The organism is Nocardiopsis potens DSM 45234 (genome assembly GCF_000341105.1).
In the GTDB taxonomy this organism is placed as follows: Bacteria; Actinomycetota; Actinomycetes; order Streptosporangiales; family Streptosporangiaceae; genus Nocardiopsis_A; species Nocardiopsis_A potens.
Genome location: NZ_ANBB01000014.1, coordinates 1 through 57,671, shown reverse-complemented (window position 1 = coordinate 57,671; position 57,671 = coordinate 1). Strand labels below are relative to the sequence as shown.

Sequence of the window (57,671 nt, the reverse complement as noted above, 5' to 3'; positions counted from 1 at the left end):
CTGGCCGGCACGCACCGCGGCATGGTGGTGGCGGCGGTGGCGGTCGCGGCGTGCGCGGTGGCCGCCGCGTACGGGCTGAGCAGCGCCCCGGACCCGTGGACGATGGTCCTCACCGGCCTGCTGGCGGTCATCCTGGCCGGCCGCTCCCGGATGTTCCCGCTGGTCACCGAGAAGGCGCCGCTGCTGGCCGCCGCGGTGGCGGCGGTGTTGGCGCTGGCCTGGGCGCTGGACGCCGCGGTGCCGTTCGCCCCGCTGCCGTCGGTCGGCCTGCTCGCGGCGGTGCTGGCGCTGCCGGTGGTGGCGCTGGCCGCCGACCCCGCCGAGCACACCCGCGCCATGCTGCGCCGGACCGCCTCCCGGATCGAGGCGGTCGCCGTGGTGGTGTGCGTGCCGGTGGCGGTCGGCGCCCTGGGCACCTACGAGCGGCTGCTCGCCACGTTCTGACCCCGGCCCGAGCGGCCCGACCCGAGCGACCTGACGAGAGGAGCGCGATGGGCGCCCCCACCCGCACCCGCCCCGGCAGGCGCGGCGACTCCCTGCTGCGCCGGGCCGGACAGGGCCTGGCGCTGCCGTTCCTGCCGTCCGACGGCGCGCGGCGCGCCCTGGAGCTGGGCGAGGAGCTGCAGCGGCCGATCACCACCGGGCGCCGGATCGTGGTGACCCGGCCGCGGGCCGGCGCCGGGGAGGCGACCGTCACCGCGCTGCTGGCCGCGGTGTTCGCGCACTACCGGCAGGACCGGGTGCTGACTCTGGACATCACCCCCGGGTCGACCTCGCTGGCCCGGCGGCTGGGGGTGGAGCCGTCCTCCTCGCTGGGCGAGGTGGCGCGGCGGCGGGTCGCCGCGTCCTCCTTCGAGGACCTGGAGGAGCACCTGGCCCGGGTCCGCGACCGGCTGTGGATGCTGCCCGCCGTGCACGGCGGCGCCGAGGAGGCGCTGGAGGCGCGCGACTTCCGGGAGACGCTGCTGCCGCTCACCCGGTACTTCGGGATCACCCTGATCGACCGCGGCGCCGACGTGTACGACGGCTTCAACCACGCGGCCCAGGCCGGGGCGCACGCGCACGTGCTGGTGGCGCCCGCGACCGCCGACGGCGCCGCCGACATCGCGCGCGGGTTCGACTGGATGGCCGCCCAGGGCGACACCGCGACGCCGAAGCGGGCGGTGGTGGCCCTGGTCGAGCAGGGGCCGGACGAGGACCCGGCGTTCGACCTGGACGGCGCGGCCGCGGTGCTGCGCCGCAGCGGCGCCGCGGTGGTGCCGCTCCGGTACGACCGGCACCTGGCCGGCGCGGAGGCGCTGGAGCCGCGCCGGATCGCGCGCGCCACGCACACCGCGGCCACCCGCGTCGCCCTGCACGCGCTGAGGAGGGCCGGATGAACGCACCCCGACCGCAGCGGCCCGGGACTCCGGGGCCAGGCCCGGGACCGGGACCGGAGGATCCGCGGCGCGCGGCCCCGCCCGGCCCGACGACCGGCCCGCAAGGCCCGCAGAGGCTGCAAGGTCCGACGACCGGTCCGCAGGGACTGCAGGGCCTGCGGCCGGGGCGGGCCGGAGGGCCGCCTGCGCCTCCCGCCGCCCGCAGGGTCCCCCCGATCGGAGCGCAGCCGGGGGCGGGGGCTCGGCCGCCGCAGGCGTCCCGGCCGGCGCAGCCCTCCCCCGTGCCGTCCCCGAACGCGGCCGCGCCTCCGTCCGCACCGCGCCGGACCGCCGCCGTCCCGGGGTCGGACGCGGCACGCGCGTTCATGGAGGGCACCACCGCCCCGCCGGCGAAGCCGGCGAAGAGCCGCCCTGGGCGCGACGAGCAGCGCCGGGAGAAGAAGCGGGCCAGGAAGCAGGAGAAAGAGAAGGAGAAGCAGCGGAGGCAGGCCGCCGCACCGGCCCCGGTGGAGAAGGCACCACCGGCGTCCCCGGAAGAGGCCCGGCCGACCGAGAGCGAGCGGAAGGCCAAGCGGAAGAAGGAGGAACGGAGGGAACGGCAGGAGAGGAAGGAGCGGAAGCGCTCCCGCACCGCCGAGCCGGCCTCGTCCACTCCGGCTCCGGCCGCTCCGTCCGCGCCCGCGCTTCCCGGCGGCTACGAGGCGGAGCTGCGCGAGCTCGCTCCGCTCCCGGAATCGCGCCTCTTGCGCACGGTGATACGCACGGCCCGAAACGTGCGCCGTCGCCGCGGATCCGACGCTCCGTGACCGGTTCCGGTCCTCGGCTTGTTCACATACTGCAGATCCGGAACACCGAACGGCGGAGCGGCCGCCGGATCCGGATGAGGGCCGTCATCGCCCCTCTTTCTCTGTACCGGTCTTCTCCCGTCCGAGCGGGCATCACCGGCCGGCGCTTTACTCTGCCGGCCTGGTTTTCCCCTTTTCCCAGCGATGTGGACCGCACATCGGCCGACCGAAGGAAAGGACCCCCTTGACCCAGCCCCCGTCACCGCAGCCGCCGTCCTGGCAGCCTCCTCATCAAGGTCCGCCTCCGCACTTGGCGCCGCCCGGGGCACCCCAGGCGGCGCAGCGGAACCAGCCCCCGAACGCCTGGCCCACCCCGCCCGGGCCCTATGCCGGGCCGCAGTTCGCGCCGCCCCCGGGCCAGGTCCCGCCCGGAGCACCCGCTCCGGCCGCGCACCCGTACGGGGCTCATGCGCCGCCGCCCCCGCCTCCGGGGTACCCGCCGTACGGCCTGCCGCCGACCGCCCCGGGTAAACCGAAGTCCCCCACCACGCTGACCGTCGCGCGCGTCCTCATGCTGTTCATGGGGATATCGGGGACGCTTGTCGGGTTGCTCCTGACCATCGCCGGGACGGTCGTCTCCTTCGCTGCGAAGGACTCCATGGAGACGCGGGAGGGATGGTTCTACCTCTCCATCGCCTTGGCCGTCTTCATCTTCGGCGTCATGTCCACGCTGCTCGGCATCAAGGCCGCGAAGCCCCGCCCCTGGGTGCTGTGGACCACCGTCGGAATCTACTGCCCGCTCGCCCTGTCCGCCCTGGCCGGTCTGATCCTGGAAGGCTCCGAGGCGAGCAATCCGCTGGGGGCGGTGATGCTCATCCTCGTCCCCTGCCTGATGCTGACCAGTACCTCACGGCGGTACTTCGCCCTGGGGCGGACGGCTCGACAGGGCTGACACCGGCCTTGTGAAGGAGGGGCGCCCGGCCCGGCGGTGGGCGCTCCTCTTTTCCCTGCCTTGTCCACCCCTGGGCGGCCGGGCGGTTTGAAAAACAACTCCAATCAACTTCCACTTTGAAGTTCATCAATTTTACCCTGGAGCCATTCAGGGATGAAATCAAGACCCCTCGGAAAATATTTCAGATCTTCCACATATGTTTCACTGACCGGTTCAATATCGAAAGCAGGTTTGGATTTATAATTATACTTCACTTCATATCCTTCACTTTTTTTGCAGAGCACCAACATACTAAACCAAGTGCCTTTATTTTCAACATACATTCCTACCCGAAGGTCATCTAACACGGAAAGAACTTGCAGGGGGACGTTCATCTCTTCCCATGCACCGTCGGAGTACCCAACGATTCCCCTTCCGGTTGAACAGCCATGAAGGGCATCGAACCGAAACTTGAACTCCTCCCAATCTTCCGGCAGAGAGCGCGCTATCACAATGACTCCCTTATAGACGTATTCGCTCTGCCCTGCAGGATCTAGAGATCCTCGTTCAATCATCCCGCCCACTCTCTTCTCGGAAGGCCCCGAGGTGAGAAATCCGCTGGGAGCGGCGATACTCATTCTCGCCCCCTGCCTACTGCCGAGCAGCCGCTCCCGGCGGGTACTACGCCTCAGGGCGCGCAGGCCGACAGGACTGACGGCGGCCGCACAGAGGAGGAGTGCCCGGCCCGGCGGTGGGCGCTCCTCTTTTCTTGCAGGACCCTTGTCCTGTCCGCCTCCGGGCGGGCGATCAGTTTCCGGAGATCTTCTGTGCCAGCCAGGCCGGGATGTTCTCGTCGTCCCGCGGGAAGTGCCGGAGGTCGTCCAGGAAATCCCCGCCGTTCGAGGGGACGCCGAAGAAGTCGGGTTCGGATTCGTAGTCGAAGTCCACCGAGAAGCGGCCGGGCGACACGATGGTGTACTTCAGCAGGAACCAGGTGCCCTTGCCCTTCCGGTACATGCCTTCGCGCAGTTTCTCCAGGTCGAGGTAGATCGCGGCGGTGATCCCCACTTCCTCCTCGGAGCCGTCCGCCTTGCGGACCTCCACGCTTGCGGCCTTGTGCTTCCTGACCGCGTGGTAGGCCAGACGGATCTCCCTCCATTCCTCCGGCACGTGATCCAGCAGCTGGGTGCCGATGCTCCGCAGGAGCTCGTTCTGCCGGGGCGGTTCCATCTCTGGTTCCATCTCTTCGTTCCGTTCTGTGCTGCGCGGCTGCTCCTGGCCGGACAGGGGTCAGGAGCCGCCGGTGCGGTGCTCGCCCCGGTGGATGCGGGTGACGAGGTCGTCGGCGAAGGCTCCGTAGCCGGTGGCGGACCAGAGGTTCTCGGCGGCGGGGAGGTGGTAGTAGGGGTGGGCCGAGCCGCGGCGGCGGATGAGGAGGGACGCCGGGGGGCGGTTCCCGTCCAGGTCGGCGGCGCACTCCGCGCAGAGGGGGACGCGGATGCGGGGCGGGGCGGAGCCGGAGGGCCCCGGTTCGCGCCAGTCGTGCGGGGAGGTCCGGGTGCCGTGCACCGGGTTGGCGTAGCAGTGCCGGGGGCGGGCCGGCGGCTCCTCGCCGGCGGCGAGGGCCTCTGCGACCGCCTTCTCGTGCTCGGCCAGGTCGAGCAGGACGAGGACCCCCGCGGCGTCCGCCGGGGCGGTGTCCCGGTCGCCGGGGTCCTCGTGCACCGTGCGGGCCGCGGCGTGCGCGTCCAGGGCGCGCTGCAGCGCCTCGACCGACCCCGGCGCCTCCGGGTCGGCGCGCGCCCCCGCCAGGGCGTGGCCGACCTCCGGGAGCCGCTTGGCCGCCCGGCGGCGCAGCTCCCGGACGAGCGCCTTGCCCGCGTTGGCGGCGACCGCGCGCGGCGAGGGGCGCCTGGCCGCCCGGCGCTTGAGCGCCTTCTCCACCCCGGTGCCGGCCAGCACCAGGGCGATCATGGCCGGGGCCGACAGCAGGAGCGCCAGCGGAGGCGCGTCCGACCCGCCGCCCCCGCCGTCCTCGGGCTCCTCCCCGGCGCACAGCGCGCCGAGGTCGGCCGGCTCCTCCTTCGACGCCTCGTACTCGGCCAGCGGGTCGTCGGAGACGGCGACCTCGGCCATCCGCTCCACCGCGTCGTCCCGCAGCCTCATCACCTGGTCGACGCAGGTGCGCGCCTCGTTCTCCAGCGTCCCCACGGCGAGCGCGGCCCGGCTCAGGCCGCCGCCCTCGGCCGAGGTGACGTGGTCGATGCCGACCCGCGCCGTGTTCGCCTGGACGATGAAGTGCCCCTCCGGGTCGGGCATCTCGGCCCACACGGCCTCCAGGAACGCGGTGGCCTCCGCGGTGAAGTCCGCTCCGGGCACGGGCTCGCCGGTCTCCGGGTCGGTGTAGTCGCCGTGGTCCAGTTCGGGGGAGATCACGATGAGGTAGACCGGCAGCCCGCTCTCCTCCAGGGTCCGCTCGACCTCCGCCTCCCGCTCCTCGTCCAGCGGAAGGTAGCCCTCGTCGCCGATGTAGAGCGGGGAGGTGCGGAGCCCTTCGGCGACCTCGTCGACGTAGGGCCGCCACCAGTGCTCGCCGGGTCCGGCGTCCGCGTGGGCGGGTGCCGCGCCGGCCGCGCTCAGCACGGCGGTCAGCAGCGGGAGGGCGAGGAGGGGGCGGAGCAGGCGCATGCGCATCGTCGGAGGGGAGGCGGCACGGACGGGACCGATCATGCCACCCTCCGCGACCGGCGCCCGGCGGCCGCTTCCGGCCACCGGGGCGGGCCTCTCATCGAGCCGGGCGGAGCGCGGGCGGCCGGGGCGGCGGGGCCCGGACCTCCGGGGTCGAAGGCGGGGGCTGGATACCGCCCGCGCAGGTCAGGGGCGGTGTTCCGATGGGAGGGAAGGGTCCTTGCGGGGCCGGGGCCGCGGTGCTCCGCCGGTGCGGGCTCCGGCCGGTCGGCGAGACACTCGTCTCTTCTCCCTCCGGCACACCGAGTGCCGATCCGGACACGGCGCACTTATAGTCGACCACCGACGGTGAACCCCCCTCCGGCGCGGAGTGACCGCCCCTGGGGATGCGGGCCCTCACCGGACCGAACCGCGGACCACCGACGAGGAGCCGACCGATGTCCCACCCGCCGCACCCTGGGCGGCCGCCGCAGCCGCCTCCCCCACCGGGGGCGTGGCCCGGACAAGGACACCACGAGTACGGGCAGCGGCCCGGGGCGTACCCGCAGCCGTATCCGGGACATCCCGCGCCCGGGGCGCCGTACCCGGCGCACGGAGTGCCGCACCCGGCGCCGTACGGAGCGCCCGCCGGATACGGGGCGCCGTACCCGGCTCAGGGGCGGCCGCCGGTTCCCGGCGCGGTGACCGCCGTGCGGGTCATGGTCTTCCTCTCCAGCGTGCTCCCGCTGCTCGCCGGGGTCGGCTTCGCGGTCAGCGCGGTGCTCGCCGCGATCGGCATGTGGGACAGTGTCGAGAGTCCTCTGGTGAACGCCGTCGTCGCCCTGGGCTTCCTGGGCGTCGGTTCCGGGCTGGTGCTGCTGGGGGTGAAGGCCGGGCGCCCCCGGCCGTGGGTGATGTGGACGATCACCGTCGTGTACGGCGTTTCCGTCCTGTTCAACGCGGCCGCGATGCTGATCGCCCCGGGCGCCCTGGGGTCCATGGTCTACGCCGTGGTCGTCCTGTCGCTGACCCTGTCCTCCAAGGACTACTTCTACTCGGAGCGGAGGGCCCGCCGGGGCTGAGCGTCCCGGATGCGTCCGGGCCCCTCTTCCCGCTGCGCCCTCTGCGGGTACGGCCGTGTAGCTTGTCCGGAATGTCGGATGGAGAGCGGGCGGGCATGTCGACGGCGGTGCGGATCTCCGGGGCGCGGCCCCCGGGGCGGGGCGTGGTCCGGGGCCTCTCCTGGGTGCTGGTGTTCCTGCTGGTCTTCTTCGGGGCCGCCCTGGTGTCGATGGTCTACGGGGAGGCGACGTCGCCGGACGCCCCGCCGCTCGGCGAGGTGCTGTGGAGCGAGAGCCACCGCGCGCTGACGGTCGCGACCGCCGTGCTGGGCGTTCTGGCGGCCGCCGCGCTCACGGCGCTGGTGGCCGGGACCCCGCGCAGCCGTGCGCCGCGCGAGGTGCGGGCGGGCCCCGAGGGGATCGAGCTCACCGCCCGCCCCACGGGGTGGTACCGCGGCGACGGCGCCGTGGTGCCCTGGGACGCCGTGCAGGTGATCAGCGCGCCGCGGGTCGTCTTCGCGGAGAGCACCGGCGGCACGTCCCAGCGCCACGTCCCCCGGGAGGTGCTGGACCTCTACCTCTTCCGCGGCGTCGAGGGGCTGCCGGACTTCGCCCGCTCCGAGGCGGTCGACGGCGCCCCGCTGGAAGGCCTGCGCGCCCCCGCCGTCCGCGTGCGCATCGGCGGCCCGGGGAAGAGGCTCGCCGCGAGCGTCCGCGAGGTCGCCGCGGCGCTGGACGGGGCCCGGCCCGACCTGTTCTACCGGGGGACCGCGGTCGACCAGTGGTTCGCCCCTTCGGCGCCGGCCGCCCAGCCGGTCGGGGAGGCCGCCCCGCCCCGGAGCGCCGCACCGGCGGCGGGCACACCGGTGGCGGATGAACCGGTGGCGGGCGCTCCTGCCGCGTCCGGGTACGCCCTGCCCACCGCGCTCTGGCTGGACTTCCGGCACCCGCCCCGGCGCGCCTTCGGCGTCCTGACGGCGCTCGTGCTGCTGGCGGCGGCCTGCTACGTGCCCATCGACCTGCTGGCGGGCACGGACGGCGGGATCCTGGTCGGGCTGGCCGGCCTGGTGCTCGCGGTCCCGTTCCTGATCGGAGTGCTCGGCGCCCTCTTCACCGTCCTCGGGCTGCCCCGGATGCTGGCGCGCACCGGGGTCCGCATCGACGCCGACGGCCTCGAACTGGTCGGGAAGAGCCCGTGGGCGCTCCGGCGCCTGGAGCGCGGCCGCATCCCGTGGAGCGACGTCCGGGCGATCGTCGCCCGAGAGTCCGCGGCCCTCGACGAGCACGGGCTGCAGCGGCCCCGGGCGCAGCCGGTCACCGACCTCTACCTGAGCGGGGACACCGCCTTCCGGCGGCCCGGCGTGGGGCTGTCCGTCGAGGTCACCCGGCTGGAGGAGCCGGACTCCGCGCACACCCGCGCCCTGGCCGGCTTCCCCGCGGTGCGGGTGCGCCTGCCCCATTCCCCGGCCGCGGAGCTGCAGACCGCCGGCGAGTGGGCGGGCCTCCCGTCCGAGGGGCCCGGTCCGGCCCGGCTGTCCGGTGCGCAGCTCCGGGCCGCGCTGCTCGCGGCCCGCCCGGACCTCTGCCACGGCTTCGGGGACCGCGGGCCGGCGGGCGCCTGAAGGGCCGCCCCCGCCGTTGCCCCGGGAAGGATCGGACGGACGACCCGTGCGGCGGCCGCTTCCGGCCTCCGCCCATGCCGGACGGGCGGAGCGGGCCGCCCTCCGGGTACCGTTCCGCGGGCATGTGCCGTGCCCTTCCCCGTTCTGGAGGCGGAGAGCGGGGAGAAGCGGCGCGCGAACGGATCGAGAACGAGGAGGAGCCGTGTCCCACCCGCCGAGCCATGGCCCCGGACCGCACGTTCCGCCCCGGGGGAACCCGCCGTATCCCGGGCGGCCGCCGCAGGCGCCTCCCCCGCCGGGGGCATGGCCCGGGCAGCACGGGCAGCAGGCCGGGGCGTACCCGCAGCCCCATCCCGGCCGCCCCGCGCACGGGGCGCCTGCCCCGGGGGCGGCGCAGGCGGCCAAGGCCGCGGGGGCCCTGCGCGGCCTGCTCTACCTCAACGGCGCGCTCGTGCTGATGCTCGGAGTGCTCTTCGGAGTCGGCGCAGCGCTCATGGCGGCGGGCGTACTGAGCGGGCCGGAGCGGATCCCCCGGCTCGGCGCCGCCGCTCTGGGCGCTCTCGTCATCGGAGCGGGGCTGGTGCTTCTGGGAATGCAGGCCAAGCACCGCCGGCCATGGGTGTTCTGGGCCGCCCTCGCCGTGTACGGAGTGTTCTTCCTGGCCGGCGCGGCCGTCACCGTGGCCATCGGGTTCAAGTCGATCGCGGGGCCGCTGCTGATCCTGTTCGTGCTCCTGGCGATCGTGCTGCCGTCCCGGAAGGGCTTCCTCCCCGCGCGGGGAGAGCGGCGGGGCTGACCCGGCGTCAGGCGTCAGCGGCGTCCATCGCGTCCAGGGACTCCCGGTCCAGGGGGATCCCGGGCTTCTTGTGCAGGTGGTCGGGGAGGATCCCGCGGTGGAACGCCGCGCCGCCGACGCTGATCATCCCGGTCTTGTCCAGTGAGAACCCGCCGCCCCGCTCGTACATGGCGATGAGCGGTTCGAACATGTCCGGAAACGGCGGCACCGGGCGGCCGGCGTCGCGGACCGCGGCGAGGCGGATGGAGCGCACGCAGGTCTTCACCACCCGCATGTCCTGGTTGAGGAAGCGCTCGTCCTCGTAGAGCCGGTCCACCAGCTCCTTGGGGGCCTGCACGTCGGGGGCGAGCGCGTCCGCCGGGTCGATGAACGGCCACCCCGTCAGCTGCAGGGTCCTCCCCCACCAGGCGGCCCGCCTGAGGTACTCGCGCATCAGCGCCGCCCGGGAGCGGCTCCCGCCCCGGGAGCCGGTCCAGTCGATGGCGAGGATCCGCTCGAACTGCCGCTCCACCCGTCCGCCCATGTCCGCCCCGATCCGCTCGGCGGACGGCCCGGCCCCGGTCGCGGAGGGCGGCCGCCCGGTGTCGACGCCCCCACCGGAGGGGGCATGGCGGCATGAATCATCGCAGAAAGAACGGCGATGAGTTCCGGCCGGTCCGGAAGTCTCCTCTCTGTACCGCACCGGCGGTGCACCCGACCCCGAAAGGACGGCTCCCATGGCGACCACCCGTACCCTCGACGTCCCCGGCGCGCGGCTGCACTACGAAGTCCGCGGTGAGGGGCCGTTCCTGCTGCTGATGGGCTCGCCGATGGGGGCCGCGGACTTCGCCGCGGCGGCCGACGCCCTGGCCGGCGAGTACACGGTCGTCACGCACGACCCGCGCGGCGTCCGGAACAGCCCCGTCGACGACCCGGAGCAGGACACCACCCCCGAACTGCGCGCGGACGACGTGGCCGCCCTGCTGGACGCCGTCGGCGCCGAGAAGGCCGACGTGCTCGGCAGCAGCGGGGGCGCCGCCACCGTGCTCGCGCTGGCCGAGCGCCACCCCGGCCGGGTGCGCACCGCCGTCGCGCACGAGCCGCCGCTGCTGGAACTGCTCCCCGAGGCCGCCGAGCAGCGCGCCGCGACCGAGGACGTCATCGACACCTTCCACCGCGACGGGGCCGGCGCGGCCTGGATGAAGTTCATGGCCAACGCCGGGTTCGACATGGGCGAGACGGACGAGGAGGCCGCCGGACCGCCGGAGGGCGAGAGCAGCGAGCAGGACGAGGCCGACGCCGCCCGGTTCTTCGCCCACGAGCTGCGCGGCACCACCCGCTACCGGCCGGACACCGCCGCGCTGAAGGCCGGCCCGGTCCGGGTGGTGGTCGGCATCGGCGCCGACTCCGGCGGCCTGATCACCCACCGCACCTCCACCGCGCTGGCCGGGCTGCTCGGCGTCCCGCCGGTGGAGTTCCCCGGCGGGCACACCGGGTTCATCGACCGCACCGAGGAGTTCGCCCGGGTGCTGCGCAAGGCCATCGGGGGCTGACGGGACCGCCCGGGGGCGGGCCGGCCCCGGCCCGCCCGGTAGGGTCGCGACCCGTGGACGAGCTTCGCGAAGTGACCGGAACCGACCTGGACGACCTCACCGCCTTCCTGACCGGGGCCGACCTGACGCTCAGCGGGTTGGACGCGCCGGAGGTGGCGCTGTGGATCGCCCGGGACGCCGACGGGCGGATCTACGCCAGTACCGGTTTCGAGGCCGGCGGGGACGGCCGCGACGTGCTGCTGCGCAGCGTGGCGGTCCGCCCCGACGCCCGCCGCTCCGGCCTGGGCGGCCGGCTCGCCGAGTACGCCGTGCGGCGGGCCGCCGAGCGCGGCGCCGAGCGGGCCTGGCTGTTCAGCCGCCGCTCCGGCCCGTTCTGGCGGAAGCTCGGCTTCGCCCCCGCCGACCGCGAGGAGATGGCCCGGGTGCTGGCCTCCACCCACCAGGTCCGCCTGTTCGCCCGCACCGGGCAGCTCGCCGAGGAGGTCGCCTGGAGCAGGCGCCTGGGGTGAACCGGGGCGCGGGCGGGGTACCCGGCGGCCGGCCTCCTGCCGCGTACTGTGGAGAACACACCGCAGGGACAGGCGGATCCGAGTAGCCTCCGAACCGGGAGGTGACGTCGCATGGGGATCTCCGTGATCGAGGAGCAGGCCGCCGCAGAGCGCACCGGCGCCGAATGGGACTTCCTCCTTCGCACCTGGAAGGAAATGGACGTACCCGACGGTTGGCGGGCAGAGATCCGCGAGGAAGGCATCGTCTTGCTCCCGCCGCCCGCGCCGAGGCACAACAGCAACGAGTTCAAGATCGTCAGGCAGCTCCTGCCCCGCCTCCCCGAGGGCTGGGAGATCCACCACGGCACCGGTGTCGTCATCCCTTCCGCGCTCCGGCTGAGGGCTCCCGACCTGATGGTGCTGCCCGAGTCGGCCGTCCCGGAAGGCCGCGGGGAGCCGGTGGCCCCGGACGACGTCGAACTGGTCGTGGAGATCGTCTCCAAGGGGAATGCCAGTGACGACCGCCGGGCGAAGCGGGCCGACTACGCCTCCGCCGCCGTCCCGCTCTACCTGCTCGTGGACGGATACGACCCGAACGGCCCCCGGGTGTCGCTGCTCTCCCGCCCCGAGGGCCGGGACTACCTGGACGTCCACTCCGCACCGTGGGGACGGCCGATCACGCTGCCGGAGCCGTTCGGGTTCGACCTGGACACCTCGGGGTTCCTCGTTCCGAAGGGGTGAGGGCCCGCACCGCCTCCGGTCCGGCGCGGTCCGGCGCCGCCGCCGGGCGGGTGTCCGCGGCGGCGCCGGCGGTCAGACGGCCGGCCTCCGCAGCGCCTCGATGACGCCGGCGTAGCCGTCCGAGCCGTGGCCGAGCGCCGCGGCCCGCTCCATCTGCTCCTTGAGCAGGGCGGGGAGGGCGGTGTCCACACCTCGCTCCTCAGCCGCGTGCAGCAGGTGGCCGATCGCGGCGATCTGGACGTCGATCGTGGCGTCGTCGCCGGGGTAGCGGCCCGCGTCCACCTGCGGCGCGTGGGTCCGGATGACCCCGGCGACCGTGGTCAGCCAGCGGAGCGCCAGCGCGGTGAACGCCTCCGCGCTCTGCTTCTCCGCGCCGGCCAGGGCGGCGCCGTGCAGCCAGCCGGACATGGTGGACCACATCAGGCCGATACGAGCTGAGCATCCCGTGCACCGTCTTCGGCAAGCCCCAGCCGGACCTGGCCGACCCCTGGTACGAGCTGCGGCTGTGCGGGGCCGGTGCCGGGCCGGGCGGGGGCGGCCCCGGGCTGTCCGTGCGCACCCCGTACGGGCTGGACGGGCTGGAGGGCGCGGACACCGTGGTCGTCGCGTCGGTCCCGGACGCCTGCGTGGAGGAGGACGCCCCGGTGCCCGCGGACCTGGTCGCGGCGGTGCGCAGGGCGCACCGGGCGGGGGCGCGGATGGTGTCGCTGTGCACCGGCGCGTTCGCGCTGGCCGCCGCGGGCCTGCTGGACGGCCGGCGGGCCACCGCGCACTGGATGCACACCGGCCTGCTGGCCCGGCGCTTCCCCGAGGTGCGGGTGGACGGCTCCGTGCTGTACGTGGACGACGGCGACGTGCTGACCAGCGCCGGGCTCACCGCCGGCCTGGACCTCTGCCTGCACCTGGTCCGCCGCGACCTGGGCGCGCACGTCGCCGACCAGCTGGCCCGCAGGATGGTGGTGCCCGCGCACCGGCCCGGCGGGCAGGCGCAGTTCGTCGACCTGTCGGTGCCGGCCTCCGACGACGAGGGGCTGGCGCCGGTGCTGGAGTGGGCGCGGGAGCACCTGGACCGGCCGCTGACAGTGGCCGACCTGGCGCGCCGCGCGGCGATGAGCCCGCGCACCTTCTACCGGCGGCTGCAGGCGGCCACCGGCGCCGCCCCGCTGCAGTGGCTGCTGGACCAGCGGCTGGCCCGGGCCCAGTCGCTGCTGGAGGCCACCGACCTCCCGGTGGACCGGATCGGCGAGCTGAGCGGCCTGGGCACCGCGAACAACCTGCGCCACCACTTCACCAAGCGGGTCGGCGTCGCCCCCGGCGAATACCGCCGCGCGTTCCCGCGCGACGGCCGCCCGGCCGGGCAGGGGCGCGTGCCCAGGCGCTGACCTGGGGGCCGGTCAGCGGTCGGGCTGAGGTCGGCCGGGAGTTGGTCAGCGGTCGGCCGGGGGCGGCGCGCCGGGACCCGGTGGGGCGGGCTCCGGCAGGGCGGGCTCCGGCGGGGCGGTGGCGCGCACCGCGTCGAGGTACTCGGCGATGGCGTCCCGGTTGCGGCTCAGGCACTCGACCCGGCGGGACATCCGGTCGAGTTCGCGCTCCAGGGTGGCGAGCATCTCCGGGGTCGCGTCGGAGAAGTGGATGACCCTGGGCTTGTCCAGGCACGGCAGGATCTGCTTGATGATCCGGGTCGGCAGGCCCGCGTCGAGCAGGCCCCTGATCTGCATGATCCGGTCGACGAACCGCTCGTCGTAGTCCCGGTAGCCGTTGGGCAGCCGGCGCGGGGCGATCAGCCCCTGCTCCTCGTAGTAGCGGAGCAGCCGCCGCGGCGTCCCGGAGCGCTCCGCCAGCTCACCGATCCGCATGTGCCCCACCTCACGCCGCAGCCCGCCTTGACCTTCACATCGATGTGATGGTTCGAGCATAGCCGCCATGAGCGAGCGAACACGAGTGAGCGGAGCAGTGCCCGGCGCCCCTGCGCGGGGAGGGGGAAGCGGCAATCCTCGGGAAGGGACGGACACCGGCCCCCGGGAAGGCGAGAGCACCGCCTCCGGCACATCGGAGCGGGAGCGGCGCCTCCCGCTGGCAGCGCTGCTGGCGCTGGCCACGGCCACCTTCATCACCAGCCTGACCGAGACGCTGCCCGCGGGCGTCCTCCCCGCGATCAGCGCCGACCTGGGCGTCGGCGAACCGGCCGCGGGCCAGGCCGTGACGGTCTACGCGCTCGGCACCGCGCTGACCGCGATCCCGCTGGCCGCGGCCACCGCGTCGTGGCGGCGCAAGCGGCTGCTGCTGGCCGCGATGGCGGCGTTCGCGGTGGCCAACACGGTCACCGCGGTCTCCCCCGACTACCTGCTGACCATGGCCGCCCGGTTCGCCGCCGGCATGGCCGCGGGCACGGCGTGGGCACTGCTGGCCGGATACGCCCGCGGCCTGGTCCCGCCGCACCTGCAGGGCAGGGCGATCGCGGTCGCGATGGCCGGGATCCCGATCGCGCTGTCGCTGGGCGTGCCCGCGGGCACCCTGCTCGGCGGGACGCTCGGCTGGCGGACGGCGTTCGCCGCGATGACGGTGCTGACCCTCGGCCTGATCGGGTGGATCGCCGCGCTGGTCCCGGACCTGCCGGGGCGGCGGCCGGAGAGGCGGACGGCGGCGCTGCGCGTGCTGGCCGTCCCCGGGGTGGTCCCGGTCCTCCTCGTCACCCTGCTGTTCGTGCTGGCGCACACGGTGCTCTACACCTACATCGCCGCGTTCCTCGGCCGGGCCGGCATGGGCGGCTCGACCGACCTGGTGCTGCTGGCCTTCGGCGCCGCCTCGATGGCGGGGCTCTGGTTCACCGGCGCGCACATCGACCGCCGGCTGCGGGCGCTGACCGTCGCCGGGGTGGTGCTGGTGGGGGCGGCCGCGGCGGTCCTCGCGCTGTCCGTCGGAAGCCCGGCCGGGGTGTACGCGGCGGCGGTGCTGTGGGGCCTGGGCTGGGGCGGCGCCCCCACCCTGCTGCAGACCGCGGCGGCCGACGCCGCCGGCGACGCCGCGGACGCCGCCCAGGCCCTGGTCGTCACCTTGTGGAACGCCGCGATGGCCGGCGGCGGGGTGGTCGGCGGGGTCCTCCTCGGGCTGTTCGGCGCGCTGTCCTTCCCGTGGAGCGTGCCGCTGCTGCTGGCCCCGGTGCTGCTGGTCGTCCTCGCCGCCCGAACCCGCGGCTTCCCGTCCCACAGACCGGCCCCGGCCGGCCCCGGCGGAGGGTGAGCAGACCCGGCCAGGCACCGCCGGGGGTGAGGCGGGCCCGGCCGCCCTCCGCTCTCCCCGGCGGACGGGCGGGCGGTCAGGCGGACGGGCGGGCGGTCGGACGGCGCCCTGCGGGCGGGGCGCCGGGCGCGGGCCGCTATCCGGCCGCGTAACCGGCGCGGTGGAGGTGGGCGGCGAGCCAGCCGGGGGTGTGCTCCGCGGAGCGCGGGAAGTAGGCGGCGTCCAGGGCGTAGCTGAAGGGCGCGGGGGCGCGGTGGAACGGCGGCTCGGTGTCGTGGTCGTAGGAGGCGGTGCACGCGCCGTCCCGGGGGACCCGGACCTCGGCGGAGAACCAGGTGCCGCGACCGGGGCGGTAGCAGGCCTCGCGGAGGGCGGTCATCGCCTTCCGGAGCCCGTCCGGAACCGGCACCGGCTCCGCCCTTCCGGACTCCTCCTCACCCGTGCGGACGGCACGGACCTCGCCGCCCCGGTAGCCGACCAGCGCCCGCCAGGAGACGCGGAACTCCTGTACGTCATCAGAGGCGTCCCCCCACAGGGCCTCCCGGACGGCCCCCTCCAGGACGCGGTGCTCGCCGCCCGGCGCGGGCGCGGGCTCTCCCCGTTCGCGCACCGGGGTGGGGGCGGGCGGCGCGTGCAGCACCGCGCCGTCGGCCAGTCCGACCCAGTGCGGGGTCCACCGCACCGACCGACCGGTGCGGGCCCGGTGCAGCGCGATGACGTTCCCGAGGCCGTGCGCCCAGGCGGGAAAGCGGTCCCAGGCGCGCTCGGCCCGCGCCTCGTCGGCGGTGACCTCGAGCCGGAGGTAGAGCCAGCCGCCGCGCTCCGGGTCGCTCTCCGCCCGGTGCAGTTCCTGCACCAGCCCGGCGAGTTCCTTGTAGAACACCGGCCCCTCCCGGTCGGGGCCGGTGATCCAGGCGGCCTGGGTCGCCGCGGTGACCAGCACGGCCGATCCGCCCGGCTGCAGTACGTTCTCCCGCATCCAGGCCGCGACCCGGTCGAGCTCCGCCGGGGCCTCGGGGTTGCCCGGCCCCAGCTCCGCGGCCGTGCGCATCTCGTGTCTGAGCAGGAACATCTGCTCTTCCTGGCTGATCAGGGGGAAGGGCGGACGCTCCGGGCGGACGGCGGCGAGCGGGGCCTCCTCGGCAGGGATGCCCGGGAGGAAGCCGAGCCGGCCCGCGGTCTCGGCAGCGGCTCCGGTCTCTGGTGCCGCCATGCCGGCGGTACGGCACAGCTCTCCGATCGCCTCCGGGTCGAGTTCTCCTCGTCGGGCCCGCTGCACCACCTGTCGTGCCGCCGCCTCCGCGTCGGCCTCGCGCCCCCGCACGGGCCGTACCGCACCGGCCAGGAGGCCGATGAAGTCCGCCTCCTCGGTGCAGTCGGCCAGGGGGCCGCGGACACCGTCGTCCTCCCAGTCGTCGGGGTAGGCGGGCCGGTGCCAGGAGCCCTCCTCCCACCAGTAGGCGAACCCGAGTTCGGCCGGGTCGCGGAACTCTCCCGGCAGGCGGTCCCAGGGCAGCCACTCGGGCATCTCTGCGAGCAGGTCGACCGGGCGGCCGTCGCCCTGGACGGCGCTGAGGTCGTGGTCGACGCCGAGCAGCGCGGCGCGGCCGCCTTCGACCCGCGCCAGCAGCCACCAGCCGGCGCCCCGGCCGCAGCGCAGCACACCGCCCCGCACCGAGCGGTCCGGCCGGTGCCCGCCGGAGGCCGCTTCGACGCAGGCCAGCAACCCGCCGTGGACCCACAGCACGTCCGGGTGGGGCAGGTCCTCGGGGCGGCCGGGGCGGTGGAATCGCATGGGTTCTCCGGTGCGTACGGGGGGTTCGGGTGCGGGCGGGTCAGGAAAAGGAGACTCCGGCCGCCCGGTCGAGGACGGCCTTCGGAAGGTAGGGGGAGTCGATGGGGACGTCCCAGCCGCGGGAGCGGGCCAGGCAGGCCAGGGCGAGGGCCTCGATGTTGATCAACCCGTCGGAGGCGCTCTTCAGCCCCCGCTGCCGGTAGACGTCGCGGAATTCGGCCAGGGTGTCGGAGAGGGCGCAGGCGAACCCCTCGCGGTCGCCGGTGGTGAGCCGGTGCAGGGCGGCGACGGGGGCCGGGCACATGCCCCAGGCGTCGAAGTCGGCCAGGTCGGCGAAGGCCCGGTCCAGGGCGGGGCCGGCGGGCTCCCCGCGCAGGTGGGTGAGGAGGGCTTCGGCGTAGGAGTCGATCAACGCGATCCCCGCCGCCTTCGGGAACAGGCCCCGGGGGTAGGCCAGCAGGGCCGCGAGCCGCTCCGGCGAGGCGGAGGCGATCGCCCGCTCGGCCGCCCGCCGCAGGCCCGAAAGCCACATCTCGCCCGGGTCCTCCGGGCAGGGCTGCGACACGCTTCTGCCGCCGAGGGTGAACTCGGCGGTCCCGCCGGCCGAGACCGCCACCTCGAAGGCGGCGGAGTAGTACTGGGAGGAGAGTTCGAGCGCCTCGGCCTGGCGAGGGTCGCGCCCTTCGGGGTCGTGGACCGACCTCCGGCGGAACCGGTCGAGCTCGGAGTCGGAGTACAGGTGCAGGTTCCCGGAGAGGTTCTTCTCGGCTTCGGCCGGGAACCGGTCCAGCCGGTTCCGGCTCCACTCGTCCAGGACCTCGATGCTCTCGGCCGTGCGCCGCTTGCGGAACTTCGGGCGCTCGACGGCGATCCGCTCTCCGCCGGCCAGTGCACTGATCCGCGCATCTCGCATGGGCCCCGCCTCTCTGCCGATCCGATCCGCTGCCCCGGTGACCGCCCGACGGGCTCCCGGTCAGCACGGAGTGTGGCAGACCGGTGCGACGGCCGGGCCGCGGGCCCGCCCGGTTCCGCCCCGGCCGCTAGGGTTGCCCCGGATCGGGCCGGGACCGGCCCGGGCGGGCGACCGGAGGACGGAGTGGGGTCGGTGCGGAACGTCAGGGCCGGCGGGGCGGTGCTGCTCACGGCGGCGGTGTTCGCGGGGTCCGGGGCCGGGACCGGGTGGGCGGACACCGCGGAGGGGGCGGCCGGTTCCCCGCCCGCGCTGCCCGAGGTCTCGGCGGTGCGCAGCGGCGACGGCTGCCTGCCGCCCTCGGAGACCGTGATCGACCAGCGGGTGTGGACCGAGGATGCGCTGGGCCTGCCCGAGGCGCGCGGGTTCGCCGACGGGGACGGGGTCACCGTCGCCGTGGTCGGCGGCGGGGTGGACGACACCGCGGCCGCGCTGGACGGGGCGGTGCAGGGTGCCGGGGAGGACTGCACCGGGTTCGGCACCTTCCTGGCCGGGGTGGTCGCCGCGCGCGGACAGGACGGCAGCGGGATGACCGGGGTCGCCCCTGCGGCGCGGATCCTCGCCGTACCGGTGGCCGGCGACGACGGGGCCGCCGAGGCCGAGGACGTCGCCGAGGGCATCGAGCGGGCGGTGGACGGCGGAGCCGGCGTGGTGCTGGTCGGGGCGGCGGTTCCGGCGGACGGCGAGGACGGCGCGGTGGCCGCGGCGGTGCGGGCGGCCGCGGAGGCCGACGCGCTGGTGGTGGCGCCCGCGTCCGCCCCGGTGGACGGAGGGACGGGCAAGGACGCGGCGCCCGCCCTTCCCGGGTCCGGCTCCGGTGTGCTGGCGGTCGCCGCGACCGGGCCGGACGGCGCGCCCGCCGCCCGGGAACCGGCGGCGGACGCCGAGGGGCGGCCCGCCCCGGTGGACCTGGCCGCCCCCGGGCAGGCGGTGATGAGCGTCGGCCCCGGCGGCGACGGCCACTTCGTCGCCGGCGGGGACCCGGTGGCCGCGGCCTTCGTCGCGGGCACGGCCGCGCTGGTGCGCTCCCGCGAACCCGGTCTGACCGCCGGGGAGACCGCCGAGCGGCTGGTCGCGACCGCCTACCCGGCGCCCGGGGAGAGCGCGGGCGCGCTGCTCGGCGCCGGCACCCTCGACCCGGTCGCCGCGCTGACCGCCGCCCCCGCCCCGGTGTCCCCGGAGTCCGGCGGAGGCGGGGTGGAGGCCGCGGCCTTCTCCCCGGACCCGCCGTCCGGGCCGGCCGTCGGCCGCACCCTCGCCGTGGTGGGCGGATCGGCCCTGCTCATCCTGATCCTGGGCCTGGGCGGAGCGGCCCTGAGGTACCGCCGGGCCCGGCAGGACTGAGAGGCCGCCGTGCGGTGCGGCCGACTCCGCGCGGTGACGGCCGGCGGGGTGGAGGTCGACGGCGGCGGCGACGGCGACGGCGACGGCGGAGAAAAGGGGCGGGGGCGGGCGCTCCGGCCGGGCGCGGCGCCTCGCGGAGTACAGGTTCGAGCAGGCGCCGACGGCAGAGGCAGGCACGAAGTGCAGGCATCGCCCGGGCGCGGCGCCTCACGGGGCCGGGGTTCAAGCGGGCGGCGAGGGCGGGAAGGGGCACCGGCCGGTCGGTCCGGTGCGGCGCCCCGCGGAGCGAAGGTCAAGACGAGCAGCGACGGCGGAGGTAGGGGCGGGGCCAGGCGTCCCAGCCGGGCGCGGCGCCCCACGAAGCAAAGGTACAAACCGGCGGCGACGGCAGCGGTAGGGGCAGGGCGAAGGTGGTCGCCCGGGTACCGGGCCCCACGGGGTCGGGCTTCAGGCTGGCGGCGAGGGTGGGAGCGGGGTGAACGCCGTGTTCACCGGCCGGGCCCGGCGCGCGCTTCCGGCGGGGTGGGGCGCCCCGGTGAAGGGGGCAGGCTCACTTACCCCGGCCCACCTGGGGGTCTTATCCCTATATGCCTGGTTTGTGGCGGGGATCGACCCGAGGTGGAGGCGCCCTGCGCACCTCCACAGCACCCCGATTACATCTACCAGCGAGTAGTAAGCCCCCAGGTCCCCACCGCCTCCTCGCCGGTTACCCAGAGTGGCCAAGGCGGGGCCTCCCGGCAGGGCAAAAGCGACATCTCGCCCCGCCCCTGCCCTCCCCGGGTTCCGGCCCCCTGCTTTGCGGCCTTCCGGGCGGCTCGAACCCCCGAACACCGGCCCGATCAAGGCGATTCGAGCCCTCAGAGGCCCGATCCGGGCCGGGATGCGCGCCCGGGAATCACCGGGGTGCTCTCGCGGTGCGCAGGGCGCCCCACTCCGCCATCACCGTGGGTATTCACCCAGGTCAGAGAGGGGGCGGTTTCAGTGGCGACCGGCCCCGGCGCCCGGGCGGCACGGGCACGGCGAACCCGCCGCCCCCGGCCCGCCCCTCCCTGCTCTGCCGCACCCGACCGACCAGCCGGTCCCCCTGCCCGCCCTCGCCGCCAGCCTGAACCCTGGCCCCGCGGGGCGCCGCGCCCGGGCGACGCCTGCACCCCGCCCCTTCCTACGCCGTCGCCGCCCGTCTTGACCTTCGCTCTGCGGGGCGCCGCGCCAGACCGACCGGCCGGTGCCCACCGCTGCCCTCGCCGCCCGCTTGAGCCCCCGCCCCGCGAGGCGCCGCGCCCGGGGGACCGCCTCCGCCCCGCCCCTTCCTCCTCCGTCGCCGCCCGTCTGAACCCCCGCCCCGTGGGGCGCCGCGGCCGACCGACCGGTGTGCGAAGGGGTGCCACCGTACGCTGCTGGGGCGGGTCGGTGTTGGGTGAGCAGGTGGATGACGCCGGCCGGGTTGCGGAGGCCGGGTTGCGGATCCGGTGTGCGCGGGTGTCCGGATCAGTGAAGGGCTCCACCTCGTCGCAGGACGGGTGGTATGCCGCCTCCTGGTCGTCCGTCCGGCCCCGGAGGGCGCCGGCCCGCTGCGACGTTCCGCTGGGCCCGGCCCGGCCCGGGCCGGCGTCAAGGACAGGTCAGGCCGGGCCGGGCCGGCGTCAGGGAGGGCCGGGCCGCCGTCAGGGACAGGGCGGGATGCCGCCGGGGCGCCGGCCGAGGTGGAAGTCGGCGGGGGCGGCGCCCGGTACCAGTTTCAGGTGGAGGGTGGCGGGGCCGAGGTCCACGGTGAAGACGCGCGGGGCCGCGGGGTCCCCGGTCTCCTCCTCGGTCGTGTCGTATCCGAGCGTGTCCCGGTAGAACGCCACGGTCCTGTCGTAGACGTCCTCGGGGACCTGCATCGCCATGTCGACGCCGCCTCCTTGCGCGGGCCGCCGGTCGTCGTCCATTCCGCCTCCTGCTCTCCGCATTCCCCTGCTTCTCTGCTTCCTTTGTTCCGGTGCTCCCCGTCCGGCGGGTCAGCGGCGGGCGGCCTCCTCGGTCTCCGGGGCGAGGGCGAGCTGGATCTGGACCGGGTCGCGACGGTCCAGGCGCAGTGCGCGGCCCGGGGGCAGGGTGCGCGGGCGGAGCGAGCCGAACAGGACGCCCTCGGAGGGTGGGCAGGACAGCACGATGCTGGGGGTGTTGGCGTCGATCAGCATCCGCAGCGCCGGCTCGCCCATGGCGCGGCTGAAGCCGCCGGCGCCGCGGGCCAGGATCAGGTGCAGGCCGATGTCGGCGCCGAGCGGGAGCATGTCCAGCAGCGGGGTGAGCGGCCCGGCGCCGCCGGTGCCGAGCAGGTCGTAGTCGTCGATCACCACGAACAGCTCCGGCCCGGTCCACCAGGAGCGGGCGCGCAGCTGCTCCGGGGTGACCTCGGGGCCGGGCAGCCGGGGCTGCAGCGCCTGCGCGGCGGCCTTCATCATCTCCTGGGCCGAGGCGCCGGTCACCGCGTAGCCGAGCCGCTGCTCCTCCGGGATGGCGTCGTAGAGGCCGCGCCGCGGGTCGACCAGCACCACCCGCGCCTCCTGCGCGGTGTAGTGCTCCCGGATCGCCCGGGTGACCAGGCGCAGCAGGTTGGTCTTGCCGCTCTCGGTGTCGCCGACCGCCAGCAGGTGCGGGGAGGTGGAGAAGTCGTGCCAGAGCGGCTCCAGCCGGCGCTCCTCCAGGCCGATCGGGACGCGCGGGCCCGCTTCGGACGGCGGCATCTCGGCGGCGGGCAGGTGCAGCGGGAGGGTGCGCACCGGCGGCGCGGGCGGGCCGTCCCACGCCTCGTCGACCTTGCGGACCAGGTCGGCCAGGCCGGCGGCGAGGGAGGCGGCGTCGGTCTCGCCGTCCAGCCGGGGCACCCCGGTGAGGAAGTGCTTGAGCTCCTCGGTGAGGCCCCGGCCGGGGATCCGCGGCACCGTCTCCGCCTTGCGCATGTTGATCGCGGAGTCCACCGCGTCGCCCAGCCGCAGCTCGAACCGGGTGCCCAGCAGGTCGCGCAGGCTGGACTGGACGTCGGCCCAGCGCGGCGAGGCCACCACCAGGTGCACGCCGTAGCTCAGCCCGCGCTGCGCGATCTGCACGATGTCGGGCATCAGGTCCATCATGTCCTGGCGGACGGTGGCCCAGCCGTCGATGACCAGGAACGCGTCGCCGTGCGGCTCGTCCGGGAACTCGCCGGCGGCGCGGCGCCGCCGGTAGGCCGCCATCGAGTCGATGCCGTGCTCGGCGAAGAGCCGCTCCCGGCGGGCGAGCAGCCCGGTCATCTCCGCCACGGTGCGGTTGATCCGCTCGGTGTCGAGGCGGCCGCACACCCCGCCGACGTGCGGCAGGCCGGCGATGCCGCGCAGGGTGCCGCCGCCGAAGTCCAGCACGTAGAACTGGACCTGGGCGGGGGTGTTGGTGAGCGCCAGCGCGGAGATCAGGGTGAGCAGCAGGGTGCTCTTGCCGGACTGCGGGCCGCCGATGACGGCGGTGTGCCCGCCGGCGCCGCGCAGGTCGGCGCCGAGCGGGGTGCGCAGCTGCTCGAAGGGGCGGTCGACCAGGCCCAGCGGCACCTCCAGCACCGGCTCCTCCGACCAGGCCGGCCCGTCGGTTCCGAGCAGCTCGGCGAGGGTCGGCGGGACGTCCAGCGGCGGCAGCCAGACCCGGCGGGCGGGCGGCCCGGCGTCGGCGAGCGCCTCCAGCGCGGTCTCCAGCAGGCTCTCGGCGGGCTCCTCCTCGGTGCTCTGCGGCTCCGGTTCGGCGGCCGGCGCCGCCTTGGCCACGTAGGTCGCGAGCAGCGGGGCGACCTCGCCGGTGGCCGCGGCGGTGCGCACCGGCCGGCGGCGGGCCCGGTAGGGGCCGGAGACGTAGGCGGCCTTGAACCGGGCCAGGTCGTCGGTGTCGCTCTTCAGGAAGCCGTTGCCGGGGGCGGACGGCAGCTGGTGGGCGTCGGGGACGCCGAGCACGCCGCGGCTCTCCATCGCGGAGAAGGTGCGCAGCGCGATCCGGTAGGACAGGTGGCTCTCCAGCTGGTGCATCCGGCCCTCGTCCAGCCGCTGGGAGGCGAGCAGCAGGTGCACGCCGAGGCTGCGGCCGAGCCGGCCGATCATCACGAACAGGTCCATGAAGTCGCGGTGCGCGGCGAGCAGTTCGCTGAACTCGTCCACCACGACCACCAGGGTGGGCATCGGCTCCATGGACGGGTCGGAGCGGCGGGCCTTCTCGTACTCGTGGATGGAGCTGAAGTTCCCGGCGGCGCGGAGCTGCTCCTGGCGGCGGATCAGCTCGCCGTGCAGCGCGTCCTGCATCCGCTCGACCAGGGCGGTCTCGTCGGCGAGGTTGGTGATCAGCGCGGAGGTGTGGGTCAGCCCGTCCAGGCCGATGAAGGTGGCGCCGCCCTTGAAGTCGACCAGGACGAAGTTGAGCGTCTCCGAGGAGTGGGTGAGCGCCAGGGCCAGCACCAGGGTGCGCAGCAGCTCGCTCTTGCCGGAGCCGGTGGCGCCGATCAGCATGCCGTGCGGGCCCATGCCGCCCAGCGCGGACTCCTTGAGGTCCAGCTCCAGCGGGCCGCCGCTCTCGGTCATCCCGATCGGCACCCGCAGCCGGTACTCCGGGCGGTCGCCCGCCTCCCAGCTGCGCCGGGCGTCCCAGGCGTGCAGGTTGGCGATGCCCAGCAGGGTGGTCAGGTCGAAGTCGGTGGTGAGCGGCTCCACCACCTCGGTGGAGACGCTCATCCGGTAGGGGGCGAGCAGCCGGGCCAGGGCGCGGGCGCGCGGTTCGCCGAGCCGGTCCGGGCGGCCCAGCGGGGCGAACACCTCGCGGCCGGAGCGGTCCAGGTCGGCGACCTCGATGCCGTCCTCCTCGACGTGCAGCGAGAGGGTGTGCGGGGCGCCGTCCCAGGGGCGGTCGGCACCGATCTCCACGACCACGGCGTTGCGGTACCCGCCGCCGGCCATCCGGGCGCCCTGCGGGACCCGGCCGCCGTCCACCAGCAGGACGGTGAACGGCTCCTCCCGGCCGGGGGCGGCCTGCGGGTCGAACCGGGGGCGGTCGGCCAGGTCGGGGCCGATCAGCCGCTCCAGTTCGACCGCGTCCGGCGCGATCAGCCGGACCGGGCCGGCGCCGTCCCGCTCGGCGGGGTGCAGGCAGTGCGGCAGCCATTTGAGCCACTCCCAGCGGGCCAGCCGGTCGTCGCCGACGCAGGCGGCGATGCGCAGCTCGTCGGGGGCGTGGAAGACGGCGAGCTGGCCGAGCAGGGCGCGGACCATGGACCGGCCGGCCTCGGCGTCGCCGCGCAGCGCGATGTGGGAGTAACCGCGCAGGTGGATGGAGACCGGCAGGTCGTCGACGGTGGCGTAGGCGTTGATGAACCGGCGCAGCGCGTGCGCGCAGAGCGGTTCCAGGTCCTCCACCGGCTTGGTGGACAGCGGCGCGATGGCGGTGTTCAGCGGCTGCCGGCCGACGGCGAAGCGCACCTCGGCGAAGTCGCCGTGGGCGGCGCGGCGCTCCCACAGCCGGGTGGTGCGGACCAGGGACCACAGCGCCTCGGGGTCGGGGCCGCTCCAGGCGCGGGCGTCGCGCTGGGCGGAGACCAGGTCGCGCACCCGGCCGCGCATCTGGCCGAGGTAGCGCAGGTAGTCGCGGCGCTCGCCGGCCAGCTGGCGGCGGCGCTCCAGCCGGGTGCGCAGGTACTGCCCGCCGATCATGGCGACCGCGCCGACCAGCATCATGCCGCCGGCGACGTAGGGCATGGCGGTGCCCATCGCCCCGCCGCCGGCGCCGGGCCGCATGAACATCATGACCATGGCCAGCGAGCTGAGCGCCATCGGCAGGTACATGAAGACCGCCGAGACGTCGTTGTTGGTCTCGGGCAGGACGGGCGGTTCCTGGAGGGCCAGCTCCCCGCCGGGGAGCTCCGGGCCGGGCCGGCGGGCCGGCCTGCGGACGATGATCGTGCTCACGGCTGCGTGGACCCCTGCTTCTGTTCCATCGGACAAATCAAGACGGAAAAGATGTCCGAACGGCCAATCTTGGCGCGCGCGGATTCATCTATGCTGGCCGCCCTTCTCGGTCACCGAATGTTGATCGAAACGTCACGATCGCCATTATCGGAGCGGTGCTAATGTAGCCGAGCATTTCCGGCCGCACCGAAGGCGCCGTCCGGTCCGATGTGCTCATTCGAGCGCCCTGTCGGCAGTGACCCCGCTCATACGGGCGACCAGGAGACCTTGCGGTACAGTGCCTTCCCGCGCCGAAGCGAGAGAAGACCGGGGGTATGATGACGGAGACCGCTGCGGCGGAATTGTGCCGTCTCACCATTCGGGCGCCCGAGTCCTCCTTTGAAATCGCGGTGCCCTGCGACGTTCCGCTCGCGGAACTCCTGCCGACATTCCTGCTCTATGCCGAGAGCGACGGCGAGGACCTGGACGAGAGCGGGCTGGAGCACTCCGGCTGGGTCCTCCAGCGGCTGGGGTCGCCGCCGCTGGACGAGGACGAGACGCCCGAGTCGCTGGGCCTGTGCGACGGGGACGCCCTCTACCTGCGCGAACGGCGCGACCAGATGCCGCCGGTCCACTTCGACGACCTGGTCGACGGGGTCGCCACCGGGATGGCCGAGCGGCCGGACCCGTGGGGCGCCGCGCAGGCCCGCCGGTTCCTGATCGGGGCGGGCGCCGCCGCGCTGGCCGCGGCCCTGGCCCCGCCGCTCTTCCTCGGTTTCTCCGCGCTCTCCGCGGCGCTGGCCGGCGGGACCGCGGTGCTGCTGCTCCTCGCCGCCGCGGCGGCCTCCCGGGCGCTGGACTCCCCCGAGGGCGCCGCCGCCACCGGGGCGGCCGCGGTGCTGTTCATGGCCTTCGCCGGGGCGTGCGCCCCGGACGGCGAGCCGGGCGCCGCGCTGGCCGGGGCGAGGCTGCTCGCCGGCGGCGCGGCCGGCACCGGAGCCGCGGTGCTCGCCGTCGCGGCGACCGCCGGCTGCCTGCCGTTCTTCACCGGGGTCGGGGTGCTGACCGTGTTCGGCGCGGCCGCCGGCGCGCTGCTGATGTTCTGGGACGGCGTCCCGCTGCCCGGGGTCGCCGGGCTGCTCGCCGGGGTCGCGGTGCTGCTGGGCACGTTCGCCCCGGCGCTGGCGTTCCGGCTGTCCGGGCTGCGGCTGCCGCCGCTGCCCGCCGGCGCCGACGAGCTGCAGGAGCACATCGACCCGCACCCCGCCCGGGACGTGCTGGACCGCACCCGCCGCGCGGACGCCTTCCAGACCGCGCTGCTGGCCGCCTCCGGGGCGGTGTGCGCGGCGGCGCTGGCGGTGCTGGCGGTGCACCCGGGGTGGGCGGCCGCGTCGATGGGCGCGGCGCTGAGCCTGGTGCTGCTGCTGCAGGCGCGCGGGCTGAGCGGCACCGCCCAGCGCCTCTGCCTGCTGGTCCCCGGCTGCGCCGGGGCGCTGGCGCTGGCCCTGGGCGGGGTCGTGCTCGGCGGGGACACCGCCCGGCTGGTGCTGTTCGGGGTGCTGCTCTCGGCGGCGCTGGGGCTGCTCGTCGCGGCCTGGGCGCTGCCCGGCAACCGGGTGCTGCCGCACTGGGGCCGCGCCGGGGAGCTGCTGCACAGCCTCGCCGCGATCGTGCTGGTCTGCCTCATCCCGGCCAACCTGGGGCTGTTCGCCCTGCTGCGCGGGATCGGCGGGTGAGCGTGGCGGCTGAGGGGCGGCGCCGGTGAAGACGCGGCGGGACCAGGTACAGGCGCACGGGTTCATGGTGGGCCGGCTGTCCACGGCGATGCTGGAGGCCGACCCGGACGCCCTCGAGGCGCCGATGCGGCGCACCCGCGCCGGGACCGCGATCGGGCTGGTGCTGGCGCTGCTGATCGGCGCCGGGTTCCTGGTGTTCGGGCTGATCTTCCCGGGCGGCGCGACGTCCTGGCGGACCGAGGGCGCGGTCATCGCGGTCAAGGACGGCGGCGGCCGCTACGTCTACTCCGACTCGGCGCTGTGGCCGGTGGCCAACCACGCGTCGGCGCTGCTGCTGGGGTCGGGCGACCCGGTCCGGGTGGCGGCGGAGTCGCTGGAGGGCACCCCGGTCGCCGCGCCGATCGGCATCCCCGGCGCGCCGGACGCGGTGCCCGCGGGCGGCGCGGAGAAGCCGCTGGTCTGGCAGGTGTGCGCGGTGCCGGTGGCCACCGGCGCCGAGGACGCGCCGCGCGCGCTGACCGCGCTCACCGTGGGCCGCAAGGCCGAGGGGGAGGACGTCGCGGAGGACCGCGCGGTGCTGGCGGCCGGCCCGGACGGCTCCCGCCACCTGCTCTGGGGCGGCGAGCGGCTGCGGCTGGACGAGGAGAACGGGGCCGCGGAGGCGCTGGGGTACGGCACCTCGCCCGCGCACCCGGTCTCCGCCCAGCTCCTCGCCGCGCTCCCGGAGGGCCCGGAGCTGGCCGCGCCGGAGGTGGACGGCCTGGGCGGGGAGGGCCCGGAGATCGGCGGCGAGCCGCGCCGCCTCGGCCAGGTGTTCACCGTGGACGGCGAGGGCGAGGGCGGGGGCGCCGGCCAGTACTACGTGCTGGAGCGGGACGGCCTGGCGCCGGTCGGCGAGGTGCCGGCCCGGCTGCTGCTGGCCGACCCGCGCACCGCCGAGAAGGCCTACGGCGGCGGCTCCGCGGAGGCGGTGCCGCTGACCGTCGCCGAGCTCCGCCCGCACCTGTCCGACCGGGAGCCGGAGAGCGGCGGGCTGCCCGCCGAGCCGCCGGAGCTCGCCGGGACCGGCGGGTCCGCGCTGTGCGCGGTGGAGGACGGCGGGGACGCGGTCGGCCTGGCGCTGCGCGCCCCGGCGTCGATCACCGCGCGCGCCGCCGAGCCGCCGCCCGGCAGCACCCCCTCGTGCACCGCGCCGGACCTGATCGGCGTGCGCTCCGGGGAGGGCGGCCTGGTCCGCGCGGCCCGGGCCGGCGGCGACGCCGCCCGCGGCTCCTACTTCCTGGTCACCGACACCGGCGCGAAGTACCCGGTGCCGGACAAGGAGTCGGCGGAGAAGCTCGGCCACCCGCCGTCCACCGCCGGGGACGTGCCGGCCGTACTGCTGGACATGCTGCCCACCGGCCCCGAGCTGAGCACCGCCGCGGCGGCCGCCCCGGCCGCCGCGCCACCGCCGCCGGGCGGGCCCGACTGCCCGGAGTGAGGACCGGCGGACCCCCGCCGGAGACGGATCCCATCGACCAGAGAGGAGCGGCCCGGATGAGCGATTTCAAGAGCAGCGACGAAGCGATGCGCACGGGCAGGGACGCCATGGAGACCGCGCACTCCACCTGCAACGGCATCTACACCCGGGTGGACACCGTCCGCGACATGCTCGGCGGCAACTGGCAGGGCGGCGCCGCGATGCGCTACGACACCGCCCTGGTCAAGTGGCTGGAGGAGCTGCGGCTGATCACCAACGACATGAACAACATGATCGGCATGCTCGGCGGCACCGAGCGCAGCTTCAACGCCATGGAGGACGAGAACATGGTGACCGCCGACTGGAGCTCGGCGCTCAACCCCAACCAGCGCGACGTCGCCGCCGGCCGCTGACCCTCCCACTCCCTTTCCCCTGAGAGGAGCCCCCGAGCATGAGCGCTTTCTCCGCGAAGTACGGCGGCATGGACACCGCCGGGCTCGACCTGAACCAGGCGACCAATGACGTCGCCCGGGCCATCGAGGACCTGGACGACAAGGTCAGGTCGATCAAGAACGAGTGGGTCGGTGACGCCGCCGACCAGTACGAGGTGGCCATCGCCAACTGGCGCAAGAACGTCGACGACATGCGGGTGCTGCTGGCCAGCGCCCAGGTCTCGCTGGACGACATCACCGAGCGCTACAAGCGCGGCGACCTCGGCGAGGCCAGCGTCTGGAGCGGCAAGAAGTGACCCCGGGGAGGGGCCGGCCCGGCGCCGGCCCCTCCGCGGCGGCCGATCGGTTCGAAGACGGGAATCGGAGACGGGAGCGGAGATGGCCGAGGACCAGCTCAAGGTCACCCCGGAGTACCTGCGGACCCTGCGCGAGAAGAACATCGACCCGATGCGGGAGCTCTTCTCCGCGGAGAAGGCCGAGTTCGACCAGTACTACGCGGGCGAGGAGGCGAAGCAGCCGAAGTTCGGCAACCGCGCCCTGCTGCCGTCGGCCGGGGTGCTCTCGGACGAGGTCAAGGCGGTGCTGACCAAGGTCGACGAGATGTTCGTCAAGTACGAGGGGGACCTGCTGGCCATCTCCAAGGGGATCGCCAACAGCGAGCTGGTCTTCGACGACCTGGAGGAGGGCGCCGAGTTCACCGCCGATCAGCTGAACTGGATCTTCTCCTCCTCCGTGACCGGCGGAGGCGGGGGCGGCACGGACGGCGACGGCAACGAGGTCACCTCGTCCACCGACAAGTAGGCCCGGCCGCCGGCCCGACCCGACCGCACCCGAGGAGGAACCGTGGACAACGAGAAGGAACTCCACCCCACAGAGGGGCAGGGGACCACCGCGCCCACCGACGGGGTGGCAGGGGGCTCGGGGGTCCCCGGCTCCGTCGAACTGGACCACCTGCTCAACGTCTTCGCCGACGCCAAGGGCGGCGGCGCGGTCCCTCCGATGGCGAGCCCCCGGACCATCTACGAGACCGGCTGGTTCGACCGGGTCTTCTGGAACGAGGGCAACCCCTACGACGCCGACGAGTGGTACGGCTTCGCCTACGGCGACCGGCTGGGGAGCTACCACAAGGGGATCGGCGACTACTACTCCGGGATCTTCCTGAACCCGCAGATCCTGGACGGCGCCGACACCCTGTGGGGCAAGTTCGAATCCTCGATGGCCACCGTGGTCACCAAGGGCCTCGGCGACCCGAACTTCGGCAGCGACTCCTACCAGGGCGCCAGTCTCAGCCGGCTCTCCGCGCGGCTCAAGGACTACCACACGTTCTTCGACGGCAGGTACGACGAGCTCTGGGAGCTGTACCAGAAGGTCAAGCCGGGCAACGACTCGTTCGAGGGCGCGACCGCGGAGGCGCTGGCCGAGCACCTCAAGATGAAGGCCCTGGAGCTGAAGAGCGTCGCCGACTACCTCGACCCGGTGGAGAAGGCGGTGGCCGCCGCGGTCAAGGCGGTCGACCCGACCTTCTCCGACCCGGTGGTGAAGGCCTACAACGCGTGGGCCGCCGACCCCGACCGCAGCCCGCGCCGGATCGTGCGCACCTGGTGGGAGAACAACCGGGAGAGCGTCACCAAGGACTCCGGCGGCGTCATCAAGATCGGCGGCAGGTCCACCGACGACGTGAACGCCTGGCGCGAGATCGAGCAGGAGATGAAGGACCTGTGGTGGGACAAGCTGAAGCCGCTGCACAAGGCCGTCCTGGAGAACATCGTCCCGCTCTCCACCAGCTACTCCAACGCCTCCAAGGACATCCTCCCCTACACGCCGATCAACACCCAGAAGCCCGGTCCCGACGGCCCCGGTGACGGGCCCGGAGGCGGCGGCGACATCGACGACATCCTCGACGAGATCTTCGGCGGCGGGGACGACGACGGCGACAAGGGCGGCGGAGGCGGCGACGAGGACATCGACGACATCTTCAAGGACCTCTTCGGCGACGGGGACGGCGACGGGACCGGCGGCGACGGGACCGGCGGCGACGGCGGAGGCGGCGGAGGCGGGAACGGCGGCGACAAGAGCGCCGACGACATCCTCAAGGAGCTCTTCGGCGACGGCGGCCCCGACAACAAGGGCACCATCGAGATGGGCCCCGGCGACGGAGGCGGCGGCAGCGGCACGGGCGACGGCCCCGGCGGCGGGCAGGACCTGGGCGTGAGCGGGGACAAGGTCCACCTGAGCGGAGGGCCCGGCGGCGGGTCCGGGGACCAGGTCCCGGGCGGCGGCTCCTTCGACATGAGCGGCGGCCCCGGCGACGGGCCGGGCGGCGGCGCCCCCTTCGTCCCGCCCCCGGTCGGCGGCGGTCCGCTCACCGGCGGCGGCAGCGGCCCCGGGAACCGCAACCGGGACCAGAACGGCAACCCGCTGCCCGGCGGGTCGCTGGACGACCCGTGGGGCGGCGGGAAGGACGGCCTCGGCCCCGATGACGTGCTGGGCCGGGGGGACCACCTGACCTCCTCATCCGACGGGACCGGCACGGACCTTCCCTCCGGCTCGGTGGACCTGCCCGCGCCCCCGGAGCGCACCGGCGTGGAGAGCGGTCCGGACGGCGGGCCGCTGGAGGAGTCGCTGGAGGAGCGGTCCCCCACCGGCGGGTCGATCGACATGTCCGACCTCCCCGACCGGGAGCGGCTCGGCGGCCCGGACGAGCTCGTGTCGTCGGGCGGCGACGAGCGCACCGGCGGCTCCTTCGACCTGCCCGGGTCCGACCGCACCGGCGGGTCGGACGACATCTGGTCCTCGACCGGGGGCGACGAGCGGAGCGGCGGCTCCTTCGATCTGCCCGGCCTCGGCCGCCCGGACGGCCTGGGCGACTTCCGCTCCTCCACCGAGGACCGCTTCTCGCCGAGTCCGGGCGGCTCCTTCGGCTCCTCGGACCTGGGCGGCGGGCGCTCCTCCGGCGGCAGCGGTTCGTTCGACATGTCGGACCTGTCCGGCTCCGGCTCCGGGACCGGCCTCGGCTCGGAGCAGGGCTCCGGCCTGGGCTCCGGTCTGGGCTCCGGCGGCCAGGGGGCTCCCGGCGGCCAGGGCGCCGCGGGCCCGAACGGCCAGGCGGGCCCGGGCGGGCCGATGATGCCGCCCATGATGCCCCCGATGGGCGGCATGGGCGCGGGCGCCGGGGCCGGCGCCGGGAACCAGGAGCGGAACCGCAGCACCTGGCTGACCGAGGACGAGAAGGTGTGGGGCACCTCCGCGAGCGGGGGCCCCGCGGTGCTGGGCCGGCCGGGCGCCGGCCCCGGGAAGGGAGCGAGCGGCGTTGGACATGTCCCTGCCGGAGCAGATGGCTCGGGAACTCGAACGGCTTCGGGAGACGCAGCGCAGCCTCTCGGAGGCAAGCGCAAGCCTGGAGTCGGCCACCGCAGAGGCCGTGTCCAAGGACCGGATGGTCAGCGCGAAGGTGAACGCCAGAGGCGAGATCGATGAGCTGCGGTTCCACACCTCCAAGTACCGGACCATGGCCCCGGCCGAGCTGTCCGCCGCGGTGCTGGACGTGATCGGGCGGGCCCGCGCCGAGATGGAGCAGCGGGTCGCCGACGCCCTCGGCCCGGTGGCCCCGGGGACCCCCGAGTCGCGCGCCGAGGTGATCCGCGGCGGCGACCCGTCGGCGTTCCTCGCCGAGCTGGGCCTCGACTTCCCCGGCCCGCCCAGGCCCTGACCCCCGTCCGCCCCCGTCCGCCCCCGTCCGCCCCCGGGCGGTCCCGGCCCCGGCCCCCGTCCGGCCGGGGCCGGGACCGCCGCCCCTCGGAGAGGAGACCCGTTGACCGACCACATCTCCATCGACACCGACGCCGTCGCCAAGGACGGCGCGGAGATGTACCAGCTCGCCGACTACGTGCGCGACATCAAGTCCCGCTTCTCCTCCTCGGCCGACGCGCTGGGGCGGCCGTGGGGCGAGGGCGACGAGATCGCCGACTCCTTCAAGGAGAACTACCTGCCGGCCAAGTACGGGGTGGAGAGGTTCTTCACCGCGCTGGCCGACGCCTTCCAGGACACCGCCGAGGGCACCGTGGAGACCGCCAAGCAGTTCGCCGATGCCGACGACTACGGGAAGGGGCTGTCGGACAAGCTGATCGGGAACATGGGCGGGGACGGCCCCTCCAGGAGACGGTGAGCCGGGATGGGGATGGAGCTTCCCTCCGAGCTGCGCACCCTGTTCATGGTGCTCACCGGCTCGGAGTGGCCCACCGCCGACGAGGACCGGCTGTGGGCGCTGGCCGACGTCTACGGCGTGACGGCGGAGCAGCTGGAGAACGAGCTGCCGCAGCTCGTGCTGCGCGTGAAGAACAAGGTCCGGGAGAACTTCGACGCCACCGCGGCGGACTTCTTCTCCGACTCGGTGGACCAGTTCACCGGGGGTGAGCGCAGCTACCTCCAGCAGGGCGCCGAGACCACGCGCGGCCTGCAGGAGTACGTCAGCAACGCGGCCACCCAGGTGCAGTACGCCAAGTGGATGATCATCGGGCAGCTGATCCAGCTGACCATCGAGATCGCCTGGGCCATCGCCATGGCGCCGAAGACCTTCGGCCTGTCGCTGCTCAAGATCCCCGTCTTCAAGGCCATCACCCGCACGGTGATCCAGCGGGTCCTGTTCCGGCTCATCTCCGAGCTGGTCCAGCAGATGATCATCAGCCAGATGTTCGCGCTGACCCTGGACGCGCTGATCCAGCGCATCCAGATCGACAAGGGGTACCGGGACCACTGGGACAAGGACCTCACCGAGGACGCCGCCAAGGGCGCGGTGCTCGACGGGGTGTTCGGCACCGCCGCCGCGTTCGGCGGCAACGCGCTGGCGAAGAAGTTCGACGACCTGCTCAAGAACTCCGCCGGGCCGGCCATCACCAAGAACCTGAACGAGGCGTTCGACGGGACCGGCCCGGCCGGCAAGGGCCTGGCCGACGACGTCGGAAAGATCATGGGGGACGAGGCGAACCAGCTGCTCGTCCCCTTCTCCAAGGAGGCCGGGGCCGGCTGGGCCACGCCGATCGCCGCGCAGCGGTTCCGGGACCGGATGGGCGACGCGTTCGCCGACCGGCTGGGGTCCAGGCTCGGCCGCGAGGAGGCCGACCGGCTCGGCCGGGAGTACGCCGACGCGTTCGCCCGGCACTGGGGCTCCAAGGAGCTGGGCGGCAAGCTCGACGAGGTGCTGGGCAAGGCCGGCGGGCTGAGCCCGGGGCTGCGCGACGCGCTCGCCCGCGGACTGCCCGACGGCGTCCGGGACGGCCTGGCCTCGACCGGCTCCACCTGGAAGAGCATGCTCTCCCAGTACAGCTCTCAGGCGATCGCCAACGCCGCCCAGGGCACCCTCAGCGAGGGCTTCTTCAACCTGCTGTTCAGCGATGAGAAGACGTTCTCCGTCACCTGGCTGTCGGCGGTCTCCGGCGCGGTGTCGGGGGCGGTGCAGCAGGGGCTGACCCAGGGCGGCATGGCCCTGGTCGACAAGCTCAATGCGCTCTCCCTGGGGGCGAACGGGCCGGACGTCCCGAAGGGCATCGGGGACGATTCGTCCACCCTGGCCGGCGACCCGACCGGCGGCGGGGAGAAGACCCCGGACCCCTCCGGCTCCTCCGGGAATGACGGCGGGGACGGCAGGGACGACGACGCCGCCACCCTGGTGGGCGACTCCGTGGGCGACTCCGCCGGCGACGAGAAGGAGCAGGGCTCCTCCGGGAAGGACGAGGGCGAGAGCGGCGCGGTCGGCGACGAGGAGCGGAACGGCCGCGACCGGAACGATTCGCAGGAGGACGGCCGGAACGGCACCACCGACGACGCCGACGACACCGCCACCGTCCCGCCCCCGCAGCAGGTGCCGACCTCCTCGGACCAGAAGGCGACGGGAGACGGGCAGGACGGCGAGGCGGGCTCCGGCTCCTCCGCCGGCGACCGGAGCGCGCCGGGGAAGAACGAGGACGGCGCCCCGGAGCAGAGCAGCGCCCCGACGCAAGAGGAATCCCCGGGGTCTCAGAACACGCGGCAGGCCGAGCAGGACGGAAACGGGGCCGCCACGGCCCCGGACGCCGACCGGAGCACCGAGCAGGACGACGTGCACAACGGTGCACCGGCCCCCGCCGGATCGGACGGGCGTTCGGAGCAGTCCACCGAGCAGCAGGCCGGCGCCTCGGAGGACACCCCCTCCACCCGCGCCGCCGACGACGGTTCCGAGACCCCCGCTCCGTCCGAGCGCCCCGCTCAGGACGGTGAGGCCGAGCAGAACGACGGCCCCGCCGGAGCCAAGGCCTCCCAGGACGACGGCTCCACCGGAGACGAGACCGCCCAGGACGACAGGCCCGTCGGAGACGAGGCCGCCGAGGACGAGACCGCCGAGGACCAGGCCACCGGCGCGGAGCAGGCGCAGGCGACCGGGCCCGGTACCCCCGTCGCCGCGGTCCCGTCCCAGGCCGGCCCGCAGGGACAGGGGTCCGCCCAAGGTTCCAACCAGGGATCCGGCCAGGGCGTCCCCTCCCCCGCCAAGCAGCACCCCGGCGCGGGCTCCCCGGCCGGCGCCCAGCCGTCCCGGTCCGCCGGCTCCGACGGCGCCGAGAGCACCTCCGACCGGTCCGGGAAGGGCGAACAGGGCACCGATGCGCCCTCCGCCCCCGAGCGGACCGGCACCGAGAGCCGGACGGACGAGCCCGGCGCCCGGTCCCCGAACGCCCAGCCTCCGAAGGACGGCCCGTCCCCCCTGGCCGACCTGCCCGCCCCGGTGCGCACCGAGATCGCGCAGACCCTGGAGCCGGACGGCTCCGCGCAGGACCGCGACGACGCGGCCGCCCTCTTCAGCGCGGTCTACGACCGCGACGTCCGCGGCCGGTCCGACCAGGACGTCCGCGCCGACCTGCCGCCCCGGCTGCGCGACCGGCTCGACGACGCCGTCCGCCGGTGGACCGCCGACGGCCGCCTGGCCGCCGCACTCGACCGCGCCGAACAGGGCGGCGGCGGGACGCAGCGGCGCCCGGAGCCCCCGCGTCCGGTCCGGACCGAGGGGGAGGCCCGGGACGGCGGCCCCGCACCGGCCCCGCGCCGGTTCCGGGCCGCCGCACCGCCCAAGCCGCAGCGGACCCCGACCCAGAGCACGGGCACGGGCACGGGCACGGGCACGGCGAAGGATCCCGCCGATACCGACCCGACCACCACCGACCCCACCGCGCCCGAATCCGCGGAGTCGCACGAGATGACCGTGCTCTCCACCGACCGGACCGGGGACGGCGCCGAGGACGGCGGCGGTCCCCCGGCCCGGGGCGAGTCCTCGCAGAACCCCCAGGACCGGCCCGAGCGGCAGCGGCCCGAGGACTCCGCCGACGCGGAGGAGCCGCCCGGGGACGACCCCGGCGGCGAGGAGGCCGCGCGGGAGACCCCGGCCGCCGACGAGGGGACCGTCCCGCTGCTGGACGCGCTGGCCACCGCCGGCCGCCCCGGCGAGGGCGGCTACGACAAGGTGCGCCTCGGCTCGGACGACCCGGCCGGGCGCTGGGCGGACGCGCTCGCCGCCCACCTGGAGGCCGACGGCCGGCGGCTCGCCGACGGCGAACGGGACCGGCTCACCGGCGAGGCCCGGCGCGACCCCGGCGGGTTCTTCGCCGGCGGCCGCACCGTCGACGTGCGGGTGGTCGGCGCCGACGGGAGCGCCGGCACCGCCCGGTTCCGCACCGAGCACCGCTGGCGGACCTCCCCGGACTCCTCGCCGCGCGGCAACGTGGTGCACGAGAACCGCGGCAAGTCGGTGTCCACCGGGACCCAGCAGTCCACCAAGGCGTTCAACCCGGCCATGCCGATCACCGTGGTGGGCGAGTTCGGCGGCCAGACCGGGCTGATCACGCCGAAGGCGAAGACGTCCATCGGCGTCCGCAAGCGCGGCATGGACTTCCAGTCCTCCGGCGAGCACAAGCACAAGCGCGGCATCGACGCCGACGGGGACGGCGCCTCCGAGTTCACCGCCGACACCGGGGTCCGGGAGGTCGGCGGCCCCCGCGACGGGGGCGGCTTCACCGTGCGGGACGCGGTCCGCGTCGCGCTGCCCGGCCGCCCCCGCACCGACGGCGGCCAGGGCGCCGCCCCGCCGGACCGGATCGGGTCGGAGGACGGGAACGGCCCGGTGCTCACCCGCGCCCCGCGGTTCACCCGCACCCTGGCGGTGCAGGACGTGCGCGGCGGCCGGTCCCGCGACGGCGGCGGCACCGGCGGGGAGCGCTGGCGGTCGCTGATCGACGCGGAGTCCCTCAAGAAGGCGGCGCCCCTGCTGGACCAGGGGGAGGTCCTGGTCCGGGAGCACACGGAGGTGCGGCGCAAGCGGTTCGGCAGCGAGGCGCGCGTGCTCCGGGCCGAGGTGCACGGCGGCCCGGTCGGCTACCGGCGGATCGGCCCGGCGGTGCTGGACGGCAGCGCGTTCAGCGACACCGACAAGTCGTCGGTCTCCTCCTCGACCACGGCGACCAGGACGAACAAGTACGAGCTGAGCGCCGGGCTCGGCGTGACCGGCACCGTCTCCGCGCCGGAGAGCGCGACCAAGGTCCGGGTGGGCGGCGAGGCCACCGGCGGCGGCCAGTGGTCGGTGAAGAAGACCCGCGGCACCGAGCACTCCTCGGAGCGCGCCCGGGGCGCCAAGACCGAGGGGCCGGCCGCGCTGTACGAGGTCACCCGGCGCTACCGGGTCGTCCACTCCGACGGCGGTACCGAGGAGATCACCGTCGTCAGCCGGGACCTGCTCCCGGTCTCCGACGCCGAGGCGCTGAAGCAGGCGACCGACGGCCCCGGCCTGGACCCCGCCGGCCAGGATCCCGCCGGGGGCGGCACCCGCACCGCGGACACCACCGGGAACACGGCCGCGGACACCACCGCGGACACGACCGGGGAAGAGACCGCGACCGGGGAGGACACCGGCGCGGAGGGCACCGGGGACACCACCGGGCAGGCCCCTCGGGAGGACGGCGGGTCCTCGACCGACACCCCGACCGACCCGCCGACCGGCACCCCGGCCGACGCCCCGCCGGAGCGCCCCGGCGGCATGGACCTGGACGACGGCCGGGTGCGCCACCTCGGCGAGGCCGTCCCGGTCCGGCTGCAGGGCGACGACGGGACGGTTCGCGGCGCCGACGGCGACCCGCACGTGCTGCGGGTCCGCGAGCGGCTGCGCGACATGGTCCGCGCCCGCTTCCCCGACCTGGTGCTGCCGCCCGGCGAGAACCCGCCGCCCCGGAGCCGGTGGAAGGTGCCGTGGCTCGGCTCCGACATGCGCGAGTTCAACACCCGGGCCATCGACGACCTGGCCGCGCGGATCACCGCCGAGCCGGACGCGCTCATCGCGGAGGGGATCTCCGTCCGGCTGCTCACCGGCGGGCTGCGCAACTTCCTGATGCCTGCCCCGGGCCGGTTCAAGAACTTCCTGATCAACACCACGTCGAAGTGGACGAACACGTTCAGCGGCGACGTACGGGACGGGGCGAACTTCGTCCGGGTGGTGCTCACCGCCTCCCCCACCGACCCCGTGCACCAGGGCGCCCGGGACGGCGGGAAGCTCACCTCCTCGCTGGGCGGGACCACCGGCATCGGCCTCGGCCGGCAGCGCGGCACCGGCTGGTACGGGGAGGCCGCGCTGGGCGTCCAGGGCCGGTTCGGCACCACCCCCTCCGGGCTGCCGCAGCACATCGTGGACGGCGGGCTCTCCTACCGGTTCGACCGGGAGGACACGACCCCGCTGTCCGGCACCGCCAAGGGCGGCGTCACCGGCGGCTCCTCCGCCTCCGGGACGGCGGACGCGTGGAACCTCACCCTCAACCTGGAAGTCGGGATCGGCGACGGGGACCCCGCGCGGCTGTTCGACTCCCCCGCCGACGAGCCGCGGCTGCTGGTGGAGACGCCCCGCACCAGGCCGGTCCCGGGCGAGCACTCCCCCGGCCAGGACGGGAAGGACACCGGGGCCCTCACCGAGCAGGCCCGCACCCGGCGCCGCGAGGCCGAGGAGGCCCTCCGCGAGGCCGAGGAGCGGGAGCGGCTGGCCGAGGAGGCGGAGAAGGCCGCCGGAAAGGTCCGCGACGAAGCCGGCGAGGCCCGCAAGGAGCACGAAGAGCAGCAGGGCCCGGAGCGGCGGGCCGAGCGCGAGGCCCTGAGGGAGCAGGCCGGGAAGGACGCCGAACGGGCCGCCGCCGAACGCCGGAACGCCCGGGCCGAACGCGGGAACGCCGGGGCGGAGCGGGAGAAGGCCGCCGAGGCCGAGCAGCGGCGCAAGGAGGCGGCCGCGGACCTCGGCGCGCTCCGCAGCGAGCGCGCGCGCTACGAGGAGCTGCGTCGGCAGGCCGACGAGGCCCGCGCCGAGCAGGAGCAGGCCGCCCAGCGGTGGCGCACCGCGAGCGAGGAGCTGTTCGCCGCCGAGGCGGCCGCCGCCCGCGGCGAGGGCGACGGGCCGCAGCGGGCCGCCGACCGGGCCCGGGTGCAGCGGCTCACCGACCGGTTGGAGGCCCTGGGCAAGGAGCTGCACGCCGCCGAGCGCCGCGCCGAGGAGGCGAAGCGCGAGGCCGACGCCGCGCAGCGCCGGTTCGGGCGCGCCGAACGGCAGGCCGGAAGAGCCGACGGCGAAGAGCAGGGGCCGGACGCCGAACGCCGCGCGGAGCAGGCCGGGAAGACGGACACCGGCCAGCAGGCCGAAGACGCCGGGCACCGCACGGAGCGGACCGGGAAGACCGACTCCGACTCCGACTCCGCATCGCACCGCTCCCGGCGCGCCGACCGGCGGGCCGAGGACCGGATCGCCGACGCCGAGCGCCGGGCCGCCGAAGCCGAGCGCGGAGCCGCGGACGCCGAGCGGCGGGCCGCCGAGGCCGAGCGTCGCGCCGAAGACGCCGAGCGCCGCGCGGACCGGGCCGAACAGGACGCCGCCGACTCCGCGAAGAAGGCCGGGGACGCGGAGGAGCAGGCCGAGAAGGCCAGGGCGCGGGCCGAGGAGACCGCGGAGAGGGCCGAGCAGGCCGAGGCCGCCGCGACCCGGCGGAACGAGGAGGCCCGGGAGGCCCGCACCCGGTCGGACCAGGCCCTGGAGCGGGCGCGCCGGGCCCGGGAGGAGGCCGCCGAGGCGCAGGGCCGCGACGCCGACCGGAGGTTCGCCGAGCGGCGGGACCGGCGGATCCGCGACGAGGGCTCGCGCCTGCTGGACGACATGCCGCACGCCCCGGTGAACGCCGACGGCAACGGCCTGTGGGGCTCGGTCCGGCGGCTGCTCGGCCAGGCCGTCGGCTTCGACGCGGCGGCCCGCTCCGGCCCTGCCCTGCTCGACCAGCCGCGGACGCTCACCTCCGCCAAGTCGCTCGCCGCCAACGGCGACGACCTGCACAACGGCGGCCTGCCGGTGCAGGCCCAGTACGAGAGCGCGCTGACCCGCCGGGGCAACGCGGACCTGCTGCTCACCGCGGAGCGGCTGAACATGCGCGCCTCGCACGCGCTGCTCGGCGGCGGCATCGACCTCACCTACAAGGCGGAGACCGAGAAGTCCCAGGGCACCGGCACGAGCGACTCGCACCTGCTCTCCTTCGGCCTGAAGGGGCAGGGCGCGCCCGACCCCGACGCGGCCAACCACAACCGGCTCCGGGGCATGTTCGGGCTGCGCTGGACCGGCAAGTCCGGCACCGCCCGCACGGAGAGCGCCACCTCCACCGAGGAGGAGCAGATCGGGCTGTCCGGCAGCACGGTCCGGGTCGACGGCGACGACCGGCTCCGGGTGCGGGGCTCGGAGCGCCGCCGGTGGACGCTGGCGCTGCCGATGCCCTGGCAGACCAGCAGGGACCGGCAGGAGGAGGTCGACGCCCGGGGGCGCACGGAGAACGCCTCGGAGTCCCGGCACCGGGTGCTGGACCTGGCCATGCGCGAACTGCTGCGCGGCACCGAGGGGCTGGGTCGCCGGCTTCGGGAGGCCCGGGAGGCCCACCGCGGGCTGGGCGCCCTGCCCGAGGGGTCGACCCGGGGGCACGCGCTCAACGGCGTGGACGTGCAGCGGGCCGTGGACGGCATCAAGGACCAGGTCCGCACGGGGGGCTACGAGCTCACCGAGCAGAGCGTGCACGACATCCGGGTGGCGCTCTCCCGCAACCACTCCCGGCCCGCCATGCGCGACCTGCTCGGCGAGGGGATCGTGGTCCAGGTCCGGGCCAAGGGCGGGGTGCGCTCCGGCGGCGCCAGCCACGGCGGCTGGATGCGGATCAGGCTGGTCCGGGAGCCCGGCGGGAGCGGGACCGCTCTCGGCCCGGTCGAGGCCGGCATGTCCTCCACCCGCACGGTGACCGGCACCGGCGAGCAGAGCGACTCGGCGTCGAAGCAGAACAAGGCCGGGGTGGTGTTCGGGCTGGACGGGGGAGGCCACCCGATCGGCGCCGGGGCTCCGGACGCCAGCGGCAACGCCACCTTCCCGGAGAACCGGATCCACGTGGTGAACGTGCAGGGTCCGATCCCGGTGGCCGAGTTCGGCACCGAGACCGCGAAGACCTCCGCCGAGTCGACGGCGGACAACCGGGAGCGCACCGTGGACGCCCCGGGCGTGAACGCGGAGACCCCGGTCCGGTTGGAGTTCTCCCTCGGCCTGGAGGGCATGACCGACCGCTCGCTGGGCACCGTCCGCGGGAGGGTCGACGGCGTCGGGCCGCTCAAGGAGATCGTCCCGGTGGGCGCGCTGGAGCCGGCCGGCCCCAGGCAGGACGGGACCGGGACCGAGGAGGCCGGCGGGCAGGGCACCGGGACCCGGAACACGGCCGAGGGCACGGGCGGAGAGAGCGGAGAGGGCCGCGAGACCGCCGGGAGCACGCCCGAGCAGGGCGACGGCCAGGGGGACGCGGAGAAGGTCCCGTTCGAGCTGCCGGTCCCGGAGGGGATCGCGCACCGCCCGATCGCCGACGCCCTGATCCGGGCCGGCGCCAGGGCGCTGGGCTGGAGGCCCGCGGCCGGACAGGACACCGTCGAGGCCGCGACCGGTTTCCTGCGCGACGGGCGGGCCGCCGCGCGCGCCGACGTGCTCTCCGCCGCCGCCGGCGAGCAGCGGCTGCGGATGGGCTTCCCCGACGCGCAGCGCGGCCCCGGCGCCCCGCTGCTCGACGGCAGCGGCCCGTTCGCCGTGCCGGGCCTGGACGTGTCGCTGAACGTCTCCGCGCTGAAGAACGGCGCGAAGATCATCGACGTCTCCGCCTCGGCCGGCTCGGACGGCTACGTCCAGACCGCGCGCCGCGAGGAGAGCTCGGCCACCCGGTCGGACGGGGCCACGGTGCCGATGTCGCTGGACATCACCGGTGCCACCGGCACCGGCGGCGAACCGCGCAGCGGCTTCAACGAGAGCTCCCTGTTCATCACCGGCGGCGCGGGGACCTCGGGCGCCCTGTCGGCCTCCTCCGCCGGCGGCAAGCAGACCGCGACCTCCCAGGGCACCGAGTACGGCGAGGCCGGCCCGAAGGCCACCGGCTACCTGGTGCGCATCCCGCTGAACGCGGAGGTCAGGGCGGAGGACACCGCCGCCGAGGGGCCGTTCGGCCTCCCCCTGCGGCCGTCCCGGACCGAGACCGTGCGCACCCACGCCGACGTGTGGCTCACCGAGAGCCAGGCCACCGAGCTGGGCCTGCTCGGCTCCGACGCCAAGGACGCCTGGAAGGACACCGCCGAGGCGCAGAAGAAGACCGCCGACGCGGAGAAGGCGCTGAGCGACGCGCTCGACCGGGAGCTCGGCCTGGACCGCAAGGCCGGCTCCGCCGAGGAGCAGGACGCCCGGCGGGCCGCCGACCTGCTGGCGCTCCCGCCGGACCTGGACCCCGCCGAGTGGAGCGGGAGCGCCCGGGACGCCGTCGCGGCGGTCCGCCGGCACCTCGGGTTCACCGAGGGCGCGGCCGATCGCGGCTGGGGCCGGACGCCCGAGCGGGAGAAGGCGGACCGCGAGGACGCCGAGCGGCGGCTGGCCGCGCTCACCGACGGGGACCGCCTCGACCCCGGCCTCCGCAAGGCCCTGAACGACCTGGTCGAGCGCCGCTCCGAGCTGCAGAAGGCCCTGGGCGAGCAGCGGCGCACGCTCGACGACTACGCGGAGAAGCTGTCCCGGGCGCGCGGCGCGCACGGCGATGCGCAGGACGGCGGGCAGAGCAGCGGGCGGAGCGGCGAGCAGAGCGGCTCCCGGAACGGACGCGGTGGGCAGAACGACCGGAACGGGCAGAGCGAGCAGAGCGAGCAGAGCGAGGAGAGCGGGCGGAACGGGCGGAGCGGCCTGCAGAACCGCCCGCGGCACACCGGCCGCTCCCTCGGCGAAGACCCGCAGAGCGGCGCGAAGGAGGACGCCGGTTCTTCGAAGCAGCGCCGGTTCCCGGCCGCCGCCCCGCCGAAGCGGGTCGGGACCCAGTCCTACGAGATGACCGACTTCTCCTCCCGGGCAGAGTCCTCCACCGCACAGCAGAACCAGGGCGGCCTGCGAGGACGGCGGCACGACCTGGACCCGATCCCGGAAGCGGAGGAGAACCCCGAGACCGTCCAGGAGACCGAGACCGTCCAGGAGACGGAGACCGCCCATCACGGGGCGGAGGACTCCGACGCCTCCTCCGTGCGGAGCGAGACGGCCCCGCCCCCGCCCGTCGACCGCGACACCCGCGGCCTGCTCGACGCGCTGACCCGCGCGGGCACCCGCGACCAGGGCGGCTTCTCCGGCGTGCACACCCCGCGCTCGGGCGCGGCGGCGGAGACCGTCCACACCGTCCGCGAGCGGATGCGGAGCAACGGGTGGTGGCCCACCCGCGACGGGCTCCGGCTGCTGCAGGACGCCGCCGAGCAGGGGCCGCGCTCCTCGGACCGGGACGGCCGGCTCACCGTCTCCGTCCCGGTGGAGTCCGCGGACAGGTCGCGCCGGGGCACCGTCGACGTCGAGCTCTCCCGGGTGTGGCGGGCCGCGGACGGCGCGACCGGGCGGCCCACCACCACCTACGAGGACCGCGCCAAGCACACCGGGACCGCCTCCCAGCAGTCCCGCAAGCAGGTCAACATCACCGCCCCGGCCACCGTCGTCGGCAAGATCATGGGCAAGGTCGCCCTGCTCGACGTGAAGCTCAAGGTGCTGCTGGCTCAGCGGCAGCGCGGCACCCAGTACCAGACGGCCGCCGAGACCAGGACCAAGCGCGCGGTCGACGCGTCGGGCGACGCGGCCGAGTACACCGCGGACACCCGGATCCGGCTCACCCTCCGGGACGGGGACCCGGCGGGCGGCGGAGCCGCCCGCGAAGGCGGCGGCACCGCGCCCGGGCAGGGCGGAGGCGGCCCGCTCCGCGACCCCGAGGCGACCGTGTCCGACGTCCGGCGGGTGACCCTGCCGGGCCGCCTCGCGACCGGGGACGGCGTTCCCGCCCTGCCGGAGGCGATCGGCGCCGCCGGCGGCCCTGTGCTGCGCCGCGCCCCGCGGTTCGCCCGGACGCTGGCCCTGCTCGGCCCGGGCGGGGACCGGACCGCGACCGGCCTCTCCACCTCGGACGCGGCCGGGTCCCGGCACGACCTGGGCCCGGGCGAGCGGGACCGGCTGGAGCGGCTGCTGGGCCCGAACGGCGTCAAGGACGCGATGGCCCGGCTGGACCGGGGCGAGACGCTGTCCCTCCCCTACACCCAGCGGGAGTCCGGCCGCACCGGGTCCAAGGAGTGGCTGAACAGCGCCGAGATCCACGGCGGCCCGGTGCACTACCGGAGGGTCGGTCCGGTCCTGGAGGGGAGTTCGTTCAGCGACGGCGACAAGTCCTCGGCGTCGGCGGCGACCACCGCCAACCGGACCGGGAAGTTCGAGGTCGAGGCCGAGGGCGGCGTGATGGGCACCGTCGACCCCACCCCGGGCGCCACCGCCCGGGTCGGCGGCTCCCTGAAGGGCGGCCACCAGCGCACCGTGAAGCAGGGCCGCTCCACCGACCACGGCGCCGAGCGCAACCGGGCCGCGTCGGCCGAGGGCCCTTCCGCACTGTACGAGGTCACCCGCCGGTACCGGATCACCACCACCGAGGGCGTGTCCCGGACGGTGGAGACGACCACCCTGGACCTGCTCTCCGCCGAGGACGTCGCCGAGCTGACCGGCCCGGCCTGGACCGACCCTCCGGCCGGCGCCGAGCGGCCCTCCCCCGGCGGGCTCGGGCTGGACCGGCGCCGGATCACCGACTTCGGCGAGGCGCACCCGGTCGGCCTGCGCTGGGGCAACGGCGACCTGCGCAAGGAGCCCCCGGCCCGAGAGCAGGGCCAGGAGCAGGGCCAGGGACGGGACCGGAACGGCGGGCAGGACCGGCAGGAGCCCGGCGACACCCCGGCCCGGGACATCGCCCGCCGCGTGCACGAGATGGTCCACCGGGCCCGGCCGGACCTGGTGCTGCCGCCGGGCGAGCGGACCGATGACCGGCCCGGCGGGTGGAACCGGCTGTGGCGCAAGCGCGACACCCGGCTGCTGAACACGATGCGGCTCTACTCGCGGATCGAGCGCGCCGCGGTGGAGGCCGACGCGCTCTCCGGCGAGGGCGTCGTCATCGACCTGCGCCCGTCCGGGTTCACCAACCTGTTCCGGCTCGGCCCGGGGCCGGCCCGGCAGGTGTTCAGCGGGCTGGGCATGATGTCCGACCGCAGCTCCCAGGACGGCGCGAACCACTTCAGCGTGCGGATCGGCGCGGACTTCACCGGCGGGGTGCACCGGGGCACCCGGGAGTCGGGGAAGCTCTCCTCCTCGCTGACCGGGAGCGCCTCGCTCGGCGACGCCACCGAGCACGGCCGCAAGGCCGCGGTGGAGGGCGGCTTCAAGGCCCAGTACCGGCACGGCCAGACCCCCGCGGACATGCCCTGGTTCATCACCGAGTTCGGGGCGACCGACCGGGCCGAGTGGGGCTGGACCCGGTCGGCGCAGGACGGCGGCAAGGGCGGGGTGGAGGCCGGCGCCGGCTCGTCGGGCCCGGTGGACCGGTGGAGCTACACCGCGAACCTGAACGTCTCCCTGGCCGGGGGCGAGTCCCGGCCCCTCTACCGGGGGGCGCGCGAGGGCGACCCCCCGCCGGTGCTCCTCGTGGAGACCCCGGCGACCCGGGAGGTCCCCGGCGAGCAGCGGCCGGTGGACGGCGGCGGGCGGCCGCGCACCCTGAGGGCGCTGCGCACCGAGGCGAACCGGCTGCGGAACGGCCTGGCCGCCCTGATCCGCCTCCCGGCCAGGGAGAGCGCCGCCGCGGAGGCGGACGGCGCCGCGCGGACCGCCGCGGAGACCGCCCGCGGGCTCCGCGACGAGGCGGACGGGGCCGCGCGGCTCCAGGGCGAGGCCCGGGACCGCGCCGACCGGGCCGAGGGGCGCCTCCGAGAGGAGCGGCGGGACCGCGCGGAGGCGCAGCGCGGCCTCACCCGGGCGTGGGAGGGCATCGCCGCCGCGCAGGACCGGGTGACCGAGGCCGAGGGCAGGCTCGCACAGGAGCGGCGGAAGGCCGAGGCGGCGCCGGAGCGGCGCACCCCGGGCGGGGCGGCCGGCCCCACCGGGGACCGGCGCGCCCCGGGCGGCCGGGACGGCGGCGCGGCCCAGGAGAGCGGGGACGGGATCCGGCGGGCGCAGGACGGCCTCCGGGAGGCGCAGGACGGACTCCGCGAAGCCCGGGAGCTGTTCCAGGAGGCCCAGAGGGAGCTCCGCGACCGGAACGAGCGGGTCCGGCAGGCCGAGGAGGACCTCGCCGAGGCCCAGGGGGACCTGGACGGCGCCCGGGTGCGGCGCGAGGCCGCCGAGGACGAGGCGGGGCGCGCCGAGCAGCGGGCCCGGGAGGCCCGGGACCGGGCGGACCGGGCCGGAAGGGCCCTGCGCAACACCCGCGAAGAGGTCCGCCGGGCCGGGTTCGACGGGGCGGACGAGGCGGAGGCCCGCTCGCGGACCGCGCGGGCCCGCGCCGAGGTGCGCGACGCCGAGTTCCGCGCCGAGCGGGACCGGCGGATCCGGGAGGGCGGCGAGGACGCCGGCGTCCTCCTCGACCTGCCGCACGCCAACCGCTCCGCGCACGCCGACGGCCTGCTGGACACGGTGCAGCGGACGCTCGGCCGGGCGACGGGGTACGCCAGGGCGCTGTGGTCCGGCGAGGCGGTCGGCGGCCAGCTGCGCACGCTCACCTCCCCCCGCTCGCTCGCCGCCGAGTCCGATGCGCTGCGCCGCGGCGGGCTGCCGTTCCGGCAGCAGTACGAGGACGCCATCACCAAGCGCTCCGACGTGGACGGGAGGATCACCGCCGAGGACCGCGGAATCTCGGTCTCCGAGGCGCTCCGCGACGGCGGCATCGACCTGACGGTGAAGACCGAGAGCGAGCGCGCCACCGGCAGCGGCCGGGCGTTCTCCAACAAGGCCGACGCCGGCCTGAAGTTCCAGGGCTCCCCGGACCGCGGCTCCTCGGTGTACAACCTGATCCGCGGGTCGCTGGGCGGCTCCTGGACCTGGAGCCGGTCCTCCGCCACCGCGGAGAGCACCGGGTTCACCGAAGAGGACAAGTTCACCCTGGCCGGGAGCACCGCCGGCGTCTCCCGCGACGTGCGGTTCCGGTTCTCCGCCGACCTCCGCGAGCGGTGGAACATGCTGGTCGGCCTGCCGTTCGAGCGGACGGCGACTCAGCCCCCCGCGGACGGCGCGGACGGGAACGGGGACGGCGCGGACGCGGACGGCGCCGCCGGCCGCGAGGAGACCCGGTACCGCGTCATCGACCTCGCCATGAAGGGGCTGCTGCGCGGCACCGAGGGGCTGGCCGCCCGGCTGCGCACCGCCCGCGGCGCGCCGGAGGGCCTGTCCGCCCCCGCGCCCGGCACCGGCCGCGGGCTCTCCCTCGGCGGCCTGGACGTCGACGCCGCCGTCCGGGGGATCAAGGAGCAGGTGGAGGCCGCCGGGTACCGGCTCACCGGGCAGAGCGAGCACGACGTCCGGATCGCGCTGTCGCCCAACGACGCCCGGGGCATGCGCCGGCCGCTGCTCAGCGAGGGCCTGGTGGTGCGGGTCCGGCTGCGCGAGAAGACCCTCGGCGGCCAGCGGTTCAGCGACGGCGGCTGGCTGCGGCTGCGGCTGGACCGGGGCGCGCCCGCCGCCGGCGCGGTGGAGTCCCAGATGACCTCCGAGCGCACCGACACCGACTCCGAGGAGCGGGGCGCCTCCACCGCGAAGGGGAACAAGTTCGCGCTCTCCACCGGCCTCGACGGCGGGGCGCGGCCGCTCGCCGCGGAGCCGCCGGCCACCGAGGGCGGCTCCCCTCAGCTGCCGTCGGACCGGGTGAACACGCTGGGCCTCAAGGGCCCGCTGCCCGCGCCGGAGCTGGGCACCGAGCACACCACCGCGTCCGCCGACTCCACCAGCGACAACCGCACCCGCACGGTGAAGGAACCGGGCGTGAACACCGAGTCCCGGCCCCGGCTGCTGTTCACCCTCACCCACGAGGGCGGCTGGAACAACCCCAAGGCCCCCATCGAGGGCGCGGTGGACGACGTCGGGGCGCTGAAGGAGATCGTCCCGGTCAGCGCCATGGAGACCGCCCCCCAGGGGCCGCCGGCCGCGGACGGCCGGGGCCCGGTGCGGCCCGAGGAGCGCCCCGCCGCCGTCCCGCTCAACCGGAACGCCGAGTTCCAGAACGACATGGAGGACATCGGTTCCTGGTGGCGGAAACTGGTGCTGGGCCGCCCCTCCTCCGGGCCGGAGAACCTCCCGATGCCGGAGTCGATCGGTCCCGGCGCCGGCGACGCCCTGGCGGTGGCCGCCGCGCTGGCGAAGGGGTGGAACCCCGGCGAGGGGACCCCCTCCCCCGAGGCGGCGCAGGCCTTCCTGAACGGGCGGCGCGGCGCGGGTGTGCGCGGCGGGATGCTCCCGGCGGCCGCCGGGGAGCAGGCGCTCCGCTCGCTCTTCTCCGCCTCCCAGAGCGAGGGCGGCGCGGCGCTGCTGAACGGCGGGGGCGACGGCCCGTTCGCCGTGCCGGGGCTGGACGCCCGGCTGTTCACCTCGCTGCGGCCCGGCGAGGGGCGGATCATCGACGTGGACCCGGACGCCTCGACCGAGCGCTCCGTGCAGACCCTGCACCGCGAGGAGAAGTCCGGGTCGCACGAGGGGGACATGACCCAGCCGGTCTCCCTCGACGGCACGGCCGCGTTCGGCACCGGCACCGACCCGGCCCAGGACGGGTTCGCCCCGAGCGCGGTCTTCGCGTCGCAGTCCGCCTCGGGGAGCGCCGCGCCGGGCGGCGGCGCGAGCGGCAGCAAGCAGGCCGCCACGACCGTGGACACCGACCACCGCGGCCCGGCCGAGAAGAAGGGCCGCTACCTGGTCCGGATGCCGATGGACGCGCTGGTGGTCGCGGACTCCCCCGGGCACCGGTACGGGCCGTTCGGCCCGGTCCGGCACCACGCCCGCGCCGTCTCCACCGAGACCTACGCCGACGTCTGGCTGACCAGGGAGGAGGCGGAGTCCCACGGGCTGCTCGGCGGCGGCGCCGAAGCCGCGTGGGGCGGGGTCGCCGCCGCGAAGCAGCGGGCCGCCGACGCGGAGAAGGCGCTGTTCGACGCGGTGGACCGGCACCTCGGGCTGGACCGCGACCCCCGCGGCGAGCAGGGGCGGACCGGCGCCGAGCGCGCCCGCACCGCGATGGACCTGCTGGAGCTCCCCCCGAACCTGGACCCCTCGGGCTGGTCCCCGGAGGTCCGGGACGCGGTGGCGGCCCTGCGCAGGCACCTCGGCGCCGGCCCCGGCACCGCCGGCGGCGGCTGGAACCGCTCCGGGGAGCAGGAGGCGCGGGACCGCGCCGCCGCCGAGCGCGCCCTCGACCTGATCGACGCCGAGGCCGCCGCCGGGCGCCCGGTCTTCGACGACGGCGTCCGCGCCGCGCTGCGCGACCTGTCCGACCGCCGCTCCGGGCTGCAGCGGGCGCTGGAGCGCCAGCGCCGCGAGTTGGACGCGCTCGGCACCGCACTGGCCGGCGCCCGCTCCCCCGGCGGGACCGGGTCCGGCGGGACGGGGACAGGCGGGACCCAGACCGGCGGCGGCTCGGGGCACGGGGAGGGGACCTCCTCCGGGATCCGGGTCGGCGCCGCGAGCCCGCCCGGCCCCGCCCCGGCGAACGGTCCGCATCCGGCGCCGCACGGCGGCGGGGACACCGCCCGGCGGGACGACGGCTCCTCCCCGGAGCAGGACGGCTCCCCCGCCGCGCCCGCCCCGGAACAGGACGGCTCCCCGAAGCAGGGCGGCGCAGAGCAGGACGCCCCGGAACAGGACGGCGCACCCGGTCCGCGGCAGGACCCGGACCGGTTCCGGGAGGCGCCGGTGCACGAGGGCCTGGCCGGCCCGGAGTCCTGGGCGCACGCCCGGGAAGGCGCCCCGGTCGCCCGGGTCGGCGGGAACCGGGACACCTCCGGCGTGGAGGCCGCGTGGACGGAGGTGCTGGACGACCCGGAGGCCGGCCTGCGGAACCCGTCGGTGTCCGTCGCCGAGCACGGTTTCGACGTCCGCCGGATCCCGCTGCCCGACCCGGCGCCCGGCGGCCCGACGCATGTGCGGGAACTGACCGTGCGGGTGCACTTCGGCCTCGGGTCCGGCGTCTCGGAGAAGCAGGCGGCCGACGCCGAGCAGGAGTACCGGGCGCGGCTGGAGGAGGTGCTCAACCGCCGGTACCGGCTCCCGGGCAGCGGCGACCAGCTGCACGTCCGGGTGGAGTCGGTCGGCCCGGAGGAGGCTCCGCACACCCGGGTCGCCTGGGTGCACGACAACCCCGATCTGCCCGGCCGCAGCGACACCGCCGCCTGGCGGCTGGGGGACGGGCCGGACGTGTGGCTGCACGAGACCCTGCACGGGCTCGGCCTGCGCGACGAGTACGCCGACCCGCCGCAGGACGCGGAGAACGAGCGGCCCCCCGGCGCGCTCCGCCGCTCGCCGCGCTCCACCGCGGTGCGCGAGGCCGGCGGGTACATGGACGCCCCGCACGGCGGCGGGGACGGCGCGCCGCCGAAGGTCCTCGCCGGCTACCTGGAGGAGATCGAGGCGACGGCCGACGCCGCGTCCCGCTACGACGCGCCCGCCCGGCTGGCCGACCTGCCCGTCCCGGTGCTCGAAGAGCTGGCCGGGGTCCTGGACCCGAGTGCCTCCTCCGCGCGGGACCGGGACGACGCCGTCGAGCTGTTCGGCGCGCTCTACGACCGCGACGTGCGCGGCCGCTCCGACGAGGAGGTCCGCGCCGGACTGCCGCCGCGCCTGCGCGACCGGCTGGACGCGACCGCCCACCGGTGGGCCGCCGACGGCCGGTTCACCCGGGCCCTGGACCTGGCCCGGCGGGCCGGGATGGAGGGCCCGCTGTCCCGGATGCCCCGACCGGCGCCCGTGGACGACCCCCCGGTGCGAGCCGCCGCACCGCCCAGGGGCGGCTCCGGCTCCACCGGCGCGCCGTCCGAGGGCGGCTCCGGCGCCGCCGGCGGGCCGCCCGGGGCCGACTCCGATACCTCCGGCGGATCCGGCTCCACCACCGCACCACCCGAGGGCGGTTCCGGTACCTCCAGCGGCTCCGGCGGCGGACCGCCTGCCCCCGGGGAGGACTCGGTGGAGGAGAATGCCGGGGAACCCCACGGGAGCGGCCCCGCCGCGCCCGTACCGGCGGCGGGTGCGCCGTCGCTGGCCGCGGACTTCTTCTCCGCCCTCAACCCGCAGACCTCACCGCCCCCAGCCCCCTGACCGGATCGCGGCGCCCCACCCGCGACCGGCCCCCCACTCAGAGAGGAACCGAGACATGGCAGGAGAATCCGCGAAGGCCGAGCGGCCCGGAGCCCTGATGAGCTCGGCCGACCCGGCACCGGAGTCGGCGGCGGCGCCGACCGGTCCGGCGTCCGCGCCACCGCCGCCGGCCCCCGCCGGCCCCGCCGCGGCCGCGAAGGCCGCCGGGACGGCTCCCCCCGCCGCGGGCGCGGCGGCCGGCCTCACCGCCGCGCTGGGCCGGTTCGGCGCCCGGTCGGCGGTGGAGGGGAAGGGCGCCGCGGACACCGCGCACCGGCCCGGCAAGCCCACCATGGCGCTGGCGGCGATCGCCGGCCTGATGCTGGTCGCCGCCCCCTTCGGCTTCTCCGAGGCGGGCATGCGGATGGTCGGCGCCGTGGGCGCCACGGGGACCGAGGGCGGCCCGGCCGACGCCGCGGGCGCCCCCGCCGGGGCCCAGGTGCCCGCGGCGGGCGGCGGCCCGGTGGTGCCCGGCGACGGCGGTGCGGGCGGCGGCCAGGACCCGGGCGGCTTCGTCCCGGACGTGCTGCCGCAGGCGCCCGGCGCGGTCGGCGAGGACCGCGACGACGACGGCGGAGGCGGCGGGGAGTCCGGCGGCGGGGGCGGCGAGGGCGGCTCCGGCCCGGTCGGCGAGGCCCCGGTGCAGTCCCTGGTCGACGGCTCCCCGCAGGAGGACGGGGAGGACGAGGAGAAGGGGAAGGGCGAGGACGCCGAAGACGGCGAGCGCGGTGAGCGCGGCGCCGGGGAAGAGGACGGCGGGAAGGGCCCCGGCGGGGACGGGGAGAAGGACGCGGAGGCCGACCCGGAGAAGGGCGCCCCGAAGGGCGGGGAAGAGCCCGGCGACGGAGAGGACGGGGAGAAGGGCGCCGGCGCCGAGGCCCCCGAGCGCTCCGAGCAGAAGGACCCCGGGAAGGAGGGCGGCGACGGCGGCTCCGGCGGCGGCGCCCCGGAGAAGCAGGACCCGCCGGCCGCGGAGGAGGGCGGCCCGTACTCCACCCACCTGGACTCCTCCCCCGGCGCCCGGGACGTCAAGGACGAGAAGAACTACGTCGCGGTGGCCGGCCCCGGCTGCGACGACAGGGGCGCCTCCTACGCCCTGCACGGCGGCGGCATCGAGCGCACCGGCTCCTCCGGCTACACCGACCTGGGCTGCGACGACGCCTACGACGCCCTCCCGGTCAGCGGCGACCCCAACTCCTACGCCGAGACCGCCGCGACCTGGACCTTCACCCCGGGGACCACGGACTCCACCTGCGCGCTGCGCATCCTCGTGGTCAGCGGCGGCCACCCGCTGTGGGAGAGCGGCGAGCCCGCGCACTTCGAGCTGTTCAACGGGGAGCGGGCCGGCGGCGAGAACCGCGGCGTGTACAAGATCGGCAAGCCCGAGGGCGGCAACTACTGGGCGGTCACCGAGTTCGGCGACGTGAACCGGTCGTTCACCCTCCGGCTGACCAACACCGGCAGCGCCGGGAAGCTCCCCGCCTCGGTCGTCGAGGCCGAGTGCTGGTGAGCGGGGTACCGGTGAGCGGGGCGCCGGCCGCCGGACGGGCGGCGCCGGGGCGGCGGCGGGCCGTCCGATGACCTCCGCTGGGAGCGCCGCAGGGAGCGGTGCGGGGTGCGGCGCGGCGCCGGGCGCGCCGCACCCCCGCGCCCCGGGCGGCGCGGCGCCGGTGCGGCGCTCCGGGGCCCGCCCTCCGGGGGTGTCGGCCGGAGGCGGCATTCTGGGGCCGGGGCCCGGCACCGGTCCGCCGCCGGCGCCCCGCCCGCCCGGCCGCCGCTTCCACCTCCGCGGCGCCCGCTCGGCCGCGTCCACCTGAACGATCATGGAGACGAAGAGTTGAACACCCCGCACATGCGCACCGTCGACCCGTCGGGCGGCGCCGATTACCGCACGATCGGCGAGGCGGTCGCCGCCGCCGGCGACGGGGCGGTGCTCTCCCTCGCGCCGGGGCGCTACGACGAGAAGCTGGTCCTCACCCGGGTGGTGACCCTGATGGCCGCCGAGGAGCCCGGTTCGGTGGAGCTCCTCAGCTCGGAGGGGAGCGTGATCACCTCCATCGCCGAGGCGGTCAAGCTGACCGGGCTGGTGCTGCGCGGCCGCGACTCCGAGGCCCCGGTGGTGGACGCCGCCGCCGGGCAGGTGGAGCTGGCCGACTGCCGGGTGGACGGCGCCGCCTGGGCGGCGGTGCTGGCCCGCGACGAGGGCGCGGTGGCGCTCCGCGGCTGCCGGGTGACCTGCACCGAGGGCGCGGGCATCGTGGTGACCTCGGCCCAGCCCAGTGTGATCGAGGACTGCGTCATCGAGGACGTGGCCACCAGCGGCCTGGTGATCAACGAGCGCGGCGCCCCCCAGGTGCGCCGGTGCACCATCCGCGACGCCGGCGGCAACGGGATCTACGCGGCCGGCGGCGGCGCGGGCCTGGTGGAGGAGTGCGAGGTGAGCGGCACCGCCAAGCCCGCCGTGGCGGTGGACGAGCACGCCGCGCCGGAACTGGTCCGGCTGCGGGTGCACGACGTCGCCGACGACGGGGTGGTGGTGTCGTCCCGCTCGGCGGTGCGGCTGTCCGAGGTGGACGTGCGCGACGCGGCCGGCCGCGGCCTGGTGCTGCAGGGCGGCACCGACCCGCGCGCCGACCGGGTGACGGTGGTGCGCAGCGGCCGCGAGGGCGTCCTCGCCGAGGAGAAGGCGCGCGGGCTGCTCACCGGGGTGGAGGTGCGCGAGGCCGGGGGCGACGGGGTGCGCGTCGCCGGGCGCTCCTCGACCGCGTTCAGCGGGCTGGAGGTGCACGCGGCCAAGGCCGGCGGGGTGGTCGTCGCCGAGGACTCCACCGCCGAGTTCGACCAGCTGACCGTGGACGGGGCGGCCGGGGCGGGGGTGTCGGTGCTGTCCGGCGCCGCCCCGTTCCTGCGCCGGGTCCGGCTGCGCGGGGTGCGCGGGCACGGTGTCCGGTTCGAGGGCGGCGGGGGCCGGCTGGAGGACGTCGAGGTGGCGCAGGCGCGCCGGGCCGGGGTGCACGCCTCGGGCGAGGCCCGCCCGTCGGTGACCGGCCTGCGGGTGGTGGAGGCCCGGGAGAACGGGGTGACCGCCTCCGGCGGGGCCGTGCTGGACCTGCGGGACGGCGAGGTCTCCGGGTGCGGCGGGGACGGGCTGGCGGTGCACGCCGAGGGCGAGGTGACCGCGCTGCGGGTGCGGGTGCACGGCAACGGCCGCAACGGCGCGCTGGTCGCCGCGGGCGGCCGGGCGGTGCTGCGCTCCTGCGACCTGTTCGGCAACGAGGCCGACGGGGTGCTCGTCGGCAGCGGCGAGGACGTGCTGGTGGACGGCTGCACGGTGCGCGACAACGGCAGGGCCGGGCTGCGGCAGACCGTCGCCGGGTCGCACGTGCGCGCCGAGGAGCTGGTCAGCGAGGGCAACCGGGCGGAGGACAGCTACGGCCCGGACGCGGTTCCGGCCGGCGCCCCGGTTCCGGGGGCGTCCGGCGGCGGCTCCGGGCAGGACGCCGAGGAGGAGGACGAGGGGCCGCTGGCCGAGCTGCAGGCCCTGATCGGCCTGGAGACGGTGAAGAGCGAGGTCACCACGCTGGTGAACCGGAACCGGATGGCCCGGCACCGCGCCGAGATGGGGCTGCCGTCGCCGCCGGTCGCCCGGCACCTGGTGTTCGCCGGCCCGCCCGGCACCGGCAAGACCACGGTGGCCCGGCTCTACGGGCGGCTCCTGGCCGACCTGGACGTGCTCCGCTACGGCCACGTGGTGGAGGCGGCCCGCGCCGACCTGGTGGGGCAGTACGTCGGCGCCACCGCGATCAAGACCACCGAGGTGTTCGAGAAGGCGCGCGGCGGCGTGCTCTTCGTGGACGAGGCCTACACGCTCTCCGCGGAGGGCGGCGGCGGGTTCGGCCAGGAGGCCATCGACACCCTGGTCAAGCTGATGGAGGACCACCGGGACGACGTGGTGGTGATCGTCGCCGGCTACGCCCCGGAGATGGAGGGGTTCCTCGCCTCCAACCCGGGCCTGGCGTCGCGGTTCGCCCGCACCGTGGAGTTCCCCAACTACAGCCCCGAGGACCTGGTGGAGATCGTGCGGAGCCTGGGCTCCCGGCACAGCTACACCCTGGACGAGGCGCTGCCGCCGCTGCTGCTCCGCTACTTCGACCGGATGCCGAAGGGCCCGGCGTTCGGCAACGGGCGCGAGGCGCGCAAGGTGTTCGAGGAGATGGTGGACCGGCAGGCGCACCGGCTGGGCGAGAACCCGCCCGCCGACCCGACCGAGCTGACCCTGCTGGTCCCGGAGGACCTGGGCGACGCGGCCGAGGCGGAGGAGTCCGGCGCCGGCACCGACGAGGTGGCGGCGCTCCGCGCCGAGCTGGACGGGCTGACCGGGCTCGCCGAGGTGAAGACGGTCGTCAACGACCTGGTGAACGTGCTGGTCGCGGCGGCCCGCCGGCGCGAGCTGGGGATGCCGGTGCCCACTCTCAGCCACCACCTGGTGTTCTCCGGTCCGCCCGGTACCGGTAAGACCACGGTGGCCCGGCTCTACGGGCGGCTGCTGAACGCGCTGGGCGTGCTGCCCGGCGGCCAGACCGTGGAGGCGGCCCGCGCCGACCTGGTGGGCCGGTACGTCGGGCACACCGCCCAGCTCACCACCGAAGTCTTCGAGAAGGCCAAGGGCGGGGTGCTGTTCATCGACGAGGCCTACACGCTGACCCCGGCGGGCGGCGGCAACGACTTCGGCCAGGAGGCGGTGGACACCCTGGTCAAGCTGATGGAGGACCACCGGGACGAGGTGGCGGTGATCGTCGCCGGCTACGACACCGAGATGAACCGGTTCCTCGCCTCCAACCCGGGCCTGGCCTCCCGGTTCGCGCACCGGGTGCCGTTCGCCGACTACTCCGGCGCCGAACTGGTCTCGATCGTGGAGGGCATGGCCGAGGCCGGCGGCTACCGCATCCCCGCCGAGACCGCCGAGGCCCTCCTCGCCCACTTCGACGCGGTCCCCCGCACCGAGGCCTTCGGCAACGCCCGCTACGCCCGCCAGGTCCTGGAGAAGATGATCACCCGCCAGGCCGGCCGCCTCATCTCCCTCCCCGACCCCACCCGCGACGACATGGTCGTCCTCACCCCCACCGACGTGCCCTGACCCCGCACACCCCGGGGCCGCGCCGCCTCCCCTCCCCCTCCCCCAGGCGCGGCCCCGGCCCCAGCCGGGCGCGGCGCCCCACGGGCTGAGGGTTCAAGCAGGCGGCGAAGGCAGCGGTGGGGACCGGCCGGTCGGTCCGGCGCGGCGCCCCACGGGGCGAGGGTTCAAACAGGCGGCAAAGGCGGCGGTAGGGACCGGCCGGTCGGTCCGGCGCGGCACCCCACGGAGCAAGGGCTCAGACCGGCAGCGACGGCGAAGGAAGGGCCGGGACCGGGCACCCCAGCCGAGCGCGGCGCCCCAGCCGGGCGCGGCGCCCCACGGAGCGAAGGTCCAAACAGGCGGCAAAGGCGGCGGTAGGGGCGGAGCGGAGGCGGCCGCCCGAGCGCGGCGCCCCACGGGGCCGGGGTTCAAGCAGGCGGCGAAGGCGGGAAGGGCACCGGCCGACCGGTCGGGCGCGGCACCTCGCGAAGCAGGGGTTCAAGCAGGCGGCGAAGGCGAGAGGGGGCCAGGCGCCGCGTCCACCGGCCCGGCCCGCCTGGGCCCGCCAGGGGCCTTATCCCTGTATGCCCGGTTCGCGGCGGAGATCGGGCGGGCGCGGGAGCGCCCTGCGCACCCCGGCAGCACCCCGATTACATCTACCAGCGAGTAGTAAGCCCCGAAGCCCCCACCACCCCCTCACCGATCACCCAGAGTGGCCAAGGCAGGCCCTCCCAGCAGGGCAAAAGCGACATCTAGTCCGCACTCCTGCTCTTCCCGGGTTCCGGCCCCCTGCTTCCCGGCCTTCCGGGCGGCTCGAACCCCCCAACACCGGCCCGATCAAGGCGATTCGGGGCTTCCGGGGGCCGATCCGGGC

At 76.0% G+C, this 57,671-nt stretch carries 33 protein-coding genes (1 of these 33 running past the window's edge); 23 read left to right on the top strand and 10 right to left on the bottom strand.

Annotated elements, in window-relative coordinates:
• The 3 genes from eccD (D459_RS0105395) to D459_RS30830 all read left to right on the top strand — a co-directional run.
• On the top strand, nucleotides 1-444 hold the end of the coding sequence (eccD, locus tag D459_RS0105395) for a type VII secretion integral membrane protein EccD (RefSeq protein WP_017591976.1). It extends 879 nt beyond the left edge of the window; the window shows 444 of its 1,323 coding nt (coding positions 880-1,323); its start codon lies beyond the left edge, outside the window; its stop codon occupies nucleotides 442-444.
• A gap of 47 nt (nucleotides 445-491) precedes the next feature.
• On the top strand, nucleotides 492-1,379 hold the full coding sequence (locus D459_RS0105390) for a MinD/ParA family ATP-binding protein (RefSeq protein WP_017591975.1): 888 nt from the start codon (nucleotides 492-494) through the stop codon (nucleotides 1,377-1,379).
• A 1,392-nt stretch (nucleotides 1,380-2,771) separates the two neighbouring features.
• On the top strand, nucleotides 2,772-3,116 hold the full coding sequence (locus tag D459_RS30830; protein ID WP_152522901.1) for a hypothetical protein: 345 nt from the start codon (nucleotides 2,772-2,774) through the stop codon (nucleotides 3,114-3,116).
• 104 nt (nucleotides 3,117-3,220) lie between these two features.
• Here the strand turns inward: D459_RS30830 and D459_RS35290 are convergent, their stop codons facing one another.
• From D459_RS35290 to D459_RS33495, 3 genes are all read right to left on the bottom strand, one after another.
• On the bottom strand, nucleotides 3,221-3,733 hold the full coding sequence (locus D459_RS35290) for a hypothetical protein (RefSeq protein ID WP_152522900.1): 513 nt from the start codon (nucleotides 3,731-3,733) through the stop codon (nucleotides 3,221-3,223).
• Nucleotides 3,734-3,902: 169 nt separating this feature from the next.
• Nucleotides 3,903-4,337, bottom strand: coding sequence for a hypothetical protein (locus D459_RS0105375; protein ID WP_152522899.1), 435 nt, complete (start codon nucleotides 4,335-4,337; stop codon nucleotides 3,903-3,905).
• A 48-nt stretch (nucleotides 4,338-4,385) separates the two neighbouring features.
• Nucleotides 4,386-5,825, bottom strand: coding sequence for a hypothetical protein (locus D459_RS33495; RefSeq protein ID WP_152522898.1), 1,440 nt, complete (start codon nucleotides 5,823-5,825; stop codon nucleotides 4,386-4,388).
• Nucleotides 5,826-6,463: 638 nt separating this feature from the next.
• Between D459_RS33495 and D459_RS30820 the strand changes: the two genes are divergently transcribed.
• From D459_RS30820 to D459_RS0105355, 3 genes are all read left to right on the top strand, one after another.
• Nucleotides 6,464-6,844 (top strand): hypothetical protein, encoded by a 381-nt coding sequence (locus D459_RS30820; RefSeq protein ID WP_017591970.1) that lies wholly within the window; start codon nucleotides 6,464-6,466, stop codon nucleotides 6,842-6,844.
• A 71-nt stretch (nucleotides 6,845-6,915) separates the two neighbouring features.
• Entirely contained in the window at nucleotides 6,916-8,445 is a 1,530-nt protein-coding gene (locus D459_RS0105360) for a hypothetical protein (protein ID WP_152522897.1), read from the top strand.
• Between the two features lie 466 nt (nucleotides 8,446-8,911).
• Nucleotides 8,912-9,241 carry a hypothetical protein gene (locus tag D459_RS0105355; RefSeq protein WP_152522896.1) on the top strand — a complete coding sequence of 110 codons (330 nt, stop codon included), beginning with the start codon at nucleotides 8,912-8,914 and terminating at the stop codon, nucleotides 9,239-9,241.
• A gap of 7 nt (nucleotides 9,242-9,248) precedes the next feature.
• On the opposite strand, the gene D459_RS0105350 is transcribed toward D459_RS0105355, so the two are convergent.
• Nucleotides 9,249-9,764 carry a hypothetical protein gene (locus D459_RS0105350; RefSeq protein WP_017591967.1) on the bottom strand — a complete coding sequence of 172 codons (516 nt, stop codon included), beginning with the start codon at nucleotides 9,762-9,764 and terminating at the stop codon, nucleotides 9,249-9,251.
• A gap of 193 nt (nucleotides 9,765-9,957) precedes the next feature.
• Here D459_RS0105350 and D459_RS0105345 point away from each other — a divergent pair, with 193 nt between their 5' ends.
• The 3 genes from D459_RS0105345 (at nucleotide 9,958) to D459_RS0105335 (ending at nucleotide 12,002) form a co-directional block, all read left to right on the top strand.
• Nucleotides 9,958-10,773, top strand: coding sequence for an alpha/beta fold hydrolase (locus tag D459_RS0105345; RefSeq protein WP_017591966.1), 816 nt, complete (start codon nucleotides 9,958-9,960; stop codon nucleotides 10,771-10,773).
• A gap of 53 nt (nucleotides 10,774-10,826) precedes the next feature.
• A complete protein-coding gene (locus D459_RS0105340; RefSeq protein WP_040709312.1) occupies nucleotides 10,827-11,282 on the top strand; it encodes a GNAT family N-acetyltransferase in 456 nt (151 codons plus the stop codon).
• Nucleotides 11,283-11,393: 111 nt separating this feature from the next.
• A complete protein-coding gene (locus tag D459_RS0105335) occupies nucleotides 11,394-12,002 on the top strand; it encodes a Uma2 family endonuclease (protein WP_017591964.1) in 609 nt (202 codons plus the stop codon).
• A 72-nt stretch (nucleotides 12,003-12,074) separates the two neighbouring features.
• On the opposite strand, the gene D459_RS0105330 is transcribed toward D459_RS0105335, so the two are convergent.
• Complete coding sequence (locus D459_RS0105330; RefSeq protein ID WP_017591963.1) at nucleotides 12,075-12,422, bottom strand: imine reductase family protein; 348 nt, start codon at nucleotides 12,420-12,422, stop codon at nucleotides 12,075-12,077.
• Nucleotides 12,423-12,436: 14 nt separating this feature from the next.
• Between D459_RS0105330 and D459_RS0105325 the strand changes: the two genes are divergently transcribed.
• Nucleotides 12,437-13,384, top strand: coding sequence for a helix-turn-helix domain-containing protein (locus D459_RS0105325; RefSeq protein ID WP_051065318.1), 948 nt, complete (start codon nucleotides 12,437-12,439; stop codon nucleotides 13,382-13,384).
• A gap of 45 nt (nucleotides 13,385-13,429) precedes the next feature.
• Here D459_RS0105325 and D459_RS30815 read toward each other — a convergent pair whose 3' ends face one another.
• A complete protein-coding gene (locus D459_RS30815) occupies nucleotides 13,430-13,858 on the bottom strand; it encodes a MerR family transcriptional regulator (RefSeq protein ID WP_017591961.1) in 429 nt (142 codons plus the stop codon).
• Nucleotides 13,859-13,925: 67 nt separating this feature from the next.
• On the opposite strand from D459_RS30815, the gene D459_RS0105315 reads away from it, so the two are divergent.
• Entirely contained in the window at nucleotides 13,926-15,242 is a 1,317-nt protein-coding gene (locus D459_RS0105315) for an MFS transporter (protein WP_081620457.1), read from the top strand.
• Between the two features lie 136 nt (nucleotides 15,243-15,378).
• Here the strand turns inward: D459_RS0105315 and D459_RS0105310 are convergent, their stop codons facing one another.
• Nucleotides 15,379-17,037, bottom strand: a complete 1,659-nt coding sequence (locus D459_RS0105310; protein ID WP_017591959.1) for a hypothetical protein — start codon at nucleotides 17,035-17,037, stop codon at nucleotides 15,379-15,381.
• A 40-nt stretch (nucleotides 17,038-17,077) separates the two neighbouring features.
• Nucleotides 17,078-17,950: an immunity 49 family protein gene (locus D459_RS30810; RefSeq protein ID WP_017591958.1), complete on the bottom strand. Its 873-nt coding sequence runs from the start codon at nucleotides 17,948-17,950 to the stop codon at nucleotides 17,078-17,080.
• 192 nt (nucleotides 17,951-18,142) lie between these two features.
• Between D459_RS30810 and D459_RS0105300 the strand changes: the two genes are divergently transcribed.
• Nucleotides 18,143-19,351 carry a S8 family serine peptidase gene (locus D459_RS0105300; RefSeq protein ID WP_020380063.1) on the top strand — a complete coding sequence of 403 codons (1,209 nt, stop codon included), beginning with the start codon at nucleotides 18,143-18,145 and terminating at the stop codon, nucleotides 19,349-19,351.
• A 1,664-nt stretch (nucleotides 19,352-21,015) separates the two neighbouring features.
• Here D459_RS0105300 and D459_RS30805 read toward each other — a convergent pair.
• On the bottom strand, nucleotides 21,016-21,282 hold the full coding sequence (locus D459_RS30805) for a hypothetical protein (RefSeq protein ID WP_017591956.1): 267 nt from the start codon (nucleotides 21,280-21,282) through the stop codon (nucleotides 21,016-21,018).
• Between the two features lie 69 nt (nucleotides 21,283-21,351).
• Nucleotides 21,352-25,305 (bottom strand): type VII secretion protein EccC, encoded by a 3,954-nt coding sequence (locus D459_RS0105290; protein ID WP_017591955.1) that lies wholly within the window; start codon nucleotides 25,303-25,305, stop codon nucleotides 21,352-21,354.
• A 317-nt stretch (nucleotides 25,306-25,622) separates the two neighbouring features.
• Here D459_RS0105290 and eccD (D459_RS0105285) point away from each other — a divergent pair, with 317 nt between their 5' ends.
• The 11 genes from eccD (D459_RS0105285) to D459_RS0105235 all read left to right on the top strand — a co-directional run bounded on the left by eccD (D459_RS0105285) (nucleotide 25,623) and on the right by D459_RS0105235 (nucleotide 56,818).
• A complete protein-coding gene (gene eccD, locus D459_RS0105285) occupies nucleotides 25,623-27,020 on the top strand; it encodes a type VII secretion integral membrane protein EccD (protein ID WP_026120075.1) in 1,398 nt (465 codons plus the stop codon).
• Nucleotides 27,021-27,045: 25 nt separating this feature from the next.
• The gene (eccB, locus tag D459_RS0105280; protein WP_017591953.1) at nucleotides 27,046-28,500 is read left to right on the top strand and encodes a type VII secretion protein EccB; all 1,455 of its coding nucleotides are present in this window, start codon (nucleotides 27,046-27,048) and stop codon (nucleotides 28,498-28,500) included.
• 56 nt (nucleotides 28,501-28,556) lie between these two features.
• Nucleotides 28,557-28,892, top strand: coding sequence for a WXG100 family type VII secretion target (locus D459_RS0105275; protein WP_017591952.1), 336 nt, complete (start codon nucleotides 28,557-28,559; stop codon nucleotides 28,890-28,892).
• 38 nt (nucleotides 28,893-28,930) lie between these two features.
• Nucleotides 28,931-29,227 carry a WXG100 family type VII secretion target gene (locus tag D459_RS0105270; protein WP_017591951.1) on the top strand — a complete coding sequence of 99 codons (297 nt, stop codon included), beginning with the start codon at nucleotides 28,931-28,933 and terminating at the stop codon, nucleotides 29,225-29,227.
• An 82-nt stretch (nucleotides 29,228-29,309) separates the two neighbouring features.
• Nucleotides 29,310-29,732 (top strand): hypothetical protein, encoded by a 423-nt coding sequence (locus D459_RS30800; RefSeq protein ID WP_017591950.1) that lies wholly within the window; start codon nucleotides 29,310-29,312, stop codon nucleotides 29,730-29,732.
• A gap of 42 nt (nucleotides 29,733-29,774) precedes the next feature.
• Nucleotides 29,775-32,408, top strand: a complete 2,634-nt coding sequence (locus D459_RS37320; protein WP_026120074.1) for a hypothetical protein — start codon at nucleotides 29,775-29,777, stop codon at nucleotides 32,406-32,408.
• Entirely contained in the window at nucleotides 32,329-32,640 is a 312-nt protein-coding gene (locus D459_RS0105255; protein ID WP_275041849.1) for a YbaB/EbfC family nucleoid-associated protein, read from the top strand. Before D459_RS37320 ends, D459_RS0105255 begins: the two co-directional genes overlap by 80 nt.
• A gap of 102 nt (nucleotides 32,641-32,742) precedes the next feature.
• On the top strand, nucleotides 32,743-33,096 hold the full coding sequence (locus tag D459_RS0105250) for a hypothetical protein (protein WP_017591948.1): 354 nt from the start codon (nucleotides 32,743-32,745) through the stop codon (nucleotides 33,094-33,096).
• A 6-nt stretch (nucleotides 33,097-33,102) separates the two neighbouring features.
• The gene (locus D459_RS30795; RefSeq protein ID WP_040709308.1) at nucleotides 33,103-51,642 is read left to right on the top strand and encodes a WXG100-like domain-containing protein; all 18,540 of its coding nucleotides are present in this window, start codon (nucleotides 33,103-33,105) and stop codon (nucleotides 51,640-51,642) included.
• Between the two features lie 55 nt (nucleotides 51,643-51,697).
• Nucleotides 51,698-53,191: an ICP22 family protein gene (locus D459_RS0105240; RefSeq protein ID WP_026120073.1), complete on the top strand. Its 1,494-nt coding sequence runs from the start codon at nucleotides 51,698-51,700 to the stop codon at nucleotides 53,189-53,191.
• 342 nt (nucleotides 53,192-53,533) lie between these two features.
• A complete protein-coding gene (locus D459_RS0105235; RefSeq protein WP_026120072.1) occupies nucleotides 53,534-56,818 on the top strand; it encodes a right-handed parallel beta-helix repeat-containing protein in 3,285 nt (1,094 codons plus the stop codon).
• Nucleotides 56,819-57,671: the final 853 nt, after the last annotated feature.

What these genes read in the sequence shown, in the direction of transcription:
- D459_RS0105390 (WP_017591975.1), top strand. Translation starts at nt 492, where the DNA reads ATGGGCGCCCCCACCCGCACCCGCCCCGGCAGGCGCGGCGACTCCCTG.
- D459_RS35290 (WP_152522900.1), bottom strand. Translation starts at nt 3,733, where the DNA reads ATGAGTATCGCCGCTCCCAGCGGATTTCTCACCTCGGGGCCTTCCGAG.
- D459_RS0105375 (WP_152522899.1), bottom strand. Translation starts at nt 4,337, where the DNA reads ATGGAACCAGAGATGGAACCGCCCCGGCAGAACGAGCTCCTGCGGAGC.
- D459_RS33495 (WP_152522898.1), bottom strand. Translation starts at nt 5,825, where the DNA reads ATGATCGGTCCCGTCCGTGCCGCCTCCCCTCCGACGATGCGCATGCGC.
- D459_RS0105360 (WP_152522897.1), top strand. Translation starts at nt 6,916, where the DNA reads ATGTCGGATGGAGAGCGGGCGGGCATGTCGACGGCGGTGCGGATCTCC.
- D459_RS0105350 (WP_017591967.1), bottom strand. Translation starts at nt 9,764, where the DNA reads ATGGGCGGACGGGTGGAGCGGCAGTTCGAGCGGATCCTCGCCATCGAC.
- D459_RS0105345 (WP_017591966.1), top strand. Translation starts at nt 9,958, where the DNA reads ATGGCGACCACCCGTACCCTCGACGTCCCCGGCGCGCGGCTGCACTAC.
- D459_RS0105335 (WP_017591964.1), top strand. Translation starts at nt 11,394, where the DNA reads ATGGGGATCTCCGTGATCGAGGAGCAGGCCGCCGCAGAGCGCACCGGC.
- D459_RS0105330 (WP_017591963.1), bottom strand. Translation starts at nt 12,422, where the DNA reads ATGTGGTCCACCATGTCCGGCTGGCTGCACGGCGCCGCCCTGGCCGGC.
- D459_RS30815 (WP_017591961.1), bottom strand. Translation starts at nt 13,858, where the DNA reads ATGCGGATCGGTGAGCTGGCGGAGCGCTCCGGGACGCCGCGGCGGCTG.
- D459_RS0105315 (WP_081620457.1), top strand. Translation starts at nt 13,926, where the DNA reads ATGAGCGAGCGAACACGAGTGAGCGGAGCAGTGCCCGGCGCCCCTGCG.
- D459_RS0105310 (WP_017591959.1), bottom strand. Translation starts at nt 17,037, where the DNA reads ATGCGATTCCACCGCCCCGGCCGCCCCGAGGACCTGCCCCACCCGGAC.
- D459_RS30810 (WP_017591958.1), bottom strand. Translation starts at nt 17,950, where the DNA reads ATGCGAGATGCGCGGATCAGTGCACTGGCCGGCGGAGAGCGGATCGCC.
- D459_RS30805 (WP_017591956.1), bottom strand. Translation starts at nt 21,282, where the DNA reads ATGGACGACGACCGGCGGCCCGCGCAAGGAGGCGGCGTCGACATGGCG.
- eccD (WP_026120075.1), top strand. Translation starts at nt 25,623, where the DNA reads ATGACGGAGACCGCTGCGGCGGAATTGTGCCGTCTCACCATTCGGGCG.
- D459_RS0105275 (WP_017591952.1), top strand. Translation starts at nt 28,557, where the DNA reads ATGAGCGATTTCAAGAGCAGCGACGAAGCGATGCGCACGGGCAGGGAC.
- D459_RS0105270 (WP_017591951.1), top strand. Translation starts at nt 28,931, where the DNA reads ATGAGCGCTTTCTCCGCGAAGTACGGCGGCATGGACACCGCCGGGCTC.
- D459_RS30800 (WP_017591950.1), top strand. Translation starts at nt 29,310, where the DNA reads ATGGCCGAGGACCAGCTCAAGGTCACCCCGGAGTACCTGCGGACCCTG.
- D459_RS30795 (WP_040709308.1), top strand. Translation starts at nt 33,103, where the DNA reads ATGGGGATGGAGCTTCCCTCCGAGCTGCGCACCCTGTTCATGGTGCTC.
- D459_RS0105240 (WP_026120073.1), top strand. Translation starts at nt 51,698, where the DNA reads ATGGCAGGAGAATCCGCGAAGGCCGAGCGGCCCGGAGCCCTGATGAGC.
- D459_RS0105235 (WP_026120072.1), top strand. Translation starts at nt 53,534, where the DNA reads ATGCGCACCGTCGACCCGTCGGGCGGCGCCGATTACCGCACGATCGGC.